This is a genomic window from Dokdonella ginsengisoli (assembly GCF_042652785.1).
GTDB classification, from domain to species: domain Bacteria; phylum Pseudomonadota; class Gammaproteobacteria; order Xanthomonadales; family Rhodanobacteraceae; genus Dokdonella_A; species Dokdonella_A ginsengisoli.
Genome location: NZ_JBHSHD010000002.1, coordinates 283,626 through 339,162, shown reverse-complemented (window position 1 = coordinate 339,162; position 55,537 = coordinate 283,626). Strand labels below are relative to the sequence as shown.

Annotated in this window: 54 protein-coding genes (2 of these 54 only partly in view); 30 read left to right on the top strand and 24 right to left on the bottom strand. The window is 70.5% G+C overall.

Translation table 11 applies throughout. The features are described 5' to 3' along the window. From ACFO6Q_RS01790 to gltB, 3 genes are all read right to left on the bottom strand, one after another. Positions 1–645, bottom strand: partial view of a phospholipase D family protein gene (locus tag ACFO6Q_RS01790; RefSeq protein ID WP_380018770.1) — the beginning only. The gene continues 939 nt to the left of window position 1, outside the view; 645 of the gene's 1,584 nt are visible here — the first part of the coding sequence; the start codon lies at positions 643–645; its stop codon lies beyond the left edge, outside the window. A gap of 108 nt (positions 646–753) precedes the next feature. Next, the gene (locus ACFO6Q_RS01785) at positions 754–2,310 is read right to left on the bottom strand and encodes an FAD-dependent oxidoreductase (protein ID WP_380018769.1); all 1,557 of its coding nucleotides are present in this window, start codon (positions 2,308–2,310) and stop codon (positions 754–756) included. Further along, complete coding sequence (gltB, locus tag ACFO6Q_RS01780; RefSeq protein ID WP_380018768.1) at positions 2,307–6,797, bottom strand: glutamate synthase large subunit; 4,491 nt, start codon at positions 6,795–6,797, stop codon at positions 2,307–2,309. Before gltB ends, ACFO6Q_RS01785 begins: the two co-directional genes overlap by 4 nt. A gap of 453 nt (positions 6,798–7,250) precedes the next feature. On the opposite strand from gltB, the gene ACFO6Q_RS01775 reads away from it, so the two are divergent. From ACFO6Q_RS01775 to ACFO6Q_RS01760, 4 genes are all read left to right on the top strand, one after another. Continuing rightward, entirely contained in the window at positions 7,251–8,567 is a 1,317-nt protein-coding gene (locus tag ACFO6Q_RS01775; protein WP_380018767.1) for a NupC/NupG family nucleoside CNT transporter, read from the top strand. A 115-nt stretch (positions 8,568–8,682) separates the two neighbouring features. Then, positions 8,683–9,042, top strand: coding sequence for a DUF4398 domain-containing protein (locus tag ACFO6Q_RS01770; RefSeq protein WP_380018766.1), 360 nt, complete (start codon positions 8,683–8,685; stop codon positions 9,040–9,042). Next, positions 9,039–9,827 carry an OmpA family protein gene (locus tag ACFO6Q_RS01765; protein WP_380018765.1) on the top strand — a complete coding sequence of 263 codons (789 nt, stop codon included), beginning with the start codon at positions 9,039–9,041 and terminating at the stop codon, positions 9,825–9,827. The genes ACFO6Q_RS01770 and ACFO6Q_RS01765 overlap by 4 nt, the downstream gene beginning before the upstream one ends. Before the next feature lie 73 nt (positions 9,828–9,900). Beyond that, positions 9,901–10,875 carry a ribokinase gene (locus ACFO6Q_RS01760; protein ID WP_380018764.1) on the top strand — a complete coding sequence of 325 codons (975 nt, stop codon included), beginning with the start codon at positions 9,901–9,903 and terminating at the stop codon, positions 10,873–10,875. 28 nt (positions 10,876–10,903) lie between these two features. Here ACFO6Q_RS01760 and ACFO6Q_RS01755 read toward each other — a convergent pair whose 3' ends face one another. From ACFO6Q_RS01755 to ACFO6Q_RS01745, 3 genes are all read right to left on the bottom strand, one after another. Further along, positions 10,904–11,506 carry a hypothetical protein gene (locus ACFO6Q_RS01755; protein ID WP_380018763.1) on the bottom strand — a complete coding sequence of 201 codons (603 nt, stop codon included), beginning with the start codon at positions 11,504–11,506 and terminating at the stop codon, positions 10,904–10,906. 8 nt (positions 11,507–11,514) lie between these two features. Then, positions 11,515–12,900 (bottom strand): hypothetical protein, encoded by a 1,386-nt coding sequence (locus ACFO6Q_RS01750; protein WP_380018762.1) that lies wholly within the window; start codon positions 12,898–12,900, stop codon positions 11,515–11,517. 107 nt (positions 12,901–13,007) lie between these two features. Further along, positions 13,008–13,682 carry a DedA family protein gene (locus ACFO6Q_RS01745; protein WP_380018761.1) on the bottom strand — a complete coding sequence of 225 codons (675 nt, stop codon included), beginning with the start codon at positions 13,680–13,682 and terminating at the stop codon, positions 13,008–13,010. A 167-nt stretch (positions 13,683–13,849) separates the two neighbouring features. Here ACFO6Q_RS01745 and dusB point away from each other — a divergent pair, with 167 nt between their 5' ends. The 3 genes from dusB to ACFO6Q_RS01730 all read left to right on the top strand — a co-directional run bounded on the left by dusB (position 13,850) and on the right by ACFO6Q_RS01730 (position 16,657). Continuing rightward, complete coding sequence (dusB, locus tag ACFO6Q_RS01740) at positions 13,850–14,848, top strand: tRNA dihydrouridine synthase DusB (protein WP_380018760.1); 999 nt, start codon at positions 13,850–13,852, stop codon at positions 14,846–14,848. 50 nt (positions 14,849–14,898) lie between these two features. After that, positions 14,899–15,930: a YncE family protein gene (locus tag ACFO6Q_RS01735; protein WP_380018759.1), complete on the top strand. Its 1,032-nt coding sequence runs from the start codon at positions 14,899–14,901 to the stop codon at positions 15,928–15,930. Positions 15,931–16,012: 82 nt separating this feature from the next. Continuing rightward, entirely contained in the window at positions 16,013–16,657 is a 645-nt protein-coding gene (locus ACFO6Q_RS01730; protein ID WP_380018758.1) for a dihydrofolate reductase family protein, read from the top strand. 24 nt (positions 16,658–16,681) lie between these two features. On the opposite strand, the gene ACFO6Q_RS01725 is transcribed toward ACFO6Q_RS01730, so the two are convergent. The 4 genes from ACFO6Q_RS01725 to ACFO6Q_RS01710 form a co-directional block, all read right to left on the bottom strand. Next, the gene (locus tag ACFO6Q_RS01725) at positions 16,682–17,623 is read right to left on the bottom strand and encodes an aspartyl/asparaginyl beta-hydroxylase domain-containing protein (RefSeq protein WP_380018757.1); all 942 of its coding nucleotides are present in this window, start codon (positions 17,621–17,623) and stop codon (positions 16,682–16,684) included. Positions 17,624–17,756: 133 nt separating this feature from the next. Further along, the gene (locus ACFO6Q_RS01720) at positions 17,757–19,100 is read right to left on the bottom strand and encodes a tryptophan--tRNA ligase (RefSeq protein ID WP_380018756.1); all 1,344 of its coding nucleotides are present in this window, start codon (positions 19,098–19,100) and stop codon (positions 17,757–17,759) included. Positions 19,101–19,107: 7 nt separating this feature from the next. Beyond that, entirely contained in the window at positions 19,108–19,425 is a 318-nt protein-coding gene (locus tag ACFO6Q_RS01715) for a CcdB family protein (protein WP_380018755.1), read from the bottom strand. Continuing rightward, positions 19,425–19,655: a type II toxin-antitoxin system CcdA family antitoxin gene (locus ACFO6Q_RS01710; protein ID WP_380018754.1), complete on the bottom strand. Its 231-nt coding sequence runs from the start codon at positions 19,653–19,655 to the stop codon at positions 19,425–19,427. Before ACFO6Q_RS01710 ends, ACFO6Q_RS01715 begins: the two co-directional genes overlap by 1 nt. Before the next feature lie 140 nt (positions 19,656–19,795). Between ACFO6Q_RS01710 and ACFO6Q_RS01705 the strand changes: the two genes are divergently transcribed. The 7 genes from ACFO6Q_RS01705 to ACFO6Q_RS01675 all read left to right on the top strand — a co-directional run bounded on the left by ACFO6Q_RS01705 (position 19,796) and on the right by ACFO6Q_RS01675 (position 27,127). Further along, positions 19,796–20,611, top strand: coding sequence for a hypothetical protein (locus tag ACFO6Q_RS01705; protein WP_380018753.1), 816 nt, complete (start codon positions 19,796–19,798; stop codon positions 20,609–20,611). Positions 20,612–20,734: 123 nt separating this feature from the next. Next, entirely contained in the window at positions 20,735–22,924 is a 2,190-nt protein-coding gene (locus ACFO6Q_RS01700) for a TonB-dependent receptor family protein (RefSeq protein WP_380018752.1), read from the top strand. 161 nt (positions 22,925–23,085) lie between these two features. After that, positions 23,086–23,949 (top strand): DUF2306 domain-containing protein, encoded by an 864-nt coding sequence (locus ACFO6Q_RS01695; protein ID WP_380018751.1) that lies wholly within the window; start codon positions 23,086–23,088, stop codon positions 23,947–23,949. A 98-nt stretch (positions 23,950–24,047) separates the two neighbouring features. After that, complete coding sequence (locus ACFO6Q_RS01690) at positions 24,048–24,515, top strand: hypothetical protein (protein WP_380018750.1); 468 nt, start codon at positions 24,048–24,050, stop codon at positions 24,513–24,515. Between the two features lie 74 nt (positions 24,516–24,589). Next, on the top strand, positions 24,590–25,666 hold the full coding sequence (locus tag ACFO6Q_RS01685) for a sensor histidine kinase (RefSeq protein ID WP_380018749.1): 1,077 nt from the start codon (positions 24,590–24,592) through the stop codon (positions 25,664–25,666). Then, the gene (locus ACFO6Q_RS01680; RefSeq protein ID WP_380018748.1) at positions 25,663–26,445 is read left to right on the top strand and encodes a LytR/AlgR family response regulator transcription factor; all 783 of its coding nucleotides are present in this window, start codon (positions 25,663–25,665) and stop codon (positions 26,443–26,445) included. Before ACFO6Q_RS01685 ends, ACFO6Q_RS01680 begins: the two co-directional genes overlap by 4 nt. 100 nt (positions 26,446–26,545) lie before the next feature. Next, positions 26,546–27,127 carry a DUF4410 domain-containing protein gene (locus tag ACFO6Q_RS01675; RefSeq protein WP_380018747.1) on the top strand — a complete coding sequence of 194 codons (582 nt, stop codon included), beginning with the start codon at positions 26,546–26,548 and terminating at the stop codon, positions 27,125–27,127. 129 nt (positions 27,128–27,256) lie between these two features. On the opposite strand, the gene ACFO6Q_RS01670 is transcribed toward ACFO6Q_RS01675, so the two are convergent. Continuing rightward, complete coding sequence (locus tag ACFO6Q_RS01670) at positions 27,257–28,723, bottom strand: ATP-binding protein (RefSeq protein WP_380018746.1); 1,467 nt, start codon at positions 28,721–28,723, stop codon at positions 27,257–27,259. Continuing rightward, positions 28,723–29,385, bottom strand: a complete 663-nt coding sequence (locus tag ACFO6Q_RS01665; RefSeq protein WP_380018745.1) for a response regulator transcription factor — start codon at positions 29,383–29,385, stop codon at positions 28,723–28,725. The genes ACFO6Q_RS01670 and ACFO6Q_RS01665 overlap by 1 nt, the downstream gene beginning before the upstream one ends. A 143-nt stretch (positions 29,386–29,528) precedes the next feature. On the opposite strand from ACFO6Q_RS01665, the gene ACFO6Q_RS01660 reads away from it, so the two are divergent. The 7 genes from ACFO6Q_RS01660 to ACFO6Q_RS01630 all read left to right on the top strand — a co-directional run bounded on the left by ACFO6Q_RS01660 (position 29,529) and on the right by ACFO6Q_RS01630 (position 36,082). Then, positions 29,529–30,317 carry a MipA/OmpV family protein gene (locus tag ACFO6Q_RS01660; RefSeq protein WP_380018744.1) on the top strand — a complete coding sequence of 263 codons (789 nt, stop codon included), beginning with the start codon at positions 29,529–29,531 and terminating at the stop codon, positions 30,315–30,317. 13 nt (positions 30,318–30,330) lie between these two features. Continuing rightward, the gene (locus ACFO6Q_RS01655; RefSeq protein WP_380018743.1) at positions 30,331–30,693 is read left to right on the top strand and encodes a 4Fe-4S dicluster domain-containing protein; all 363 of its coding nucleotides are present in this window, start codon (positions 30,331–30,333) and stop codon (positions 30,691–30,693) included. Between the two features lie 204 nt (positions 30,694–30,897). Further along, positions 30,898–31,905, top strand: coding sequence for a sulfate ABC transporter substrate-binding protein (locus ACFO6Q_RS01650; protein WP_380018742.1), 1,008 nt, complete (start codon positions 30,898–30,900; stop codon positions 31,903–31,905). A gap of 33 nt (positions 31,906–31,938) precedes the next feature. Continuing rightward, positions 31,939–32,778, top strand: coding sequence for a sulfate ABC transporter permease subunit CysT (gene cysT, locus ACFO6Q_RS01645; RefSeq protein WP_380018741.1), 840 nt, complete (start codon positions 31,939–31,941; stop codon positions 32,776–32,778). Positions 32,779–32,785: 7 nt separating this feature from the next. Further along, complete coding sequence (gene cysW, locus ACFO6Q_RS01640; RefSeq protein ID WP_380018740.1) at positions 32,786–33,649, top strand: sulfate ABC transporter permease subunit CysW; 864 nt, start codon at positions 32,786–32,788, stop codon at positions 33,647–33,649. Next, complete coding sequence (locus tag ACFO6Q_RS01635) at positions 33,646–34,674, top strand: sulfate/molybdate ABC transporter ATP-binding protein (RefSeq protein ID WP_380018739.1); 1,029 nt, start codon at positions 33,646–33,648, stop codon at positions 34,672–34,674. Before cysW ends, ACFO6Q_RS01635 begins: the two co-directional genes overlap by 4 nt. A 79-nt stretch (positions 34,675–34,753) precedes the next feature. Then, on the top strand, positions 34,754–36,082 hold the full coding sequence (locus ACFO6Q_RS01630; protein ID WP_380018738.1) for a M12 family metallo-peptidase: 1,329 nt from the start codon (positions 34,754–34,756) through the stop codon (positions 36,080–36,082). A 12-nt stretch (positions 36,083–36,094) separates the two neighbouring features. Here ACFO6Q_RS01630 and rocF read toward each other — a convergent pair whose 3' ends face one another. Further along, on the bottom strand, positions 36,095–37,015 hold the full coding sequence (gene rocF, locus ACFO6Q_RS01625; RefSeq protein ID WP_380018737.1) for an arginase: 921 nt from the start codon (positions 37,013–37,015) through the stop codon (positions 36,095–36,097). Between the two features lie 234 nt (positions 37,016–37,249). On the opposite strand from rocF, the gene ACFO6Q_RS01620 reads away from it, so the two are divergent. Next, positions 37,250–40,432, top strand: a complete 3,183-nt coding sequence (locus ACFO6Q_RS01620) for a M36 family metallopeptidase (protein ID WP_380018736.1) — start codon at positions 37,250–37,252, stop codon at positions 40,430–40,432. Between the two features lie 54 nt (positions 40,433–40,486). On the opposite strand, the gene ACFO6Q_RS01615 is transcribed toward ACFO6Q_RS01620, so the two are convergent. Beyond that, positions 40,487–41,248 (bottom strand): response regulator, encoded by a 762-nt coding sequence (locus tag ACFO6Q_RS01615; RefSeq protein WP_380018735.1) that lies wholly within the window; start codon positions 41,246–41,248, stop codon positions 40,487–40,489. 186 nt (positions 41,249–41,434) lie between these two features. On the opposite strand from ACFO6Q_RS01615, the gene ACFO6Q_RS01610 reads away from it, so the two are divergent. Further along, a complete protein-coding gene (locus ACFO6Q_RS01610; protein ID WP_380018733.1) occupies positions 41,435–42,112 on the top strand; it encodes a DUF937 domain-containing protein in 678 nt (225 codons plus the stop codon). Positions 42,113–42,157: 45 nt separating this feature from the next. Here ACFO6Q_RS01610 and ACFO6Q_RS01605 read toward each other — a convergent pair whose 3' ends face one another. The 9 genes from ACFO6Q_RS01605 to ACFO6Q_RS01565 all read right to left on the bottom strand — a co-directional run bounded on the left by ACFO6Q_RS01605 (position 42,158) and on the right by ACFO6Q_RS01565 (position 46,729). Then, positions 42,158–42,784, bottom strand: a complete 627-nt coding sequence (locus ACFO6Q_RS01605; protein ID WP_380018732.1) for a hypothetical protein — start codon at positions 42,782–42,784, stop codon at positions 42,158–42,160. A gap of 22 nt (positions 42,785–42,806) precedes the next feature. Further along, complete coding sequence (locus tag ACFO6Q_RS01600; RefSeq protein ID WP_380018731.1) at positions 42,807–43,214, bottom strand: hypothetical protein; 408 nt, start codon at positions 43,212–43,214, stop codon at positions 42,807–42,809. 36 nt (positions 43,215–43,250) lie between these two features. Continuing rightward, a complete protein-coding gene (locus ACFO6Q_RS01595; RefSeq protein WP_380018730.1) occupies positions 43,251–43,559 on the bottom strand; it encodes a hypothetical protein in 309 nt (102 codons plus the stop codon). Positions 43,560–43,682: 123 nt separating this feature from the next. Beyond that, positions 43,683–44,381 carry a helix-turn-helix transcriptional regulator gene (locus ACFO6Q_RS01590; RefSeq protein ID WP_380018729.1) on the bottom strand — a complete coding sequence of 233 codons (699 nt, stop codon included), beginning with the start codon at positions 44,379–44,381 and terminating at the stop codon, positions 43,683–43,685. Positions 44,382–44,449: 68 nt separating this feature from the next. Continuing rightward, positions 44,450–44,578, bottom strand: a complete 129-nt coding sequence (locus ACFO6Q_RS01585; protein ID WP_380018728.1) for a hypothetical protein — start codon at positions 44,576–44,578, stop codon at positions 44,450–44,452. A gap of 35 nt (positions 44,579–44,613) precedes the next feature. Next, complete coding sequence (locus ACFO6Q_RS01580) at positions 44,614–45,018, bottom strand: GFA family protein (protein ID WP_380018727.1); 405 nt, start codon at positions 45,016–45,018, stop codon at positions 44,614–44,616. 21 nt (positions 45,019–45,039) lie between these two features. After that, positions 45,040–45,792, bottom strand: coding sequence for an NIPSNAP family protein (locus ACFO6Q_RS01575; protein WP_380018726.1), 753 nt, complete (start codon positions 45,790–45,792; stop codon positions 45,040–45,042). Further along, the gene (locus tag ACFO6Q_RS01570; RefSeq protein WP_380018725.1) at positions 45,789–46,358 is read right to left on the bottom strand and encodes a hypothetical protein; all 570 of its coding nucleotides are present in this window, start codon (positions 46,356–46,358) and stop codon (positions 45,789–45,791) included. Before ACFO6Q_RS01570 ends, ACFO6Q_RS01575 begins: the two co-directional genes overlap by 4 nt. Continuing rightward, a complete protein-coding gene (locus ACFO6Q_RS01565) occupies positions 46,355–46,729 on the bottom strand; it encodes a VOC family protein (protein ID WP_380018724.1) in 375 nt (124 codons plus the stop codon). Before ACFO6Q_RS01565 ends, ACFO6Q_RS01570 begins: the two co-directional genes overlap by 4 nt. A gap of 209 nt (positions 46,730–46,938) precedes the next feature. Here ACFO6Q_RS01565 and ACFO6Q_RS01560 point away from each other — a divergent pair, with 209 nt between their 5' ends. The 6 genes from ACFO6Q_RS01560 to ACFO6Q_RS01535 all read left to right on the top strand — a co-directional run bounded on the left by ACFO6Q_RS01560 (position 46,939) and on the right by ACFO6Q_RS01535 (position 53,185). Further along, the gene (locus ACFO6Q_RS01560) at positions 46,939–47,967 is read left to right on the top strand and encodes a class 1 fructose-bisphosphatase (protein ID WP_380018723.1); all 1,029 of its coding nucleotides are present in this window, start codon (positions 46,939–46,941) and stop codon (positions 47,965–47,967) included. Next, positions 47,964–48,689, top strand: a complete 726-nt coding sequence (locus ACFO6Q_RS01555) for a 2OG-Fe(II) oxygenase (RefSeq protein WP_380018722.1) — start codon at positions 47,964–47,966, stop codon at positions 48,687–48,689. Before ACFO6Q_RS01560 ends, ACFO6Q_RS01555 begins: the two co-directional genes overlap by 4 nt. A gap of 74 nt (positions 48,690–48,763) precedes the next feature. Continuing rightward, complete coding sequence (locus ACFO6Q_RS01550) at positions 48,764–49,951, top strand: hypothetical protein (protein ID WP_380018721.1); 1,188 nt, start codon at positions 48,764–48,766, stop codon at positions 49,949–49,951. A gap of 62 nt (positions 49,952–50,013) precedes the next feature. Then, complete coding sequence (locus ACFO6Q_RS01545; RefSeq protein ID WP_380018720.1) at positions 50,014–51,357, top strand: M28 family metallopeptidase; 1,344 nt, start codon at positions 50,014–50,016, stop codon at positions 51,355–51,357. Between the two features lie 72 nt (positions 51,358–51,429). Beyond that, complete coding sequence (locus ACFO6Q_RS01540; RefSeq protein ID WP_380018719.1) at positions 51,430–52,050, top strand: TIGR00645 family protein; 621 nt, start codon at positions 51,430–51,432, stop codon at positions 52,048–52,050. A gap of 109 nt (positions 52,051–52,159) precedes the next feature. Then, positions 52,160–53,185, top strand: coding sequence for an aldo/keto reductase (locus tag ACFO6Q_RS01535; RefSeq protein WP_380018718.1), 1,026 nt, complete (start codon positions 52,160–52,162; stop codon positions 53,183–53,185). A 9-nt stretch (positions 53,186–53,194) separates the two neighbouring features. Here the strand turns inward: ACFO6Q_RS01535 and ACFO6Q_RS01530 are convergent, their stop codons facing one another. Beyond that, on the bottom strand, positions 53,195–54,373 hold the full coding sequence (locus ACFO6Q_RS01530) for a delta-60 repeat domain-containing protein (protein ID WP_380018717.1): 1,179 nt from the start codon (positions 54,371–54,373) through the stop codon (positions 53,195–53,197). 118 nt (positions 54,374–54,491) lie between these two features. On the opposite strand from ACFO6Q_RS01530, the gene uvrD reads away from it, so the two are divergent. Continuing rightward, positions 54,492–55,537: the 5' end (the start) of a DNA helicase II gene (uvrD, locus tag ACFO6Q_RS01525; RefSeq protein WP_380018716.1), read on the top strand. 1,183 nt of this gene lie beyond the right edge of the window; the window shows 1,046 of its 2,229 coding nt (coding positions 1–1,046); its start codon is at positions 54,492–54,494; the stop codon falls past the right edge of the window.

Genomic DNA, 55,537 nt, shown 5'->3' with positions numbered 1-55,537 from the left:
GATCGCGAGTACGTCCAGGTCGCGGAAATGGATCTCGTTGCCGGCGTCGAAGTACGCGTCGCCGATGTTGCGGCCGCCGACGACCGTGAACAGGTTGTCGACCGTGAACGACTTGTTGTGCATGCGCCGGTTCAGGCGCGCGCCGTCGACGGTGAACTGCAGGGCCTTCGACCAGAGCGAGCGGTTGCGCACGCGGAACGGATTGAACAGGCGCACCTCGATGTTCGGATGCGCGTCGAGCGCGTCGAGCAGCGGGTCCTGCTCGATCACGTCGAGATCGTCGAGCAGCAGGCGCACGCGCACGCCGCGGTCGGCGGCGGCGAGCAGGCGCTGCGCGAGCAGACGCCCGGTCGCGTCGTCGGCGAAGATGTAGTACTGCAGGTCGATCGAGCGCGCGGCGTGATCGGCGAGCACGATGCGGCTCATCAGCGCGTCGGTGTTGCCCGACAGCACGCGGAAGCCGGACTGCCCCGGATGGGCCTGCGCCTGCCGCTGCGCCTCGCGCGCCAGCGGCGACTGCACCGTCGGCGGCAGGGCATTCGAAACCGGCCGCGGCACGTCGGTGCGCAGGGTGGCGCAGGCGCTCAGGACCGCCAGCAGTCCTGCCAGGCACGCGATGCGGACCGGGATCGACGAGGCGCTCATCGGCGCATCTTCTGTTGCGCCCGTCTGAGCCGCGGATGAACCGTCGCGCGGACGATCGACGGGTGCGTCGATGCCGTCTTCCGCACCCGCCGCGCCGGCGGCCGGGGATCAGGCGGTGACGCTCTCGGCCGCGGCCTGCGCCGTCGCGAACGCCTCCACGATCGACGCCGCCGCCTCGCGCCCGTCGTGCACGGCGCGCACGACGAGGTCGGCGCCGCGCACGTTGTCGCCGCCGGCGAACACGCGCGGGTGGGCGGTCTGGAACGGCAGGCGGCCGGCGCCGCCGACGATCAGGCGCCCGCCGTCGTCGAGCTCGATGCCGGCGCTGCGGCACCAGTCCGGCGGACTCGGGCGGAATCCGAAGGCGACGATGACGACGTCGGCGCGCAGCGTCTCCTCGCTGCCCGCCACCGGCTCCGGCCGTGCGCGGCCGCGGCCGTCGGCGACCAGGCGCGTCTCGACCACGCGCAGGCCCTCGACGCGATCCGTGCCGAGCACCTGCAGCGGCTGGCGGTTGAACAGGAAGCGCACGCCTTCCTCGCGTGCGTTCTTCACCTCGCGCCGGCTGCCGGGCATGTTGGCTTCGTCGCGGCGGTAGACGCACGTCACCGACGCCGCGCCGAGGCGGATCGCCGTGCGGTTGCAGTCCATGCCGGTGTCGCCGCCGCCGAGTACGACCACGTGCCTGCCGCGCAGGTCCAGGTCAGTGAGATCCTGCGATCCGGAGACGGATCGCTCGCGCAGGCCGGGCGCCAGCGCGGTCTGCGGCGCAGACGAATCCGGGCTCGCTCCGGACTCGTCGAATCGAACCGGATCAGGACGGTCCGTGTTCGATGAAGGAGAACTGCGCAGCAGCCGGCGCACGTTGGCGATCAGGAACGGCAGCGCCGGCAGCACGCCGGGCAGGCGGTCGCCGGGAAGGTCCGCGGCGACCTCGCGATACGCGCCGGTGCCGACGAAGACCGCGTCGTAGTGGTCCAGCAGCGCGTCGAAGGCGAGGTCGCGGCCGATCTCCACGCCGAGGCGGAACTCCACACCCATGCCTTCGAGCACCTGCCGGCGCAGCCGCACGACGTCCTTGTCGAGCTTGAACGGCGGAATGCCGAAGGTCAGCAGCCCGCCGATTTCCTCGTAGCGGTCGAACACCGTGGCCGACACGCCGGCGCGCGCGAGGCGGTCGGCGGCCGACAGTCCGGCCGGGCCGGCGCCGACGATCGCCACGCGCCGGCCGCTCGGCCGCACGTCCGACAGGTCCGGGCGCCAGCCCTGCTGGAAGGCGAGGTCGACGATGTTCTTCTCGATCGCGCCGATGGTGACCGCGCCGAAGCCGTCGGCGAGCGTGCAGTCGCCCTCGCACAGGCGGTCCTGCGGACAGACCCGGCCGCAGATCTCCGGCAGCGGGTTGGTCTCGTGCATCAGCGTGGCCGCCTCGAACACGCGGCCTTCCTTCGCCAGCTTCAGCCAGTTCGGGATGTAGTTGTGCACCGGGCACTTCCACTCGCAGTACGGATTGCCGCAGTCGATGCAGCGCGCCGCCTGCTGCTCGCCCTGGCCGGCGTCGAAGCCGCCGTAGATCTCGCCCCAGCCGAGCACGCGCAAGGCGACCGGAACCTCGCGCGGCATCGCGCGCGGGATCTCCACGAAGTACGGATTCTTCTCCTTCATGCCGCGCGCCTCAGCTCGTCGATCAGCGAATCGACGCTGGCCGCCTTCGGCTTGACCAGCCAGAACTTGGGCAGCAGGTCGCGGAAATGCGACTGGATCTGCGCGCCCCACGCGCTGCCGGTGGCGCGCACGTGCTCGGCGACCAGGCCGGACAGGTGTTGCAGGTGGTTCTCCATGCCTTCCGGCGAGATGCGCTGGATGTCGATCAGCTCGTGGTTGTAGCGGTCGACGAAGTCGCGTTCGGTGTCGAGCACGTAGGCGAAGCCGCCGGTCATGCCGGCGCCGAAGTTGATGCCGGTGCGGCCGAGCACGACGACGATGCCGCCGGTCATGTACTCGCAGGTGTGGTCACCGGTGCCCTCGACCACCGCCAGCGCGCCGGAGTTGCGCACCGCGAAGCGCTCGCCGGCCGTGCCGGCGGCGTACAGCTCGCCGCCGGTCGCGCCGTACAGGCAGGTGTTGCCGACGATGACCGCGTCGCGCGCGACGAAGCCGGCGTCGTGCGGCGGATGCACGACGATGCGCCCGCCGGCCATGCCCTTGCCGACGCCGTCGTTGGCCTCGCCTTCGAGCACGATGTGCACGCCGCCGGCGTTCCACGCGCCCAGGCTCTGGCCGGCGCTGCCGGAAAGGCGCAGGGTGATCGGATGCGCGTCCATGCCGCGGTCGCCGTGGCGGCGCGCGACCTCGCCGGACAGGCGCGCGCCGAGCGAGCGGTCGGTGTTGCTCACCGCGTAGCGGAACTCGCCGCCGCGCCGGTGCTCGACCGCGAAGCGCGTGTCCTCGGCGATGCGCGCCGCCAGCGAGCCGGGATCGCGCGGCACGTTGCGCGCGCCGGAGCACACCTGCGACTGGCCGTCGACGAAGCCGGCCGCGTTGAGCAGCGGCGCGACGTCGACGCGTTCGTGCTTGCCGGCAAGATCGCCGCGCCGGCGCACCAGGTCGACGCGGCCGACCAGCTCCTCGAGCCGGCGCAGGCCCAGCCGCGCGAGGTGCCCGCGCACGTCCTCGGCGACGAAGCGGAAGTAGCGCATGACCAGCTCGGCGGTGCCGACGAAATGGTTCTTGCGCAGCACGTCGAGCTGGGTGGCGACACCCGTCGCGCAGGTGTTCAGATGGCAGATGCGCAGGTACTTGCAGCCCATCGCGATCATCGGCGCGGTGCCGAAGCCGAAGCTCTCGGCGCCGAGGATCGCCGCCTTGATCACGTCCAGGCCGGTCTTCAGGCCGCCGTCGGTCTGCAGCCGCACGCGCTCGCGCAGGCCGTTGCGGCGCAATGTCTCGTGCGCCTCGGCCAGGCCGAGTTCCCACGGCACGCCGGCGTAGCGGATCGAAGTCAGCGGGCTGGCGCCGGTGCCGCCGTCGTGGCCGGAGATCGTGATCAGGTCCGCGTAGGCCTTCACCACGCCGGCGGCGATCGTGCCGACGCCGGCGTGCGCGACCAGCTTGACCGAGACCAGCGCGTCGGGATTGACCTCCTTCAGGTCGAAGATCAGCTGCGCGAGGTCCTCAATCGAATAGATGTCATGGTGCGGCGGCGGCGAGATCAGGCCGATGCCCGGCCGCGCGTAGCGCAGGCGCGCGATCAGCTCGTTGACCTTGTGGCCGGGCAGCTGGCCGCCCTCGCCGGGCTTGGCACCCTGCGCGATCTTGATCTGCAGCACCTCGGCGTTGACCAGGTATTCCGGCGTCACGCCGAAGCGCGCCGAGGCGACCTGCTTGATCTTCGACATCTTGTCGGTGCCGTAGCGCGCCGGATCCTCGCCGCCCTCGCCGGAATTGCTGCGCGCGCCGAGCCGGTTCATCGCCTGCGCCAGGGTCTCGTGCGCTTCCGGGGAGAGCGCGCCGAGCGACATGCCGGCCGAGTCGAAGCGCTTGAGGATCGCCTCGACCGGTTCGACCTCCTCGAGCGGAACCGGCGCGAGGTCGTCGCGCAGCTCGAGCAGGTCGCGCAGCGCGGCCGGCGCGCGGCCGTCGACGAGGTCGGCGTAGCGGCGGTAGTCAGCGGTGTCGCCGCTGCGCACCGCGGCCTGCAGCGTGCCGACCACGTCGGGGTTGTAGGCGTGGAACTCGCCGCCGTGCACGTACTTGAGCAGGCCGCCGGGCGACAGGCGCGCGCCGTCGTCGAACGCGGCCAGCAGGCGTTCGCGCTGCTCGTCCTCCAGGTCGGCGAAGAGCGTGCCGCCGATGCGTGCGGGCGCGCCGGCGAAACACAGGTCGACCACGGCGCGGTCGAGGCCGACGATCTCGAACAGCTGCGCGCCGCGGTAGCCGGCGATGGTCGAGATGCCCATCTTGGAGATGATCTTCAGCAGGCCCTTGCGGATGCCCTTGCGGTAGGTGCGGCCGAGCTCGCGCGGCTCGCCGTCGTGGTCGCGGATGCGTCCGTTGCGGCCGAGGTCGAACAGCGTCTGGTAGGCGAGGTAGGGATACACCGCCGATGCGCCGAAGCCGATCAGGCAGGCGAAGTGGTGCGCGTCGCGCGCGGTGCCGGTCTCCACCAGCAGGTTGCAGTCGCAGCGCAGCTGCGCCGCCACCAGCGCCTGGTGGATCGCGCCGGTGGCGAGCAGGGCGTGGATCGGCAGCTTGTCCGGCGGCTGCGGCCCGGCTGGCTGGGGTGGATATCGGTCGCTTAGGAACACCAGCCGCGCGCCGGCGCGCACGGCGGTGGTCGCCTCGATGCAGATGCGCTTGAGCGCCGCCTCGAGGCCTTCGCTGCGGCGGTAGTAGAGGTCGACGAAGCACTGCGCGTTGGCGAACTGCGGCAGCGCCAGCAGCTGGCGCAGCTTGCGCTGCGACAGGATCGGCGAGGTCAGCAGCACCTGGGTCGCGTTTGCCGCCGACAGCTCGAAGATGTTGCCTTCCGGGCCGATCTGCGTGACCAGCGACATCACCGCCGTCTCGCGCAGCGGATCGATCGGCGGATTGGTGACCTGCGCGAAAGCCTGGCGGAAATAGTCGTACAACGGCCGCGCCTCGCCCGACAGCGCGGCGATCGGCGTGTCGTCGCCCATCGAGCCGGTCGCCTCCACGCCGTCCTCGGCCAGCGCGGTCAGGATCGTGTCGCGCTCCTCGCGCGACAGGCCGAACAGTTTCTGGAAGCGCGCCAGCAGCTCGGGCGGGAACGGCTCGGCGGCCAGGCTCGGGTCGATCAGGTGCGACTCGAGATAGGTCACGCCCTCGCGCAGCCACTGCTTGAACGGCGCCAGGCTGCGGTTCAGCGCGTCGACGTCGGCGTTCTTCAGCAGGCGGTGCTCGGCGAGGTCGGCGGCGATCATCTCGCCCGGTCCGAGGCGGCCCTTCTCGACCAGGTCGGCGTCGGCGTAGTCCCAGATGCCCGCTTCCGAGGCGACCACCAGGTGCCGGTCGGCCGACAGCGCCCAGCGCGCCGGGCGCAGGCCGTTGCGGTCCAGCGTGCAGGCGGCGTAGCGGCCGTCGCACATGACCAGGCCGGCCGGGCCGTCCCACGGCTCGGTGTGCAGGCCGTAGTACTCGTAGAACGCGGCGAGGTCGGCATCGACGTCCTCGCGCGCCGACCACGCCGGCGGCACCAGGATGCGCATCGCGGTCGGCAGCGCGATGCCGCCGATCAGCAGCAGCTCGAGCGCGTTGTCCAGGCTCTGCGAATCCGAGCCGGACATCGTCACCAGCGCGCCGAGCGTGGAGAAGTCGAACTGCGGCGAGACCAGCTTCTTCGCGCGCGCCGCCATCCAGCTGCGGTTGGCGCGGATCGTGTTGATCTCGCCGTTGTGCGCGAGGTAGCGGAACGGCTGCGCCAGCCGCCATTGCGGCGTGGTGTTGGTCGAGAAGCGGTTGTGGAACACCGCCGCGCAGGCGGCCAGGTCCGGCCGCGCGAGGTCCGGATAGAAGCGCCGCAGCGCGCCCGGCAGCACCATCGCCTTGTAGCCGATCATCGAGGCCGACAGCGAGACGATGTAGAAATGCTCCTCGTCCGGCAGCGCGTTGGTGGCCAGGCGTCGCGCGCGGTAGAGCTTGCGGTCGAATGCGGCCTCGTCGAAACCGGCCGCCTCGGGCGCGTCGACGAACAGCTGCGCGATGCGCGGCAGCGAGGCGGCGGCCTGCTCGCCGCAGACCGAAAGATCGAGCGGCACCTCGCGCCAGCCGGCGATGCCCAGTCCCTCGTCGCGCAGGCGCGCTTCCAGTTCGGCGACGGACTGCTCGCGCAGCGCCGGGTCCGGCGACAGGAACACGAGTCCGGCGGCGAAGTGCGGGCCCGGGGAAATGCCGGCCTCGGCGGCGAGCGCGCGCAGCCAGGCCGTCGGCCGGTGCAGCAGGATGCCGCAGCCGTCGCCGGAGAGCCCGTCGGCGCCGACCGCGCCGCGATGCGCCATGCGCTCGAGAGCGCCGAACGCCTTGTCGACCAGTCCGGTTCCGGCGCGCGCGTCGATCTGCGCGATCAGCCCGAAGCCGCAGCTGTCGTGTTCGTAGGCCGGGTCGTACAGGCCTGCATGCCGGGTTGCTGCCATCGTGCGCTGCCTCCGCATGGCGGCGTACCCCGTCGAAGCCTGTCGACGACTTTCCGTGAATGGGCGTCTATACGTCCATTCCTGAAGTCACTCCGCAAGGGGGAACGCTCGCTCCGACTAGAACACATTTGCTGCAGAGCGTCAAAGGCTCCGGCGAGCCGGTGTCGTCACCGCTCCCGCGTCCGGGAGAGGTTGCGCCGTCGGCGCGGGTGAGGGGAGTCGTGAAACGGCCTCGCGAGGGACGGCCTCGCGAAAAGAACCCTCACCCCAACCCTCTCCCGCAAGCGGGAGAGGGAGAACAGGCCGCCTTCACCTCTACCGTTGCAGGAGAAGGGGCGGCAGCGCCCGACGCAAGGATCGGAATGTCCGCGACCGTCTCGCCTTGCGCAAGCATTTGCCGCTGCTCTACATTCCCCCGATTGCCGGCGCACAGGCGCTTGGGGGAGAACAAGCATGCTGCAGGCGCTGGGCCACATCGCGTTCGGACTGTTCGGTCTCGCGGTGCTGATCGCGATCGCGTTCGCGTTCTCCAACAACAAGCGTGCGGTGAGCTGGCGCCTGGTCGCCACCGGTCTGCTGCTGCAGATCGTGTTCGCCACGATCGTGCTCAAGCTGCCGCTCGGGCGCGAGGTGTTCAACGGCATCGCCACCGGCTTCGTGAAGCTGCTGGATTTCGTCAAGGTCGGCTCCGACTTCATCTTCGGCAGCTTCATGGACGTGTCGAAGTTCGGCTTCGTATTCGCCGTGCAGGTGCTGCCGACGATCATCTTCTTCGCCGCGCTGACCGGCGTGCTGTACCACATCGGCTTCATGCAGCAGATCGTCAAGGGCATGGCCTGGGTCATCACCAAGGTCATGAACGTATCCGGTGCGGAGACCACCAGCGTCTGCGCCAGCGTGTTCATCGGCCAGACCGAGGCGCCGCTGACGATCAAGCCGTACATCGAGCGCATGACGCAGTCGGAGCTGATGACGGTGATGATCGGCGGCATGGCGCACATCGCCGGTTCCGTGATGGCCGCCTACGTCGGTCTGCTCGGCGGCGAGGACCCGGCGCAGCGCGTGTTCTTCGCCACGCACCTGCTCACCGCCAGCATCATGGCCGCGCCGGCGACGATGATGCTGGCCAAGATCCTCGTTCCGGAAACCGGCGAGCCGCTGACGCGCGGCACGGTCAAGCTCGAGGTGGAGAAGACCACCGCGAACGTCATCGACGCGGCGGCCACCGGTGCCGCCGACGGCCTGCGCCTGGCGCTGAACGTCGGCGCGATGCTGCTCGCCTTCATCGCCCTCGTCGCGCTGCTCAACGCGCCGTTCCAGTGGCTGGGCGCGCACGCCTGGGGCGCGACGGCCGATTCCTCGCTCAATGCATGGCTCAGCGCGCAGGCCGGTCATCCGGTCGAGCTGTCGCTGCAGACGCTGTTCGGCTGGGTCCTCGCGCCGCTGGCCTGGCTGATCGGCGTGCCCTGGGCGGAGGCGCCGCTGGTCGGCAGCTTCATCGGCCAGAAGGTCGTCATCAACGAGTTCGTCGCCTACGTCGACATGTCCAAGCACCTGTCGCAGCTGAGCCAGCAGAGTCAGCTGATCGCGACCTACGCGCTGTGCGGCTTCGCCAACTTCTCCTCGATCGCGATCCAGATCGGCGGCATCGGCGGCCTGGCGCCGAACCGCCGCGCCGATCTCGCCCGCCTCGGCCTGCGCGCCGTGCTCGGCGGTTCGATCGCGACCTTCATGACGGCGACGATCGCGGGAGTGCTGGAGCAGCTCTGAAGCGGCTCCGGCGGAGTTTCGTCGACGTTCACGGCGGCGCTCGCATAGTCGACGACGGGAAGCGGGCCGGCGGTGCCGGTCGCCGCCGGTGGTCCTCGACGTCACGGAGGCCGCCATGTTCCGAATCCTGTTCCTGCTGATCCTGCTCTCGTGCGGCAGCGTCGCGCTCGCCGCCGAGCGCAAGGACGCCGAACTCGCGCTGGTGCAGGCGAGCACCGCCGTCCAGAACGCCGGCCGCGACGACGCGGCCACCTACGCCGCCACCGAGTTCGCCACCGCCCAGGCGATGCTGGCGAGCGCGACCGACGCGTTCGAGACGCGCGCCTGGACGCGCAGCGCGATCTACGCCGAGCGCGCCCGCGTCGACGGCGATCTGGCCGCCGCGCGCGGCCGCCAGTTCCGCGCCGAGGCCGCCGCGGCCGAACTCGAACGCAGCCTCGACAGCCTGCGTGCCCAGATCGGAGGTTCGCCATGAACGCCCTGAACGCACGTCTTTCCTCCTTCGCCGTGCTGCTGGCGCTGGCCGGCTGCGTCAGCGTGCCGCCGGCCGCGCCGCCGGAGCTGGCGCGGTTGCAGAACCAGCTCGACGAGCTGCACCGCGACCCGCGCGTCGTCGACTACGGCGGCGCCGAACTGGACAACGCCGATTTCGCCGTGAACGGACTGACGCGCGACTACCGCAACCTCGGCGAGGCGACGCGCGAGCAGAGCGTCTACGTCGCCGAACGGCTCGTGCGCATCGCGCAAGCCAGCGCCCTGGCGCGCTACGCCGAACAGCGCAGCCGCGACCTCGGCGCGCAGCGCGAGCAGTTGCTCGCGCGCGCCAGCGTGCGCGAGGTGCCGCCGCAGCGAACCGTCGCCGGCGCGGAATGGGTGGCGCCCGAGCGCGGCACGCTGATGGCGATCCAGAACCGCCTGCCGAACATGGAGTCGCGCCTGGACGCGCGCGGCCTGGTCGTGCGCCTGGGCGAATACCAGTTCCAGCCGGGCGGCAGCGCGCCGACGCCGACCGCCGAGCGCTCGCTCGACCGGCTCGCCAGCGTGCTGCGCGACGAGCCGACCACGCGCGTTTCCGTCGAGGGCGTCGACAGCGCCGGCGGGCGCGAGCTGGCGCTCGGCCGCGCCGCGGCGGTGCGCGATTACCTCGACGCGCGCGGCATTCCGGCCGATCGCGTCAGCGTGCGCAGCGTCGATCCGTACGCCGCGGGCGTCAGCGCGCAGGAACGCCGCGTCGACGTGGTGATCCTCGCCGCGCGCTGATCGGACGCGTTGATCGAAGCCGCCGCCCGCCCGCTACACTGCGCTTCGGAAAAGAGCGGGCGGGCGAGCGGCGATGGCGGACGTGGTCGTGGTCGGTTCCTACGTGCAGGATCACATCTGGCGACTCGACCGCTTTCCGCAGCCCGGCGAGACGCGTCGCGCGGCGGCATTCCACACCGGTCCCGGCGGAAAGGGCTTCAACCAGGCGGTCGCCTGCCTGCGCCAGGGTGTGGCCAGTGCCTTCATCGGTGCGCTCGGCGACGACGCCCTCGGCGCCGTCGCGCAACGCTTCGCGGCCGACGAGCAGCTGCCGTGCCGCTGGCAGATCCACGCGGAACGCTCGACCGCGACCTCGGGCATCTTCGTCGATCGCGACGGCGCGCCGATGAACGTCGTGCAGCTCGACGCGAATGAGGCGCTGACGCCGGACTTCGTGCACGCGCAGGAGGACCTGTTCGCCGGCGCGAAGCTGTTGCTGCTGCAGCTGGAAAACGACATCGCCGCCACGCGTGCCGCACTGCAGGCCGCCACGCGCCACGGCCTGCTGCGCCTGATGAACCCGGCGCCGGTGCGCGCCGAGTTCGACGCCGATCTGCTCGCGCTGTGCGACCTGATCACGCCGAACGAAACCGAGTTCGCGCAGCTGCTGGCGCAGATCGCCGGCGTGCACGTGGAGGCGGGCAGCCTCGCCTCGTGCGACGACGCGCAACTGCATGCGCTGGCACGACGGCTCGGCGCGCTGACGGTGGTGCTGACGCTCGGCGCGCGCGGCTGCTTCGTCTCGCACGCCGACGGCGAGCGCCGCGGTGATACAGCCGTGTGCTACCGGCTCGCGCCGGAGCGCGTCGAGGCGATCGACGCGACAGGTGCCGGCGATGCGTTCTCCGGTGCGCTGGCGGCGGCGATCGTGCGCGGCCAGGGGCGGCCGTTCCGCGCGGCCGTTCAGCACGCCAATCGCGTCGCCGCGCTGTCCACCGAGCGCGCCGGAACGGCGCCGGTGATGCCGCGCTACGAGGACGTGGAACGACGTTTCGGTGCGCCCGGCTGAGGCACCGGGCACGTGACGGCCGCAGCGCTCAGGTCTTCCTCGCGGCCTGCAGCTCGGCCAGGGCGCGGCGGCGTTCGCCGGCGTCGGCCGAGGTCAGGCGTTCTTCCCAGACGACCAGGTTGCGATCGACGCGTCCGCGCGGCACCAGGCCGGAACGGTAGATGACCTCATCGGCCAGGCACGTGCGCAGCCCGGCCTGGTCCTCCTCGACCAGGCGATGCTCGAAGGCGTCGAGCACCGCGCTCGAATCGTCCTCGATCCGGGTCAGGTAGGTCAGCGCCTTTTCGCGCGTGTTCGGCTCGGGCGCGCCGAGCAGTTCGATCAGCGCAGCCTCGTGCGCGCGCTCGCGCGTCGCGTCGAACAGCGCACCGAGCGCGATCGCGCGGCAGACGCCGTTCGGCGCCTCGGCGAGCTTGCGTTCGAGCAGGTCGCGCGCCTGCGGCAGCTCGAGCTTGCCGAGCGCCTGCATCGCCACCTCGTCGTACTGTCCGGCCGGCAGCCGCGCGGCGGCGAGGCCGAACACGCGTTCGCGATCGCCGTCGGCCAGCGCGGTGAAATGGCCGGCACCGAAGCCTTCGAGCGCGAGGCGTCCGTCGCTCTCGAACACCTGCACGATCTGGTCGAACGACATGCTCGAAATCACTTGGGGGCGGGAGTCACGATGACCGGGTCGTGGATCTGCGTGATCCTGCCGGTTTTCAGGCCTTCCTTCAACGCCGGCAGTTCCACCTGCTTCCACACGTCGCCGCCGCCGACAGCGGCCTTCTCCGGGCTCTGCACGACGAACACCTCGCCGCGCGCGCTCTCGGCGTAATTGTGCGACAGGCGGCCCCAGAACGTTTCCAGCATCGGCTTGGTGCTGCCGTCGGCGTTCTTGTACGGGAAGTGCTGGTTGATCAGGTCGACCTGCTTGCCGCCGACGTCGACCTTCCAGTTGTCGACGACGCGACCGCCGGGCGTGGTCTCCAGGGTCAGGCCGCCGTTCTTGGCAGCCAGGTCGCCGGCTTCGTTCTTCACGCCGGACCAGAAATAGGCGCCGTCCTTCGGCGCGGACACGTCCAGTCGCGCCAGCACGCCGTCCAGATCGCCGGATTCGACGAAGGGACGCAGGACCGCACGCGCCTCCTCGATCTTGCCGGCCTTGGACAGGCCGCTGATCAGGGCGCGATCCTGCTCGACGGTGCGCACGGCCACCTTGGCCGCGTCGCCGACGTCGTCGGCCCCGCGCGCGACCTTGCCCGCGTCGGCGGCGGCATCGGCCCCGCGCGCAGCCTTTCCGGCATCGCCGGCCGCGTCCAGCACGCGCGCCGCGTCGGCCGCCTTGTCCAGCGCATTGGCGCCTTCGCCGATCCGCGCCACCGCGTTGGCGCCCTGCGCGCCCTTGATCGCCGCGTTCGCCTCGCCCACGCCGATCAGCAGGCTGCCGATGTCCACCACCCCGCGACCGACGAACTTCGACCAGTCGCCCTGCGCCGCCGCATCCTGATAGCCGGCCGTCACCCCGTTCCACAGCGCCTTGGCCGTGTTCAGGTTGCCGTCCGTGTTGGTGATCCACGCCGTCGGACTGGCCAGGTTGCCCAAGGTCTCGGCTGCCTTGCCCACGTTCTCCAGCCGCTGCAGGTTCTCGCCGCCGTGGGTGGCCCACTCCAGCGGATTGACCAGCTTGCTGGCGCCGTCGGCCAGCTGCACCACGCCCTTGCCCATGTCGTACACAGCCAGGCCCGCGCCCTCGACCACGCCGATCGAGTTGGACACGTTCTCGGCCAGCGCCTTGCCGACGATGCCGCCGTGTTCCTCGCCGAACTCGACCAGGTCCTGGCGGAAGCCGTCGACGGCCTTCTCGGCGCCTTCGACCGCGCCGTCGATCTTGCCGCCGACCCAGTCCTTGGCCTGGTCGATGTCGTCGAGGCGGTCGCCGACGAAGTCCTGCGCGCCCTTGAGCGCGTCCGCGCCGGCGTCGACCGCGTCTTCGGCCGTGTTCTTGACCCAGGATGCCGCGCCGCTGATCACACTGCCGATGCCCATGTCGCGCCCTCGCCTGTCCATTGACCGCGCGCAGGCGCGGCATCTTGAGGATGGCAGACTAGGCAGTGTGTGCAGCTCCGGCCATTGGGGAAAACCCTTGCCCCGGCTCAGTGCGGCGGCGGTTCGTGCTGCGCCTGGCGCCGGGCGCGATGCGCGCGCAGCGCGCGCAGGCGCGCGTGCGCGCGACCCTTGCGCCGCCACCAGAACCAGGCGACCAGGGCGACCAGCAGCAGCGCGCCGACCAGGACCACGCTTTCGCCGCGCTTGACCCAGGCCACCAGCCACTGGTGGTTCTCGGCGCCGAAATAGCCCAGATAGACCCAGAACGGCACCGAGATCACCGCGGCGAGGCCGTCGAACAGGATGAACTGGGCGAACGACACGCGCCGGCTCATGCCGGCGGTGATGTAGATCGCCGTGCGCAGGCCGGGCAGGAAGCGCGCGACGAACATCAGCCGGCTGCCGTAGCGCGCGTACTTGTGCTGCACCTTGGCGTAGCGGCGCGGGGTCAGAACGTAGGAAACCCAGCGCCAGCGCAGCACGCGGTGGCCGAAGTAGCGGCCGGTCAGGAACATGACGACGTCGCCGATCAGCACGCCGGCGAGCCCGACCACCGCCATCACGTGCACGTTGGCGTAGCCCAGGCCGGCGATGACGCCGCCGGCGACGAGGGAAATGTCTTCCGGCAACGGGATGCCGAAGCCGCTCATCAGCAGCACCACGAACACGGCGACGTAGCCGTGTTCGGTGAAGAGGCGGATCAGGGTTTCGAGAAAAGCCATCAGCGCCAGCCCGGGCTCGGGGAGCGGCGGCGGGGCGAAGGATCGGGGACGGTCATCGCGGTCGGAAGCGGCTTCATGGGCGCGAAGTCTACCGGCTGGCGCGTGCTCCGGTGGCGACAGGTCGTCGCGCGGCTCCGCGCGCAAAGCGCCGCCGCTACAATGCGCCGATGCGCATCGGTCCCCACGCCATCGATCCGCCCGTCGTGCTCGCGCCGATGGCCGGCGTCACCGACAAGCCGTTCCGCCAGCTGTGCAAGCGGCTCGGCGCGGGCCTGGCCGTGTCGGAGATGACCATCGCCGATCCGCGCCTGTGGACGACGCGCAAGTCGATCAAGCGCATGGACCACGTCGGCGAGCCCGACCCGGTCAGCGTGCAGATCGCCGGCTACGATCCGGCGATGCTGGCCGAGGCGGCGCGCTACAACGTCGACCACGGTGCGCAGATCGTCGACATCAACATGGGCTGCCCGGCGAAGAAGGTCTGCAACGTCTGGTCCGGCAGCGCGCTGCTGCAGGACGAGGCGCTGGTCGGGCGCATCCTCGATGCCGTGGTGAAGGCCGTCGCGGTGCCGGTCACGCTGAAGATCCGCACCGGCTGGAACCGCGACAACCGCAACGGCGTGACGATCGCGCGCATCGCGGAAAGCGCCGGCGTCGCCGCGCTGGCCGTGCACGGGCGCACGCGCGCCGACCTGTACGAGGGCGAGGCGGAGTACGAGACGATCGCCGCGATCAAGGCGGCGATCGGCATCCCGGTGCTGGCCAACGGCGACGTCGACTCGCCGCGCAAGGCGCGCGAGGTGCTCGAGGCGACGAACGCCGACGCGGTCATGATCGGCCGCGCGGCGCAGGGGCGGCCGTGGATCTTCGGCGAGGTCGCGCACTTCCTCGCCACCGGGCAGACGCTGCCGCCGCCGTCGCCGGGCGAGGTGCGCGACATCCTGCTCGGCCATCTCGACGACCTCTATGCGTTCTACGGCGAGACGCAGGGCGTGCGCATCGCGCGCAAGCACCTGGGCTGGTACGCGAAGGACCGGCCGGAAAACGCCGCTTTCCGTGCCGTCGCCAATCGCGCCGAGAGCGCCGCCGAGCAGCACAGGCTGACGCGCGAGTACTTCGACGCGCTGGCCGCCGGCGCGGCCAGCGAGTTCGCCGCCGCGGCCTGACGAGCCGTCGCTCGCGGCGCGGTTTCCCCTTTCGACGCGGAGCGAAGACGATGAAGATCGCGAGGGTGCTGGCGCTGGCGGTCGCATTCGCCGCGCTCGACGGCGGCGAGGCGGCTGCCGCCGGCGTGCTGCTGGTCGGCAACAAGAGCGCGCAGTCGATGTTCGCGCTGGATCTGGGCAGCGGCGAGCGGGTGGCCGAATTCGCCACCGGCACCGGACCGCACGAGATCGACGTGTCGCGCGACCGGCGCTACGCCGTGGTCGCCAACTACGGCGCCGAACAGCCCGGTCACACGCTGAGCGTGTTCGACTGGCCGGCGCGCAAGCTGGCGCGCACGATCGACCTGGGCGCCGACACGCGCCCGTACGGCCTGCGCTTCCTCGCCGACGGCCGGCGCGTGCTGGTCACCACGGAAGGCAGCGGCAGCCTGCTCGAGGTCGACGTCGCCGCCGGCCGGGTGACGCGCCGCATCGCGGTCGGCTCCGGCAAGCCGCACATGGTCGCGGTCGCGTCGGACGGCGGCACCGCCTACGTGACCCAGGTCAACGGCGGCGTGCTCAGCCGCATCGACCTGCGTGCGGGCGTCAAGAGCGGCGAGCTGGCCACCGGCGCCGGCACCGAGGGCGTCGCGATCACGCGCGACGGTCGCGAGGTGTGGGTGACCAGCCGCGAGGCCGGCACGGTCAGCGTCGTCGACACGGCCACCTTCCGGATCACCGCGACACTGCCCAGTGCGGGCTTTCCGATCCGCGTCGCGCTCACCCCCGACGATCGCCACGTCCTGGTCGTCAACGCCAAGGCCGCCACGCTGAGCGTGTTCGACCGCGCCGCGCGCAAGCAGGTGGCCAGTGTGGACCTGCACGAACCCGGCGCGACCTACCGGCCGAGCATGCTCGGCGAAACCGCGCTGCCGATCGGCGTACGCGTCGACCCGGACGGCCGCCGCGCCTACGTGGCGATCAGCGGCGGCGACCGCGTCGCGGTGATCGACGTCGACGGCTGGAAGGTCCGCACGCACTGGACCACCGGGCGCGAACCCGACGCGCTGGCGATCGTCGAGGCCGGTCCGCGACGAGACTGAAAGAAGGCGGCGACGCCCGTCGAATCGGCGCGCCGTCGATCGTCGCGAAGAGGAAATCCTCCTTCGTGCAAAGGCCGATCCCATGACAAAGCTCGTCGTCAAAAGCTTCGCGGTCTCCCTCGACGGCTACGGCGCCGGCCCGGCGCAGGGCCTGGACCATCCGCTCGGCGTGCGCGGCCCCGAACTGATGCAGTGGTTCTTTCCCACGCGGACCTGGCGCGCCATGCAGGGGTTGGAGGGCGGCGAGATCGGCGTCGACGACGGCTTCGCCGCGCAAGGCATGCGCGGGAACGGCGCGTGGATCCTCGGGCGCAACATGTTCGGTCCGGTGCGCGGGCCGTGGCCGGACGAGGACTGGAAGGGCTGGTGGGGCGAGGAGCCGCCGTACCGCGTGCCGGTGTTCGTGCTGACGCACCATGCGCGCGCGCCGCTGCCGATGAAGGGCGGCACCGTGTTCCACTTCGTCACTGGCGGCATCCACGCCGCGCTGGAGCGCGCACGCGATGCCGCGGGCGGGCTCGACGTCCGTCTCGGCGGCGGCGCGGCGACGGTGCGCCAATACCTGCGCGCGGGGCTGATCGACGAGCTGCACCTGGCGGTGAGCCCGGTCCTGCTCGGCCGCGGCGAGTCCCTGTTCCGGGACCTCGACCTGCACGAACTCGGCTACGCGTGCGACAAGACCGTCGCCGGCGAGCGCGCGACGCATGTGATCGTGCGCCGCACGTGACGTCTCACGCGCCGCCGGCCGGTGTCAGGCGCGCAGCGGAATCCACGGCAGCACCAGCCAGCCGACCACGCAGGCGATCAGCACGATGCGCGTCAGCCGGTAGCCGAGCGGGGTGCGGCGCTTGAACGCCTTGCGCAGTTCGCCGGCGCGGTGCGCGAGCGCGTACAGGCGGTTGACCGTGCCGACGCGCTCGCCGCCGACGTTCTGCGTCGCCGTGGCCTGGCCGAGCACGCGGCTGACGAAGCGGTTGACCGCGCGCATCGGCGCCGTGCGCAGCGGCCGCTCGACGTCGCAGAACAGGATCACGCGCGTTTCCTGCGTGCGGTTCTCGGCCCAGTGCACGTAGGTCTCGTCGAACACGATGTCGCCGCCGTCGCGCCAGGAGTACAGCTCGCCGTCGACGAAGATGCGGCAGTCGTCGGAGTTGGGCGTCACCAGCCCGAGGTGATAGCGCAGGGAGCCGGCGAACGGATCGCGATGCGGGTTCAGCTTGCTGCCCGGCGGCAGCAGGGCGAACATCGCGGCCTTCACCGACGGCATCTTCTCCAGCAGCGCGACCGTCTCCGGGCACAGCGCGTGCGCCGAGGCCAGCGGTTCGCCGTACCACTTGAGATAAAAGCGCTTCCAGCCTTCCTTGAAGAACGAGGCGAAGCTGGCGTCGTTGTGCTTCTCGGCCGAGCGGATGTAGCCCTCGTCGAACAGGTGCAGGGCTTCGGCGCGGATGCGCTGCCAGTTGTCGCGCAGCAGGTCCAGGTGCGGGAACCGGGCGCGGTCGAGGATCGGCCTGGCCGGCACCGCCGAGAACGCGTACATCAGCACGTTGTACGGCGCGAAGAGGCCGGAGTGGTCGACCAGCTGGCGCCCGAACTTCAGGCGCTGGCGCCCGCGCAGGTGCACGTAGAGCACGCAGGCGAGGTAGATCGCGAACAGGAGCAGCAGGACCAGGCGGAAGGAGAGTTCGGGCACGACGGGCGAGGCGCAGCGGATTCCGGAGGCGAAGGATACGCTGCCCGGACGCGTTCCCGAACGGCCGGAGGCTGACCGGGCGCCGACCCCGTGCCCGCATCGGCGCGCACGAGGTGCGGGAACGCGCCGGGGATCAGCCCTTCGCCAGCTTGTCGGCCTTCAGTGCCGCCAGCGCCTGCGCGATCGCGTCGGCGTGCAGCGTGACGCCGTCGGGCGGCGTGGCCTCGATCAGCAGCTCGGCGCTGGCGACGCGGTCGTCGCCGGCGTCGACCAGGGCAGCGGCCAGGCGTCCGGCCTCCTTCGGTGAATCGAACGCGCGGCTCTGCAGCAGCACCGCGCCGTCCGCGCCGGCGAGCTTGAAGTAGAACTTGCCGTCGTTCTCGCGGTAGCTCTTGATCTGCGGCAGCGCGGCGCCTGCGGACGGCGCTGCCGCGGCGGCGGTCGCGCCGTCGGTCAGGCGGCGGATGCCCGCCGCCCAGCGCAGCGCCTCGACGAACGGACGCGCGCGCGCGCGCGCCTTGCCGGCGCCGGCGAGCAGCAATTCCTCGATGCGGTCGGGCCGTGCGAACAGCGCGTCGTAGCGCTCGCGCAGCGGCGCCAGCTCCGCCTCGATGCGCTGGTACAGCTTGCGCTTGGCGTCGCCCCAGCCGATGCCGGCGGCGAACGCCTCGCGCATCGCGGCGGTTTCCTGCGCGTCGGCGAAGGCCTGGTAGATCGCGAAGATGTTCGACGCGTCCGCATCCTTCGGCTCGCCCGGCGCGCGCGAGTCGGTGACGATGCCGAGGATGGCCTTCTCCAGCTCCTTCGGCCGCAGCCACAGCGGGATCGTGTTGTTGTAGCTCTTGGACATCTTGCGGCCGTCGAGGCCGGGCAGGGTGGCGACGTTCTCCTCGATGCGCGCTTCGGGCAGGGTGAAGCAGACGCCCCTGTGCGCCAGTTCCGCCGCATACAGGTGGTTGAAGCGCTGGCCGATGTCGCGCGCCATCTCGATGTGCTGGATCTGGTCGCGGCCGACCGGCACCTCGTGCGCGTTGAAGGCCAGGATGTCGGCGGCCATCAGCACCGGATACATGTACAGCCCGGCGGTGACGCCGGCGTCCGGGTCCTCGTTCGCGGCGAGGTTCTGGTCGACCGCGGCCTTGTAGGCGTGCGCGCGGTTGAGCAGGCCCTTGGCGGTGACGCAGGTCAGCAGCCAGGTCAGTTCGGGGATTTCCGGGATGTCGGACTGGCGATAGAAGAACACCTGCTCCGGATCGAGGCCGCAGGCGAGCCAGCTCGCGGCGATCTCCAGCGTCGACGTGCGCACGCGCTCGGGATCGCTGCACTTGATCAGCGCGTGATAGTCGGCGAGGAAGTAGAACGACTCGGCCTCGTCGCGGCGACTGGCGGCGATCGCCGGCCGGATCGCGCCGACGTAGTTGCCCAGGTGCGGAGTGCCGGAGGTGGTGATGCCGGTCAGGATGCGTCGTTTCTGCATGAGGAGTTCAGATGCCGCTGAAAAGGAAGTCTAGCGCGCGCAGGATTGGGTCGCGTTGCGCGTCGATGTTGCCGACGCGCTTGCGCAGGAAGGTGGCGGGCACGGCAGCGAGTTCCGGCGTGTACATCACCAGCGATTCGCCGTTGACGTCGAGCTGCGGAGTGAGGGTTTGCGCCAGCTTGCCCTCGACCAAGCCGGGTTTGCCGAGAGGCACGACGACGACGGTCGCGAGGCCCTCGAGCAGGTCCGACTGGACGACCAGAAAGTACGGAAAGCGTTTGCGGCTCTGTGTGTGCTCGTTGAGATAGACGTCGTGGCGGGCCATCAGAACGTACGAAACTCGTCGCTCCACAGGCCGTCGCGTTCGATGTGGCGGTTGTAGGCCTCGATCGCCTCGCGATTGTCGCGCTTCCACTGCTCGGCGTGGCGCTGACGGATGACCGACTCCAGATGCTTTTCAAATTCGCGCGACAGGTTGATCTCGAGCTTGCGCGCGTCCTCGAGCAGGTCGGCGCGGATGCTCAGGTTGGTGGCTTTCTTGGTTGGGTTCGACATGGGCGACCCTCAGAAATTATGCGCATGATTCATGCGCAATGGTATGGGCTGAGATCCGCAATGACAACCCGGCGGCAGGAAGCCAACCCCGCGCTCGCCTCCGCCGCGTTGCAGGATTTCATCCAACCCGGAGGTCCGCCATGCAACGCCTGCTCTGTTGCGCCCTGTTCGCCTCGCTCGCCGCCGTCGCCTCGCCGCAGGCGCGCGCGGGGCGGCTGCTCGATCTGGCCGTCGTCGATCGCGACACCGGCGCGACGCTGCCGACCTATGCCAGCCGCGGCAAGCTCTACGTCGCCGGCACGCCCGGCCACCGCTACTCGGTGCGCCTGTCCAACCGCAGCGGCGCGCGCGTGCTGGCGGTGCTCAGCGTCGACGGCGTCAACGCGGTCAGCGGCGAGACCGCCAGTCCCGAGCAGTCCGGCTACGTGCTCGACCCCTGGGAGACGACCGAGATCGCCGGCTGGCGCAAGAGCCTGGACGAGATCGCGCAGTTCAACTTCACCGCGCTGCCGGACAGCTACGCCGCGCGCACCGACCGGCCGGCGAACGTCGGCGTGATCGGCGTGGCCGTGTTCACCGAACGCGCGCCGGTCTGGCGCGAGCGGCGCGACGAGATCGCGCAGGCGCCCGCCGCCGCGCCGAAGGCGGAAGCGGGCGCCGCCGAGGCGGAGTCCTCGGCGCGGGCGCAGGCGATGCCGGCGCCGGCCCCTGCCGAAGCCAAGCAGCGCTCGCTCGCACGCGGCGAACGCCTCGGCACCGGGCACGGCGCGCGCGAGTACGCGCGCGTGGACACCACCACGTTCGTGCGCGCGACGAGTGCGCCCGCCGAGACGGTCGCCGTCTGGTACGACAGCCGCGCCAACCTCGTCGCGCAGGGCATCGTGCCGCGGCCGATCGCACGCGCCGAGCCGCAGCCGTTCCCGGGCGGCTTCGTGCCGGATCCGGCGCCGCGATGAGAGGTTCTGGCCTGATCTAAGCCTGTAGACCTAGGTCTGAAGGCCCTGTTCGCTTCCGACTCCGGCTGCGATAAAGCCGTCCACCAGCCGTCCGCGGCCGGACGGCACCAGCCGGGGAAGGAAATGAGAACGATAGCCATCGTGCCGGGCGCGCTTGCGCTCGCCGTAGCCACCACGCTTTGCACCGGCGCGCACGCCGAAGACGTCGCGCCGGCGGATTCGTCCCCTCCGGCCGAGCTTCCGAAGGTACAGGTACGCGACCGCGCGTACTGGGAATCGCGGCCCAAGCTGCAGCACATCATGCGCGAGGTCGACGGGCCGCTGATCACGGTCACCAAGAAGACCTCGATCACCAAGGTCGACGCGATACCGACCGTGGTCGACAACAACCTGCGCGCGCTGTTCGCGCAGACACCGGGCCTGTTCTATTCCGAGCAGCAGTCGCCCGGCCAGGTGAACCTGTCCTATCGCGGTATCGGCAATCCGCAGGAATCGGAATTCGTCACGGTGCTGCTCGACGGCATCCCGCTGATGTCCGACTGGATCGGCTACCCGACCCTCTACACCTTCCCGCTGCCGCAGACCCTGTCCGAAGTGCAGCTGATCCGCGGCGGCAGCTCCCTGCTGTACGGTCCCGAGCCGCCGCCGGTGGTCAACCTGGTCAGCCGCAAGCCGGTGAAGGACCGCGAATTCGCCGGCTTCACCGAGAACGTGGTCGGCGACAACGGCCTGTTCGCATCCTTCAACCAGGTGTCCGGCACCTCCGGCGCGTGGGAGTACCTGGCCGACGTGCACTACCGGACCAACGACGGCCAGCGCCGCAACGGCGACTCGAAGCTGCGCGGCGCCGACCTGCACCTGGGCTACCGCCCGAGCGAGGAGTCCTACACCGCGCTCGACTTCCACGCCTACGATCTGAACACCGGCGATCCGGGCAAGCTCAGCTACGCGCAGTTCCGCGCCGACGAGGAGCAGTCGCCGACGCCGTACAACCGGCTGTGGACCGAGCGCTACGTGCTCAGCCTGACCCACAGGCAGGACTTCGACGAGGACAACCAGCTCGTCGCCAAGCTGTGGGGCGGCTACCAGGACAATGCCTCGCGCGCGCAGGATCGCGCGCCCTCGCCGACCGTGCCGCCGACCACCTCGACCCTGCAGGACGACCAGTTCCGCTTCGGCGGCCTCGACGCGCGCTTCCTGCATCGCTGGGGCCGCGGCAACGCGCTGACCGTCGGCACCACGGTCTACCACTCGGACGCGCCGTTCCGGCAGTGGACCGAGCAGGGCCTTCGGCCGGACCGCTTCGATCGCGACGGCGTGGAGCGCCTGCGCCAGGCGCGCTCGACCGACTACGCCTCGGTGTTCGCCGAGAACGTGTTCCGTTTCGAAGGCGGCTGGCACTTCGTGCCGTCGGTGCGCATCGACCGCGAGAACGTCGACATCGACGAAACGGTCAAGCCGTCGAACCTGACGCGCGACCTGGTCCGGCGCGACGTCACCCACACCGTGCCGCTGTTCGGCCTCGGCTTCGGCAACGACTTCGGCCGCGAGAACGAAACCTACTTCAACGTCTCGCAGGGCTGGCGCCCGGTGCGCTACTTCGACATCGGCTCGCCGTTCGGCAACACCGCCGCCGGCGACGTCAACAACCCCGACCCGACCAAGGTGCTGTCGCTGGAGGCCGGCGTGCACGGCACGCCGCGCGACGGCCTGTTCTACGACGTCAGCCTGTTCCAGGTGAACGTGCGCGACCGCATCGAGGCGCAGCAGATTCCGGACCTGCCGCAGGGCAACACGATCAACCGCAACAGCGGCGACACGCGCCACCGCGGCTTCGAGGGCCAGGTGTCCTACGACTTCCTCGCCGCGCAGGATCCGCAGACGACGCAGCACCTGTCGGTGTTCGCCAATGTCAGCCTGCTCGACGCGGAATTCACCGCCACGCACAACCCGGCCGTGCAGGTCGGCAACGAACCGGCGTTCTCGCCCAAGTACCTCGCGCGCGTCGGCGTGGTCTGGCGCGAGGACCTGCACTGGAAGCTCGCGCTGTCGGCGGTCTCGGTGGCCAGCCAGTACTGGCAGGACTCCAACCAGCCGAACGCGACGCCGGGTACGGCGGCGTACATCCCGGCCAAGGTGCCCTCGTACACGGTCGAGGATTTCTCCGCCGACTGGTGGGTGGTCCCGCACCTGCGCCTGCTCGGCGGCGTGTCGAACCTGACCGACCGCAAGTACTACGCGCGCGTGTTCGGCGGCGGCCTGGAGCCGGCGCTCGGACGCACGTTCTACGCCGGCGCGAGCTACGACTTCTAGCCGGTCGCACGGCCGGAGCGGCCGGCGGCGCCGTTCGTCGCCGCCAGCCGCCATCCGGATCCGTCGCCGCGGCGTTCGTCGGAAAGCCCCTTCCGAGGCGGCCGGGGCGGCAGCCAGAGTGCTCCTCGTCGAGGTTCGAGGGGCACGTCGTGGAAGCAGCTTTGCAAACCGCATCGCGCAGCGGGCCGGATTCTTCGCCGGCATCGGCGCGCACGCCGGCGCCGTCCCGCACCGGACGGCTTCCCGCGCGCCTGCTGCGCGCGGCGGCGGTGTTCTGGTTCGTCGTCACGGCGCTCGGCCAGCTGGTGTTCGCCACCTACGTCGCCGGCCTGTACGGGCGGGCGACTGTGAGCGGGCATCCGGAGCTGTGGAACAAGGTGATGCCGCACGGCTACGTCGCCGGCGAGACGTTCTTCAACCTCGTCCTGGGCCTGCACCTCACCTTCGCCTTCGTGATCACGGTGGGCGGGCTGCTGCAGCTGGTGCCGGCGATCCGGCGCACGCTGCCGGCGTTCCACCGCTGGACCGGCCGCGCCTACCTGGCCACGGCCGCGATCATGAGCGTCGGCGGACTGGTCATGGTGTGGGGACGCGGCGCGGCCGGCGATCTGCCGCAGCACGTCGCGATCAGCCTCAACGCGCTGCTGATCCTGACTTGCGCCGCGATCGCCTGGCGTCACGCCCGCGCACGCCGCCTCGACCTGCACCGGCGCTGGGCGCTGCGCCTGTTCCTGGCGGTCAGCGGCGTCTGGTTCTTCCGCGTCGGGTTGATGTTCTGGATCGTGGTGAACCAGGGTCCGGCCGGCTTCGATGCGGATTCCTTCAGCGGTCCGGCCCTGACCGTGCTCGCGTTCGCCGTCTACGCGATCGTGCCGCTGGCCCTGCTCGAGTTCTACCTGCGCGCGCAGCGAAGCCGCCGCACGGTCGTGCAATACGCCGCCGCGGCCGGCATCGCCGCAGCGACCCTGGTGACGGGCGTCGGCGTCGCCGCCGCGACCGCGCTGATGTGGCTGCCGCATCTGTAAGAGAGTGCCGTCATGCAGCGGTGGCTGCCGATGCCGGCGTTCGAGCGGGCGCTGGCGTTCTGGTTCCTGGTCAGCGGCGTGGCCGCGGAGAAGTCGCCGTGATCGTCGAACGGGCTGCGCAGGCGGACGCCACGGACCATGTCGGCACGCTGCGGCTGTACCTGCTGAGGGCGATGTATCTGCTCATCGCCGCCGGCCTGGTCACGACGGTGTGGCCGCACATCGTCTCGCCGCCGGACTGGGTCGCCGGCCGGCAATCGGTCATACGGGCCATGCTGGGGGCGCTGGCCCTGATGTGCCTGCTCGGGCTGCGCCATCCGTTGCGGATGCTTCCGCTGCTGCTGTTCGAGCTGCTCTGGAAGAGCCTGTGGGTGATCGCCTCGGCCGTGCCGATGTGGCTCGGGCCGGGTCTGGACGATTACGCCTCGCAGACCCTGTTCGCCTGCCTGGTGGGCGTGGTGCTGGTTCCGGTCGCCATTCCCTGGGGCTACGTGGTCAGGCGCTACGTGCGGGCACCGGGCGAGCCGTGGAGCCGTCCCGCCGCGGCACCGAAGAGCGATGCGTGAGGCGGCGCGGGCCGCCGGTTTCCGGCCTGCGCGAACGGCCGCCGCGAAGCCGCAACTGGACTATCCTTGGTGCCATGTCCGCCGTCCTGACTCCCGCGAGGTCCCTCGGTTTCGCACGGCTCTTCGGCTGGCGCCGGGTGGCGGTCGCGCTGGGCATCTCGCTGGTGTTGTGGAGCGTGCTGGTGCTGGTCTGCCCGCCGGCGCTGGAACTGCCGTTCAACGCCGCCGCGATCGGCCTGGGCACGGTCTTCGCGTTCGGCGCGCTGGAGCGCTGGCCGCGGCGCCTGCCGCCGTGGCTGCCGCGCTGGATGCTGCAGGTGGTCGGTACGGCGGTCGCGGTGCCGGTGGCGGCGGTATCCGCTTTTTCGCTGTTCGCCCTGGTGCCCAACGGCGAACCGCCGTTCTGGCACGGTGGCCACCTGCTCGGCTGCTTCGTGGGCATGAACATCGCCGGCCTGCTGGTCGCGCCGTGGGTCGCGCTCGGCGCGCTCGTGCGGCAGAGGGAAGCGTTCGCGCGCGAGCAGGCGCTGGCGTTCGATCTCGAACGCAGCGAACTCGAACGCCAGGCGCTGGACGCGCGCCTGCATCTGCTGCAGGCCCAGGTGGCGCCGCATTTCCTGTTCAACACGCTGGCCAACGTGCAGGCGCTGGTCGACGCCGGCTCGCCGCAGGCGCCGGCCGTGCTGCGCGCGCTGATCGCCTATCTGCGCGCGGCGGTGCCGCGGCTGCACGAGGCCTCGACCACGCTGGGGCAGGAACTGGATCTGGTGCAGGCCTACCTCGAACTGATGCACATGCGCATGCCCGACCGGCTGCACTACGCGATCGACGTCGACGAATCCGTGCGCGCGCTGTCGTGTCCGCCGATCACCCTGCTGACCCTGGTCGAGAACGCGGTGCGCCACGGCATCGATCCGGCCGAGGACGGCGGGCGCATCGACATCGACGTGCACCGGCGCGGCGAGCACTGCCGGGTGCGCGTGCGCGACACCGGCGTGGGCCTGCATGCCAGCGGCGGCGGACTCGGCACGGGCCTGGCGAACCTGCGCGAGCGCCTGCGCCTGATCTTCGGTGAAGCGGCGAACCTGCGCGTCAGCGAACAGCCGCCGCACGGCGTCTGCGCCGAGCTCGACCTGCCCGCGCGCGCATGAGCGAGCGCGCGACCGCGCTGATCGCCGACGACGAACCGCTGCTGCGCGAGGCGCTGGCGCGCCAGCTCGCGCAGGCCTGGCCGGAACTGGCGGTGGTCGCGCAGGCACGCAACGGTCGCGAGGCGATCCAATCCTTCGAGCGCGAACGGCCGCAGATCTGTTTCCTCGACGTGCAGATGCCGGGCCTGTCCGGCGTCGAAGCCGCGCGCGCGATCGGCCGCCGCGCGCATCTGGTCTTCGTCACCGCCTACGACCAGTACGCCGTGCAGGCCTTTTCGCACGGCGTGCTCGACTATCTGGTCAAGCCGGTCGAAACGGCGCGGCTGGCCGAAACGGTCGCGCGGCTCAAGGAGCGCCTCGCCGCCGCGCAGCCGGCGGCCAATACCGAAGCGCTGCTGCAGCAGCTCGCCGCGCAGCTGCAGCGCAGTGCCGCACCCGCGCCACTGCGCTGGCTGCGCGCGCAGGCCGGCCCGACCCTGCGCCTGATCGCGGTCGACGAGATCGACTATCTGCGCTCGGACACCAAGTACACGCGCGTCGCCTGGCGCGGCGACGCGGGCCAGCCGGGCGAGGCGCTGGTCGGCACCAGCCTGAAGGAGCTGCTCGCGCAGCTCGATCCGGCACAGTTCGCGCAGGTGCATCGCTCGGTGGTGGTCAACCTGCGCGCGATCAGCCACGTCGTACGCGGCGACAACGAGACGGCGGAAATCCACCTCAGGCACCGCGACGAGGTGCTGCCGGTCAGCCGCAGCTATCTGCATCTGTTCCGCCAGATGTAGCGGCACGGGCCGCCGTCGCGGCGTCCGTGGGCGTGCGCGGAATCTGCTGGATTGACCGGGCGCCAGGGGTGGGGCGTTTTTGGAATCCGAAGGGGAAATCGTGTCCGTCTACGTCGCTCGGCGAGCGTTCGCCGCTGCCTGCTTTTTCGTGCTCGTTCTCGGTGGCTGCGCTTCGTCGCCGCCGCGCGCGAAGTTCGCCGGCTCCGCCGCGGTGAACAGCGTCGTGCTGCAGGCCAACGACACGGCGGCGCTGGCCGTCTCCACGGCGCCGGGGGTGACCATGGCCGACCACGAAAGGGCGCGCCTCGCCGACCAGATCAAGACCCGGCTGGCCGCCCGGCAGGCGTTGAATGCGAACGCGGCCGAACCGCGGCAGTACGACATCGACGTCACTGTCACCCGCTACGAAAAAGGCAATGCCTTCGCCCGCGCGATGATGGCGGGCCTGGGGCAGATCCATCTCGACGCGCTGATCAAGATCTTCCAGACGGGCTCGCACACCCTGCTGTCCGAATTCAGCATGGACAAGACCTTCGCCTGGGGCGGCATCTACGGCGGAACCACCTCGATGGGGGACATCGAAGGCACGTTCGCCGAAGGCATCGCCAACGCCATGTCCGGCGGTGAGAAGGAGCCGAAGGCCGGTGCGGCGGCGGAGCGGAGCGCGGTTTCGCAGAAGTGAGCCGGGCGCCGTGCGCGTTCCCGGGAACGGCCGGCCGCTCGAGCGGCGGTTTGCAGCCGGGGCGTCGGGGCGGGCTTTCCGTTCGTCCCGGATAAGGGCGCGTGGCCGTGGCGACCGCCCGGCGTTCGACTATTCCGCGGCTTCCGGCGCATGAACCGGAAACCGGATCGCGATCTCCAGACCGGTGCCGCGCAGACCGGCGCCGACGTCGATCGAAGCCCCGTGGGCATGCGCAATGCGCTCCACGAGGGATAGCCCGATCCCGCTGCCGCTCACGCGAGAGCCCGCAACGCGATGGAAGCGCTGGAACATGCGGGCTCGCTCGCCGACCGGCACGCCGGGTCCGTCGTCGCGCACGGAAAGCCGCACGTACTGCGTGCCGTCGTGCCGCGCGCGGCGGCACGAGATGTCGACGCATCCACCGTCATTGCCGTAGCGCAGCGCGTTGTCGAGCAGGTTGCGGAACAGGATGCCGATGTCGTCGACATTGGCGTGGATGGGCGTGGCCTGGATCTCCAGCACGATCGACTGCCGTCGCTGCCGGGCGGAGTTTTCGAAGTCGCGAACGACGAGCGCGACGAGTTCCGACAGGTCGAGGACCGTCCGCTCGGAGGCATGGTTGCCGGCGTCGAGACGGGCCAGGTCGAGCAGCTGCTCGGACAGGCGCGCGCTGCGCTCCACGCCGGCGGCGAGCTGCCTTGCCGCACGATTCTTCTCCGCCGCATCGTCGGCGTTCAGCACGACCTGGACTTGCGCCAGCAGCACCGCGAGCGGCGTGCGCAGTTCGTGGGCGGCATCGGCGATGAAGCGTCGCTCGTTCTCGACGGCGCCTTCCAGCTGGCGCAGGAGGGCGTTGAACGATTCGATGAGAGGCTGCACCTCGACCGGTACGTGGCCCGCGGGAAGCGGAGCCAGGTCGAGCGCCTTGCGCATCGCCATGGTCCGGCGCAGATCGTCGATCGGCGCGAACGACCAGCGCGTCACCCACCAGATCGCCAGCCCCGGCAGTGCGATCAGCGCCAGCGTCGCCGCCGTCGCGATTCCGGCCGCGTGCAGCATCGTGTCGGCCCGCTGCCTGGGCGACTTTCCGACCTGGACGTGGACCTTGCCGGTGGCGTCGGCGAGGTCGTAGACCCGCCACACCTGTCCCTCGATCGACTGGTCCGCGAAACCTTCGACGAAATCGGGTTTCAGGGCGGCGGCGGGCGCGCTGGGCGTACGCAGAATCTTCCGTCCGTTGACCCACACCTGCAGGCCGATGTCCCACTCTTTGTCCACGGCGGCGGGGACGCCCGGATTGCGGGTGCGGTCGGCCAAGGCGGCATCGGCGAGAAGGCGGTCGAAATCGGAGGGCAGGGAGGCCAGGGCGATCTTCGCCGACTCGCGCAACGAGCGATCCCACACGCTCTGCTCGCTCAGGTTGAGCGTCAGCCACGTGCCGAAGGCGATGCTCCAGCACACGAGCACGATCGCCGACATGGCGATCAGCAGGCGCGTCCGCAGCGACCCGAAGCGGCCTGTGCATGCTTTCCCGGGCGGCCACGTTCCCGACGGAGCGTCGATCGCCGCCGAACCGTCCGGAAGCGCGCCTGGCATCAGTTCTTTGCTCCGAAGCAGTAGCCGAAGCCGTGCACCGTCGTGATCACGTCATTGCCGAGCTTGGCGCGCAGATGATGCACGTACACGGCGATCGTGTTGCTCTCGATCGTGCCGGTGCTGCCGTAGACCCGGTCCTCGAGCTGGTCGCGGTCCATCGCCCTGCCCGGATGCTCCATCAGCGCCAGCAGCGTGCGGTATTCATTCATCGACAGGTCGACGAGGACGCCGGCCTTCTTCACCGTGCGCCGGACCGGATCGACTTCGATGTCCTGGTGCCTGAGCGCTGGCGCGACCCGCCCCTGGCTGCGACGCACGACGGCGCGCAGGCGCGCCGACAGCTCGTCGAGCTGGAACGGCTTGACGATGTAGTCGTCCGCGCCGGCATCCAGCCCGCGGATGCGGTCGCTCAGCTTGTCGCGAGCGGTGACGATGACCACGGGCGTCGTGTCGTAGCGCTCGCGCAGGCCGGACAGCACCGTGAAGCCGGACGAGCCGGGAAGGCCGAGGTCGAGCACGATCGCCGCGTACCGGCAGTCCAGCGTGGCCAGGCGCGCACCCGTGGCATCACCGACGGAGTCGACGTCCCAGCCTTCACTGCGGAGGCCGCGCGCGATCGCATCCACCAGCATGGCGTCGTCTTCCACGATCAGCACTTTCATTGCAGCGGGAATCTTCCGGTGGCCGCGCGGCGCAGTATCGGCAGCTGCGATTAAAAAACTCTTAAAGCCGATTAAACAGTTCTTAAAACGCGCCGTGCACAGTGCGGGCCCACTCGCCCACCTCCCCCTGCCACGGAGTTCGCATGCCGCACCGCTCGACACGTCATCGCCTCTGGATCGCCGCCGTGACGCTGCTCGCCGGCGGGTCGGCGAATACCGCGCTTGCCGATCCGGCCGACCGCTGGGATCTCTCGATCGGCGCAGGCGCCGTCAGCATGCCCGAGTATCCGGGAAGCGACGAGCAGAAAACACGCCTCCTGCCGGTGGTGACGGCCAAGTACGGGCGGTTCCTGATCGGCGGCGAAACGCAGGGGCTCGGCATGAATCTGATCGAGGAAGAAAACTGGCGCGCGGGCCTTTTCGCCTCGTTCGACTTGTCCGAGATACGCGAGGAATCCGACGATCGCGAGCGGCTTCACGGCCTCGGCGACGTGGACGGCACCGCAAGGGTCGGGGCGTTCGCCAGCTACACGTGGGGCTGGCTCACGGCAAGCGGCAGGATCGGTACCGACGTGGGCGGAAACGAGCTGGGCACGATCGCCACGCTGGGGCTCAGTGCCCGCTGGAATCCCACCTCGCGCCTCACGCTGACCGCCGGTCCGCAGCTGACCTGGGCCAGCGAGGAGTACATGCAGACCGTGTTCGGAATCAGCCCCGCGCAGGCGCAGCGCTCCGGTCTTCCGCGGTACCAGGCCGGTGGCGGCGTCTCCAGCGTCGGCCTGCGGCTGGGTGCCCACTATCGGATCGGCGAGCATTGGGGCGTCGGCATCACGGCGACGACGGCACGACTCCAGGGAGACGCGAAAGACAGTCCGATTGTCCGGGACAAGACGCAGAATTCGATCGGTGCATTCGCCACGTATCACTTCTGATGCGGCTGCGGCGATGTCCGAAACCGTGTGGTCCTCCGTTCTTTTCGGGATGGCTATGAGCGAGGCATCCGCCTGTCACGAGAAAGGCATGGTCTGGCCCATCGTCAACCGCGATCGCTGCCTCGGCGACGCCGACTGCGTCGCCGCCTGTCCGAACGGAATCCTCGCCGTCGCGATCGTGGTCGAGCACGCACTCGACGCAGGGTGGTCCGGCTCCCCGGCGCTGCCGGTCATTCGCCGGCAGGCACATGTGGTTGCCCCCGAGCGCTGCGCGGCATGCGGGTTGTGCGTCACCGCATGCGCGCAGCGCTCCATCATTCTGCAGGGCCGCTACGAAGATCCGGTCCATTCCCGCCGACGCAGCCTGAAGATCTGAGCGCCCCGACTTCGATCGCGAACGGCGGCAGGCCACAGGCCAATGAAACGGCGTCCGTTTCGATCCGGCGGCGCTGCTTCTGCGGCCACGTTCCGCCGGCGAAGACGACGGCATGAGGTGATGCCCACGCGCCATGTTGCGGTAACACCGCGCTAACGAATTCGCTGCCAGACTGTCCGCATCGACTTTCCGAAGGGGATCGCCATGCGACGCACCATCGCCGCCGTTTTCGCGTCCGCGCTTTTCGCGCTCACTGCAATCGCGCACGCCGACACCACGCTGCTCAACGTGTCCTACGATCCGACGCGCGAGCTGTATCGCGAATTCAACGCCGCGTTCGCCGCGGAATGGAAGAAGCAGGGTGGCGACGAGCTGAAGATCAACCAGTCGCACGGCGGTTCGGGCAAGCAGAGCCGCAGCGTGATCGACGGCCTCGAGGCCGACGTCGTCACCCTCGCGCTCGCCTACGACATCGACGCCCTGCACGAGCACGGCGACCTGGTGCCGGCCGACTGGCAGAAGCGCCTGCCCGACAACAGCGCGCCGTACACCTCCACCGTCGTGTTCCTGGTGCGCAAGGGCAACCCGAAGGGCATCAAGGACTGGGATGACCTGGTCAAGCCCGGCACCAGCGTGATCACGCCCAATCCCAAGACCAGCGGCGGCGCGCGCTGGAACTACCTCGCCGCCTGGGGCTACGCGGCGAAGAAGTACGGCGGCGACGCGGCCGCGCAGGAATTCGTCACCAAGCTGCTGAAGAACGTGCCGGTGCTCGATACCGGCGCGCGCGGCTCGACCACCACCTTCGTCGAGCGCGGCCAGGGCGACGTGCTGCTGGCCTGGGAGAACGAGGCCCTGCTCGCGCTGGCCGAAGGCGGCGGCAAGGACCAGTTCGAGATCGTCGTGCCGTCGATCAGCATCCTGGCCGAGCCGCCGGTGACGGTGGTCGACAAGGTCGTCGACAAGCGCGGTACGCGCAAGGTCGCCGAGGCGTATCTGAAGTACCTGTACTCGCCGCAGGGCCAGGAGATCGCGGCGAAGAACCACTACCGCCCGCGCGACGCGGCGGTGGCGGCGAAGTACGCGGACACCTTCCCGAAGGTGCCGCTGTTCACGATTGACGAAGTCTTCGGCGGCTGGCAAAAGGCACAGAAGACCCACTTCGCCGACGGCGGCACGTTCGACAAGGTCTACGTGCCGGAGGGAAGGTAAGAAGGGTCCGCTCACCACGAGAACGGAGCCCCCATGCGTCCACGCTGGCGCCGCCATGCGCTGCCCGGCTTCGGTCTGACCTTCGGAGTCTGCGCCAGCTACCTGTTCCTGATCGTGCTGATTCCGCTGGCGGCGCTGGCGCTGAAATCGGCCACGCTCGGGCCGGCGCAGTTCTGGGATGCGGTCGCCTCGCCGCGCGCGCTGGCCTCCTACCGGGTCACGTTCGGCTGCGCGGCGCTGGCCGGGCTGGTCAATCTCGTGCTCGGACCGCTGCTGGCCTTCGTGCTCGTGCGCTACCGCTTTCCCGGCCGCAAGCTGATCGACGCCCTGGTCGACCTGCCGTTCGCCCTGCCGACGGCGGTCGCCGGCATCACGCTGACCAAGCTGTACGCGCCGAACGAACCGCTCGGCGGCTGGCTCGCCAGCCTCGGCTGGAAGGTCGCCTACACGCCGAGCGGCATCACGGTGGCGCTGATCTTCGTCAGCCTGCCGTTCCTCGTGCGCAGCGTGCAGCCGGTGCTGGAGCAGCTCGAGCCGGACGTCGAGGAGGCCGCCGCCACGCTCGGTGCCGGCCGCCTGACCACGCTGTGGCGCGTCGTGCTGCCGGCGCTGTGGCCGGCGATCCTGGCCGGCTTCGCGCTCGCCTTCGCGCGTGCGATCGGTGAATACGGCTCGGTCATCTTCATCGCCGGCAACATGCCGATGGTGTCGGAGATCTCGCCGCTGCTGATCACCGGCAAGCTCGACCAGCACGACTACGCCGGCGCGACCGCGATCGCGGTGGTGCTGCTGGTCACCTCGTTCGTCGCGCTGATCGCGATCAACCTGCTGCAGCTGTGGACCGTGCGGCGACGCTCGGCCGACACGCGGTGAGCCGGCGATGAGCCTTCACGCGCCACGCAAACCGTCCACCGCGCTGCGCGATCCGCGCTGGCTGCGCTGGAGCCTGCTGGCGATCGCGCTGGCCTTCGTCGCGCTGTTCCTGGTGCTGCCGCTGCTGGCGGTGTTCGGCTACGCGTTCGAGAAGGGTTTCGAGGTCTGGCGCGCGGCGATCACCGACGAGGAGGCGCGCGCGGCGATCCGCCTGACCCTGCTCGTCGCGGCGATCTCGGTGCCGCTGAACACGCTGTTCGGCGTCGCCGCGGCCTGGCTGGTCACGCGCTACTCGTTCCGCGGCAAGGGGCTGCTGGTCAGCCTGATCGACCTGCCGTTCGCCGTCTCGCCGGTGATCGCCGGCCTGATCTACGTGCTGCTGTTCGGCAAGCAGGGCTGGCTCGGGCCGTGGCTGGCCGACCACGACGTCAAGATCATCTTCGCCGTGCCCGGCATCGTGCTGGCGACCACCTTCGTCACCTTCCCGTTCGTCGCGCGCGAGCTGATCCCGCTGATGCAGGCGCAGGGCGGCGACGAGGAACGCGCCGCGATCACGCTGGGCGCGTCGGGCTGGTCGATGTTCTGGCGCGTGACGTTGCCGAAGATCGGCTGGGGCCTGCTCTACGGCGTGATCCTCTGCAACGCGCGCGCGATCGGCGAGTTCGGCGCGGTTTCCGTCGTCTCCGGACACATTCGAGGCCTGACCAACACGATGCCGCTGCACGTCGAAGTGCTCTACAACGAATACCAGCGCACCGCCGCGTTCGCGGTCGCCTCGCTGCTCGCGCTGTTCGCCCTGCTCACCCTGGTGCTGAAACAGATCATCGGCTGGCGCATGCGGCGCGCGCTGCCGGAGGAGCGTGGCGCATGAGCATCGACGTCGCCGACATCCACTACGCCTACGGCAGCGCGCCGGCCCTGCGCGGCATCGACCTGAGCATCCAATCCGGCGAGCTGCTGGCCCTGCTCGGACCGTCCGGCTGCGGCAAGACCACCCTGCTGCGCATCGTCGCCGGGCTGGAGTTCCCCGATCGCGGCCGCGTCGCCTTCAACGGCCGCGACGTGACCGACGTCAGCGCGCGCAAGCGCCACGTCGGCTTCGTGTTCCAGCACTACGCGCTGTTCAATCACCTGAGCGTGTTCGAGAACGTCGCCTTCGGCCTGCGCGTGCGGCGCTGGCGCCTGCGCCCCAAGCGCGACGAGCTGCAGCGCAAGGTGCGCGACCTGCTCGACCTGGTCCAGCTCGGCGACTACGCGCACCGCCTGCCGGCGCAGCTGTCCGGCGGCCAGCGCCAGCGCGTGGCGCTGGCGCGCGCGCTGGCGGTGGAGCCGGAGATCCTGCTGCTCGACGAGCCGTTCGGTGCGCTCGACGCGCGCGTGCGCGGCGACCTGCGCCGCTGGCTGCGCGGCCTGCACGACCGCATCCACGTGACCAGCGTGTTCGTCACGCACGACCAGGAGGAAGCCTTCGAGCTGGCCGACCGCATCGCGGTGATGAACCGGGGCCGCATCGAGCAGCTGGCCGATCCGCAGACGCTGTACACGCAGCCGGCCAGTCCGTTCGTCTGCCGCTTCCTCGGCGAGGTCAACGAACTGCCCGCCGCGCTGCACGCGCGCTGGAGCGGGCACGCCGACGCCGACGTGACCGCTTTCGTGCGGCCGCACGACCTGGACTTCAGCGCGGCGCAAGGCACCGGCGTGCGCATCGAGTCGGTGCGCGATCTGGGGCCCACCGTGCGCATCGAGGCGCGCCATCCGGCGCTCGCCGCGCCGCTGGTGGCGATCCACGAGCGCGGCCGCTTCGACGGCAGCGGCCTGGTCGCCGGCCAGTCGGTGGCGATCCAGGCGCGGCGCTGGGTGCTGTTCCGCGGCGAGGAGCCGGTGCGTCATACTTGATGCCCTCTTCACGTCGCGTCGACGGATGCGGGCGCCACGATCTGCAACCGTGACGGCCCGTCTTCCGCGGAGGCCTCCCATGCGCAGACTCCTCGCTTCCGTCCTGGCCTGCATTCTTCCCGGCGTCGCGCTGGCCGCTCAGGCTGCCGACGACACCCTGACCCTGGCCGCCGCGCCGTCCGCGCGCCTGGCCACGCTTCCCACCGGCGCCGGACTCGTCCTCGAGGGCGTGCCGGACGGCCACGGCGGCCGTGCCGACCTGCGCTTCGAACGCATCGAGCCGTACGCGCCCGGCGCGCGCGTGATCCGCGTCGACGCCGCCGGCGAGCACGAGCTGCCGCGCAGCCGGCGCGTGCACTGGATCGGCCGGGACGCCGCCGGCACCGTCCGCGGCAGCCTGTCGTTCGACCCCGGCTTCGGCCGCGTGACCGGCGGCGGCTACGCGCCGGCCGGCGCGTTCGTCTGGACCGGCGAGCGCGACGGCGAGCGGCTGCGCCTGCACGCCCGGCCGCTGGCCGCGGTGCTGCCGCCCGGCGTGGTGCCGGAGGTCGTGCCGGGCGAGGACGGCCTCGACAGCGGCCGCCCGTTTCCCGACGCGCTGGGCCTCGCGCTGGCCGGGCAGGTTCCCGCCGGCAGCCCGCGCGCGGCGGTGGTCGCGATCGACACCGACAACGAGTTCCTGTCGCGGCGATTCGCCAACAGCACGTCCGCGGCCAGCGACTGGATCGGCGACCTGTTCGCGACGATGAACGCGATGTACGTCAGCGACCTCAACCTCAGCCTGCAGCAGGGCACCACCTACCTGCGCACCGCGACCGATCCGTACACGGTCACCGCCACGCCGGCCGGCAGCAGCAATCTCAACGAGTTCGGCGGCTACTGGCAGGCCAATTACGCCAGCGTGCCGCGCAGCTTCGCCGCGCTGCTGTCGGGCAAGTCCTCCAGCGGCAATTCGGCGTCCGGCATCGCCTGGATCAACGCCTATTGCGAAACGCAGTCGCAGGGCGGCAGCTACAGCGTCAACCAGGTGTTCACCAACGCGCAGGTGCCGGTCGTGTATTCCGCGCGCATCGTCGCGCACGAGCTCGGCCACAACTTCGGCGCGTATCACACGCATTGCACCAACGCGAGCAGCGGCGCCGCGCCGACCGCCAGCAACACGATCGACCGCTGCTACAGCGGCGAAGGCGGCTGCTACTCCGGCGCGACCAGCTGTCCGGCCTCCGGGCCGGGAGCCCCGGCGGGCACGGTCATGAGCTACTGCAGTCTGATCGGCTGCGGCAACGGCCAGAACGTGCTGCAGTTCCATCCGGCCCAGGTCACCACGCTGTCGGCGCTGATCGCGCAGCACACGCCGTCGTGCATCGCCGTGTCCGCCGACGAGGTCTTCTCCGACGGATTCGACTGACCGGGCTGCCGGTCAGTCGCGCATCAGCGTCGACTTGCCGAACAGGCTTTCCACCAGATCCACCGCCAGCAGCGCGGTCTGGTTGCGCACGTCGAGTGCCGGATTGAGTTCGACGATGTCGAGCGAGCCGATGCGCCCGGTGTCGGCGATCATCTCCATGCACAGCTGCGCTTCGCGGTAGTTCGGCCCGCCGGGGATCGTCGTGCCCACGCCCGGAGCGATGGTCGGATCGAGGAAGTCGACGTCGAAGCTCACGTGCAGGTGCGTGTTCGCGTCGATGCCGTCGAGCGCCTCGGCCATCGCGCGCATCATGCCGATCTCGTCGATGTAGCGCATGTCGTAGATGTCCAGGCCGGCCTCGCGCACCAGGCGCTTCTCGCCGGGGTCGACCGAGCGGATGCCGATCTGGCGGATCGCGTCGGTGGCCAGCATCGGCGCGGCGCCGGCCAGCTCGGTCAGTTCGCGCGGACCGTAGCCGCACAGGCAGGCCACCGGCATGCCGTGTACGTTGCCGGACGGCGTGATGGTGGAGGTGTTGAAGTCCGCGTGCGCGTCGAGCCAGAGCACGCGCAGGGTCTTGCCGCGCTCGCGGCAGTGCCGCGCGACCGCGCCGATCGAGCCGATCGCCAGGCAATGGTCGCCGCCGAGCAGGATCGGCAGGCGTCCGCCGTCGAGTTCGGCGCCGACCGCCTGCGCCACGGCGCGGTTCCAGGCGACCACTTCGGACAGGTGTCGATAACCCTGTTCCGGCGGCTGCCACGGATTGGCCGGGCCGCCGAGATTGCCGCGGTCGATCACGTCGAGGCCGCGGCTGCGCAGCGCGTCGGCGAGGCCGGCGACGCGCAGGGCCTCCGGGCCCATTGCGGCGCCGCGATGGCCGGCGCCGATGTCGGTCGGCGCGCCGATCAGGGAAATCGGGGGAAAGGTGTGCATGGCGATGGACAGGCGCGCCGGGCGCTCGGTTCCTCGAATGCTCCGGCCTGCGCGGGTTCCCGGTGAAAGAGTGGCGCGAATGATCGGCGAATTCGCCCGGCGCGTCACGCTCCCCGGCCGGTACGGCGCGGCCTGCGTTGCGGCACTGCGGCGGGAATGGTCCGCGCCGCGATATTACGATTCGATACGTACGACGATCCTACTTATTTCTTTGGCACGGACTGGGGAAGACACATGAAGATCGAAGTGACGGGCGCGTCGCGGCGCGCCATCGGACTGGCCATCGCGCTGGCTCTGGGCAGCGGATCGGCCGGCGCGACGGAGCGGCAGGCTGTCGCCACGTTCGTGCCGCCGCATCTGGAGGCGCAGTCGGGCTGGCTCGCCGACGACGCCGGCGACGAGGCCGTCGCGGATATCGGCGGGGAAGCGAAATCCGCACCGCGTGCCGACCGCGCCTCGATCGTCGAGACGGCGCGGCGCGCGCTCGGCGAGAACGGCCGCGCGGCCGCGAAATCGCTCGCCCGCGATGCCGGCGAGGCGACCGTGCGCGTGCACGCCACCGCCCAGGGCGCCTACATCGCGCAGTTCCCGCAGTCGGTCGACGGCGTCGAGGTCTACGGCGCGCGCGTCAACGTGCTGATGGACCGCAACCTCACGGTTCGCGCGATCACCGGCGGCAGTGCGTCCGACGCCGCGGTGTCCAAGGCGAGTCGCGCCGCGTTCCTGCGCGACGAGGCCAGCGCCGTGAAATCGGCTGCCGGCGCCGTCGACGGCCTGCTCGCGGCGAGCGTGCTGCGCGAAGTGATCCGGGACAAGGCGCCCTACCGCTACTTCGAGCTGGAGCGCTCGCCGACCTTCGTGCCGAGCCGCGCGGTCCGCATCAAGCCGGTCTGGTATCCGCTGCAAGGCGGCCTCGAGGCCGCGTACTACGCCGAGGTCCACGGCCGCCAGCCCGGCGTCGAACGGCCGCTCGCACGCGCCGTGATCGTCGCCGCCGCCGACGGCCGCGTGCTCTCCAGCATCGATCTGATCCGCGATCACCAACCGTTCGCGTACCGCGTGTTCGCCACGCCGCAGGGCCTGCCCTACAGCGATCCGTACGGATTCACCACGCCGCATCCGACCGGTATCGCCGACGGCTGGCGTCCGACCACGCTGGCGCCGATGAACCTGGTCAGCCTGCGCCACGCCGGCATCAGCACCGGCGATCCGTGGCTGCCCGACGGTGCCACCGAGACGGTCGGCAACAACATCGACTCCTACTTCGACGCCGACCAGGTCGACGCCGACGGCTACTGCACCGGCGAAGGCACCTACGGCGACGGCTACCGGCCCGCCGAAGGCGACCTGCGCGCGCCGCTGACCGGCCCGCGCACGTTCGACTACGCCTTCGACGCGAACGACACGCTCAACGACTTCACGCAATGTCCGCCGCCCGACTACCTCGGGCAGCCGATCCCGTCGGGTTCGGCGCAGCTCAACGCCAAGACGGTGCAGCTGTTCTACGCCGGCAACTGGCTGCACGACTATTTCTACGACCTGGGCTTCGACGAGGAAGCGGGCAACCTGCAGCAGGACAACTACGGCCGCGGCGGCGTCGACGGCGACCCGCTGTGGATGCTGTCCGGCGGCGCGCATCCGTACACGGCGCTGGCCGCGGAAGGCGATTCGGAGCTGATCTCGATGGGCATCTCGAGCTACAGCTTGAGCCGCCGCGACGCCTCGGCGTTCGACTTCGGCATCCTCGGGCACGAATGGACGCACGCGATGATGTTCCGGCTGGCGCCGCCGCCGACCGTCTGGGGCGGCCAATGGGGCGCGCTCGGCGAGGGCAGCGGCGATTTCATCGCGCAGATGCTCGCCCTGCGCGCGCAGGACCGCAACGCCTACCCGGGCCGGCCGCCGTTCTACGGCGCCTATCCGGCGGCAGGCACCTATTCCAATCTCGATTACGACGTCGCCTACGATCCGCTGCCGCCGGCCGGTTCGCCGGGCAATCCGGACAACAGCTACTACCACGGCGTGCGCCGCTATCCGTTCTCGCCGGACCTGTCCGTCAATCCGCTGACGTTCAAGCACATCGGCGTCGACCAGCCGGTGCCGCCGTCGCCACCGGCCTACGACTGGCTCAGCCGCTCGCTGGCCAACGCCGAGGTGCACACCGCCGGCGAGGTCTGGTCGGCGGCGATGTGGGAATGCGCACGCAACATCCTCGTCGCCAAGCCGGCCGCGCGCTTCGAACAGACGCGCCGGCGCTTCCTCGGCGACGTCGTCGCCGGCTTCAAGCTGTTCCCGGCCGATCCGACCTACACCGAAGCGCGCGACGCGATGCTGTACGCGATCCGCGCCGACAACGAGGCGGACTACCGCCGCTGCCGCGCCGGCTTCGCCAAGCGCGGCATGGGCGCGGGCGCGATCGCGCCGGACCGTTTTTCGGTCGGCCTGAGCGGCGTGGTCGAGAGCTTCGACGACCGCGAGCGTGCGCTCGGCATTCTCGGCAGCCGGCTGGTGGAGGTGTCCGGTGGCGACGGCGACGAGGCGCTCGATCACGGCGAATCCGGGCGCCTGGAGGTCACCGTGCGCAACACCGGCTTCTCGCCGTTGCGGCGCGTCGGCCTGCGCGCTTCGGCGGCGCGCGGGGACTTCCAATTCCCCGATGGCCGGCAGAGCGAGGAGATCGAGCTGGCCCCCGGCGCGACCGCGACGCTGAGCCTGGAGGTGCGGGTGGCCAGCACGCAGGGCGACGCCGTGCTTCCGCTCGGCATCGTCGTGCGCGACCGCCAGCACGCCGCGGCGCGCGCCAGCGCCGAGAAGACGTTCCGTGTCAACTACGATCGGGTACGCGATGCCACGACCGACGACCTAGGCGCCGGCGAGACCTTCGCCGCCGACTGGACGTCCGGCTTCGGCGACACCTATTTCCCCGGCTACTGCTACCAGGCCTGCGACCTGACGTGGCAGCGTTCCAGGCATCTGGGCGAACCGGCCTACGTGATCCGCGACGACAGCCATCTCGCGTTCGATGCCGCGCTGCAGGCGCGCGAGTTCCTGGTTTCCGGCACCGATCCGCTGCGCATCACGCTGCGCCACGACTACCTGTTCGACCGTGCCCCGGGCGACGTGATGAGCGAGCCCGGCATGGGCTATCTGCAGGTCGGCGTCGACGGCGGCGACTGGCAGGACGTCGGGGTATACCTCGTTTCCGGTCCGGCCCAATTCGAGGGCCGTTCGGACGGCTGGCGCAGCGACACGCTCGATTTCGGCAGCGCCTTCGCCGGGCGCCGCGTGAAGTTCCGCTGGATCGGGCTCGCTTCCAGGAGCTGGAGCGCGTCGCCGGCGTTCTGGGCGATCGCGCGCGTGCAGATCGACGGCGCCGCCGAGCCGATGTTCAGCCGCGTCGTGCCCGAGCCGAACTGAGCGGCCGCGACATCGAGGAAGGCAGCCGCGGTCGCCGTGCGCGACCGCGGTGGTTCAGGCGAACGTCGTGCCGGAGCGGTCCGGCCGCGCCACGCACTCGCGGATCAGCGCGAGCAGCCGGTCGGGGCCCTCGGCCTTGCCCAGCGCCGCGTCGCAGCCGGCGTCCAGCGCGGAGCGCAGTATCTGTTCGTCGCGTTCGATGCTGAAGCACAGCAGCGCGACGTGCGCGAACTGCGATTCGCGGCGCAGCATCGTGGCGACTTCGGCGGCGGTCTCGCCGCGCAGCCAGAAATCCAGCACGACCGCGTGGCAGGGCCACAGGGTCAGGACCTGCCACAGCGCGTCGGCGCCGCGTTCGATGCGCACGACGCAACCGCGCTCCTCCAGCTGGGCGCTGATCAGCACGGCCTGTCCCGGATCGTCCTCGATCAGCAGCACGCGCAGGTTCGGATCGGACGCCACGTTGCGCGCATCGTCGCGGATGGCGACGTCGAGGTCGTCGAGCAGCGTCTGCACCGGCGCGGCAAGACGCTCGATCAGCTCGCCCGGCACACCGCGCAGCGGCGGGGCGAGCGTCTCCCAGCCGTGCAGCACGACGTCGGCGGCGCGCGCGCTCTCGCCGATGCGCTCGTAGCCGTAGGCCAGCGCGGAACCGGCCAGGCGATGGATCTGCAACTGCAGGTCGCGACGCAGGCCGTCGTCGTCCGGCGTGGCCGAGAGCTCGCGCCAGGCCACCGCGAGCGCCTGCTGCTTGCGTCGCAGCGAAGCGGCGTAGCGGGCGCGCAGGTCGTCGAATCGTTGGCTGGAGTCGATCATCGGATTTCGTCGGGAGGCGATCGTCGCACAAGGGCGGCGTCGTGACAGCGGGCCGGCCAAGCATCGCACCTGCGCGCACCGGCCGACGTGCGGTTCACGATCTTTTACGCCCGTACGTGCCGGCGTCATGCTTCCATGGCATCGTGCATCGGCGCGCGTTCGCGCCCCCACTTCGCGGAGACTTCCATGAGCAATCTGACCAACCAGGTCCTCGAGCGCCTCGACCCGTCGAGCATCCAGGCCATCGCGGCGCAGCTGGGCGTCGATCCGGCCCAGGCGCAGGCGGCGATCCAGCAGGCCGTGCCGCTGGTCGTCGGCGGCCTGGCGCGCAACGCGGCGACCGACGAGGGCGCCAGCGCGGTGCACAGCGCGGCGACGGCGCATTCGGGCATGGACATCGGCTCGATCCTCGGCAGCGTGCTCGGCGGCGCCGGCGGTTCCGGTGCCGGTTCGATCCTCGGCGACATGCTCGGCGGCGGCGGTGGTGCGGCGAGCGGCGGCACTGCGCTGCCGGGCGGTCTGGACGCCGGTTCGATCCTCGGCAGCATCTTCGGCGGCCGCCAGGACCAGGCGACCCAGGGCCTGGGCCAGGCCAGCGGCATCGGCACGCAGAACGCCGGCCAGCTGCTGGCGATCCTGGCGCCGATCGTCATGAGCGTGCTCGGCAGCATGAGCCAGCGCCAGGGCCTCAACCCCGGCGGCCTCGGCGGCGCGCTGGCGCAGGAGAACCAGCGCATCAACCAGAGCGGCAACGGCGGCCTGCTCGGTGCGGTGCTCGACCAGGACGGCGACGGCCAGCTCGGCCTCGGCGACCTGCTCAAGGTCGGCGCCGAGATGCTCGGCGGCACGCGCGGCCGGGCCTGATCCGGTTGCGCGCCTCCATCGGCGCGGGCGGCGACCTCGTTGAAGCTACCGGCCGGCCGTAGCCGGCCGGTAGGGTTTGACGAGGATGCGTATCCTGCCGACGTCGGAGAAGGTGGAGACGGTGTTTCGCTCGCCGCCGCCTGTGTAGGTGCCCATGACGGCACCGGTCGACCAGACGAAGGTGTAGCTCTCTCCGGAGATCGTGCGGTTCTGCTTGCCGAGCCACGCATCGTCCGGCATCAGCAGCAGAAATGCCGGCGGCTGCCCCGCCGCGTTCAGGAAGACGCTCAAGGAATAGTCCGTCTGTCGTTTGGTGAATCGCTCGAACGGATGCCGCGCGATCGTCCGAGCATCGACATCCAGCACGTCGGCAGTCGGTGCGAATGTCACCGACCGCTGCGCGATCGACGTGATCTGCACTTCCAGCGGCAAGGTCAGGCCGGCCAGGTCGAATTTGAGGGCCGGACGCGGATCGCCGCGCCCGTCGCGCAAGCACGACACCGATCCGTCGACGGCGATCTCGAGGGGTTCTTCCGGCGAGGTCCGCAATGTCGTCGAGGGCAGCTCCGCCGGCGTGGTGGCGCACCCGCCAGCCGCGCTGAATCGAGTGGGTCCGTCGCCACGGGGTTGCGCGCAAGCCGAGACCAGGCCGGCGACGACGACCGCGAGCACGGCGGATCGTGCACGCGTCATCTCAAAGCTGCCGCGCGAGTTCGTCGGCTACCGCCTCGAATCCCTTGCGCAGGCCGGCGATCGCCTCCTTGCCGGCGGCTCTGACGGCGTCGAAGTCTTCGTAGGCATGCGAGGCATCCGGCGTGATCGTGATGCCGCCATTCGAGCCGGGAAAGACGGAGTTGTAGACAATCTGATCCGACATCAGGACGCGCTGGCCGTCTGCGGACACCAGACGGGCGATCAGCTCCACCGTAGGCCGGTACGGCGAACTGTCGCCGGCGCCGGCGGCGAGATAACCGGTGAACTGAAAGGCCAGATCGAGCTGCGCGTCGGCTTCGCTGTTCGCCTCGTAGCGCGAATGCAGACCCCAACGATCGCGGCGCACCTTGCTCTTGGGCGCTTCGATCAGTGCCGCGGGCCACAGCACGGAGCCTTCCTTCGCCTGCAGGGCTTGTGTCAGGCGTTAGCGAAAGACGGCGGCGTAGTCGAAGCCTTCGCTGCGGACCTGGGCACGCAACCAATCGGTCTTTGGCGCCTGATTCGCTTCGGCGATCAGAATCCCGACCAGGCCGAAGCTGTAGCCGGGGTTGTTCATGACGAAAGTCCGCATCTGACTTCCTTGCATCGGCAGGACTCGAATGCGCTTGACCGCGGCGTTCGCCTCGCGGTTGTAGGACTGACGCGGCAGCGAAGTGGCGCAACCGGAAAGAACGAAACAGATCGACAGCAAGATACCTGCGCAGATCATGCGCACAATCGTGAAACGTGACATGGATCCCTCCAATTTCCTCCCGTTTATGTATCAAGGCCGGTCGGAGGGGCGCAAGATCGTGTCCGGATGAACCCCGGAACAAATATGTAAGGGCTGGTTGCGGCCGCGTCGAAGAGGGCCGGCTCAGGCGTCGATCGTCTCGGCGTCGCCGCCGGCCGCGCGCAGGTAGGCGGCGAAGCCGCGTTCGGGCGTCTCGACGAAGATCTCGCCGGTCGCCTCGAAGGTGGCGATGCGGTCCGGGCGGAAGTTGCGGAAGTCCGCGCGCAGGCGGCACCAGGCGCCGAGCGTCCACACGCCGCCCCAGAACGCCAGGCACAGCGGCTCGATCGCGCGTGCGCTGGCGCGGCCGCCCTCGTCGCGATAGTCCAGCTGCAGCACGCGGTGCGCGGCGATCGCCTCGTGCAGGCGGTCGATCAGACCGGACTTCGCCTCGTACCAGCGCGCCGGCGCGAGGATGCGCGAGCGCGAGGCGCGCTGCTGCAGTTCCGGCGGCAGCACCGCCTCGATCTTCAGCAGGGCCGCCTGCGCGCCGTTGGCCAGGCGCTCGCCGGCGAACGCGCGGACGAAGCGCGTGCCGACGACCAGGGCCTCGAGTTCGTCGGCGTTGAACATCAGCGGCGGGATGTCCGAGCCCTTGCGCAGGACGTAGCCGACGCCGGCCTCGCCCTCGATCGGCACGCCGGAGAGCTGCAGGTCGGCGACGTCGCGGTAGACCGTGCGCAGCGAGACCGCCAGCGTCTGCGCCAGCTGGCGCGCCGGCAGGGCGGTGCGGCGGCCGCGCAGGGCGTGAATGATGAGGAACAGTCGGTCGGCGCGGCGCATCCGGGCATGATCGCGCGTGTCCGTCTCACGGGCAAAGACGTCGCCATCGCCTGCACGTCTGCGCGGTGTCAGGCGAGCAGCGACGAGGCGCGCTCGCCGTCCGGCGCGGGCGCGTGCGCCGAACCGGCGTGGATCAGCAGGTGGCGCGCGGCCAGCGGCAGGTAGGCGAGCATCAGCAGTCGCAGCAGGCGGGTCACGTTCGGTTCCTCCGTATCGGTCGGCGCGTGCGCCGTCACAGGTGCCGCGTCACGGTGGGCGGGTTCCACCAGTTGTCGTTGCGGCCGTCGGCGTACTGCACCGGCACCGCGGCGAGTTCGGCCGCGTCGACGCCGTCCAGGCAGGCGAGCTTGACCGAGACGAAGTCGCCGCCGATCTCCTGGATGTGGCCGCGGCCGAACGGACGCACGCCGCAGTGGCGGCAGAACAGGTGCTGGTTGCTGTGGGTGCCGAAGCGGTAGTCGCTGAGCTCGCCTTCGCCGGCGAGCAGGCGGAATTCGTGCGGCTTGACCAGCACGCCCCAGTTGCGCGACTTGGTGCAGATCGAGCAGTTGCACTTGTAGCTGTCGGCGGCGAGGTCCAGCTCGGCCTCGAAACGGACCGCGCCGCAATGGCAGCTGCCCTGATAGGTCTTCTTCATGTTCGGTTCCTCGGACGGAAGTCAGCCGCGCAGCCGCGAGCGTGCGGTCGGCGCCAGGCGCAGGATCTGCGGATCGGCGAGCGCGGCGCCGCCGGGGCATGGGGTGGTGGCGGACGGGAAGTCGCCGAAGTGGCGCTGCCAGTGCGCCTCGTCGTCGAAGCCGGCGAAACAGACGAACACGTTCTCGCCTTCGCGCACCGGCAGCGCCGGGAACGTGTTGGCGGCGTGCTCGCTGACGAAGCTGGCCAGCAGCGTCGCTCCAGCGTCGCGCAGAGGCGGCAGGACGCGGCGCTCGAACAGCTCGACGAAGTCCGCGCCGACGCGCAGCGGCAGCTGCCAGATCATCGCCACGACCAGCCCGCACGGCGGCGGCACGGCGCCGACCGCGGCCCGGCCCGCCGCGCCGAGCGCGAAGCCCGAATCCGGGCGCGCCGGGCGCAGCAGCAGCACGTCGTCGGAATCGACCATCGTCGCGTTCGCCGCCTCGCGATGCGTACGCCAGACCGGGCCGCCGTAGAACGTGGCCAGCGCCTGCGCCCGGCTTTCCATGTCGGCGAAGCCGCGCAGCCAGACGAAGCGGTCCGCATCGTCCAGTTCGCGGAACTGGCCGAGCAGGCGCATGCCGCAGGCCTCCTGCGATTCGACGAACTCGCGTTCGAACAGCTCGATCAGGGTGTCGCGGCGTCCCGGATGCAGGGTGTACCGGCGCAGTTCGACGACGGCGCAGGCTGCGGCCGCGTCGAGAGCGTTCGTGTGGTCGGCCAGCGCAGTCACATTTGTGCCTCCGTCGTCGCGATGCGCGTCATGCGCATGATCCAGTTGGTCTCCCAGGTCTCGCCCTCGTCGGTCGAGAACGCCTGCTGCCACAGCGCGCTGCGCGCGGTGATTTCGGACCACAGGAAGCGCACCCGCACCGGCCTGCCCTGGTGCACGTCGCGGCCGAAGAACGTGCCGACGCCGTCCTCGAAGCGGCCGACCACCGGCGGCTGCAGCACGCCGTCGCGATGGCTGGCCCAGTAGAGGCTCCATTCGCGGCGGGCGAGATCGAACAGTCGCAGCGTCATGCCGGTGAAACCGCCGTCCCAGTCGCTCTCGAAGTCGTCGATGTTGCCGACACCGCCGAGGATCGGCCGGCATTCCTGCGTCGCCTCGAAGCGTTCCCACTCGGTCGAGCCGACGAGGCGCTCTTTCAGCCGCTCGTTGGCGACGTGCCAGCGGCCGAACCAGAAGTCGAAGTCGCGCGAGCCGTCGTGCCCGGCCTGCGCCGGCCCCGATCGGAAATCCTCCGCCCGCTCGCGCCGTGCGCCGTCGGCCGCGGACCTCAGCGGAGGCCCGCTCATACCGGCGACCACAGGCCGACGCGGTTGCCTTCGCAGTCGCGGAACTGCGCGTAGTAGCCCATGCCCTCGGGCAGGGCCGTGCGCGGCACGATGGTGTCGCCACCGTGCCGGTTCGCGCGTTCGAGCGCGGGGACCAGATCGGTGACGCTGAGGTAGACCACGCTGCCCTGCACGGACGGCTCGCAGTCGTCCTGCGCGATCAGCGCGCCGCTCGCGTTCGGCTTGCCGCCGTAGGGGAACATCGCCAGCACGGTGCCGCCGAGGTCCTCGCGCACGAGGCGGATGCCGAGCACGGTTTCATAGAAGGCCTGTGCGCGGTCCAGATCGCCGGTCGGGATCTCGAACCAGGCCGGCACGTTCGGATTCAACATGGAACACACTCCCGCAAGTGCGTGATTTGCACGCCGGGCAGTGTGGCGGGGGCATGCTGCCAACCTGGTGTCAGCAGCTTGGCGTACGCGGGTGGCGCATGCCGCGCGCAGGCGCCTGGGCGGCTACGCGCCGGGCGACGCCGTTGCGGGCTGGCGCGGTCGCGGGTCAGCCGCGACAATGCGCGTCCTTCGCCCGCGGAGATTTCTAAATGTCGTCGACGCCGCTACCCGGCCGCATCTCGCTGAGCCGTTTCCTGATCGAGCAGCAGCGCGAGAAAGGCCATCTCAACGCCGACCTGCGCCTGCTGATCGAGGTCGTCGCGCGCGCCTGCAAGCGCATCTCGATCGCGGTCGGCAAGGGTGCGCTCGGCGGCGCGCTCGGCAGCGCCGGCACGCAGAACGTGCAGGGCGAGACGCAGAAGAAGCTCGACGTGGTCTCCAACGAGCTGCTGCTGGAGGCCAACGAGTGGGGCGGCCACCTCGCCGCGCTGGCATCGGAGGAGATGGACGACCCGCATCCGATCCCGCACCGCTATCCGAAGGGCGAGTACCTGCTGGTGTTCGATCCGCTCGACGGCTCCTCCAACATCGACGTGAACATCTCGGTCGGCACCATCTTCTCGGTGCTGCGCTGCCCGGACGGCATCAAGGATCCGGACGAATCGTCGTTCCTGCAGCCGGGCACGCGGCAGGTCGCGGCCGGCTACGCGGTGTACGGATCGAGCACGGTGCTGGTGCTCACGCTCGGCGACGGCGTGCACCAGTTCACGCTCGATCGCGAGTACGGCGACTTCCCGCTGACGCAGTCGGACCTGCGCATTCCGGAGGACACCTCCGAGTTCGCCATCAACATGTCGAACATGCGCCACTGGGAAGCGCCGATGCGGCGCTACATCGACGAGCTGCTGGCCGGCAGGACCGGCCCGCGCGGGCGCGACTTCAACATGCGCTGGGTCGCCTCGATGGTCGCCGACGTGCACCGCATCCTGACCCGCGGCGGCATCTTCATCTATCCGCGCGACCTGAAGGATCCGTCCAAGCCCGGCAAGCTGCGCCTGATGTACGAGGCCAATCCGATGGCGATGATCGTCGAGCAGGCCGGCGGGGCGGCGACCACCGGGCTGGAGCGCATCCTCGACGTGCAGCCGACCGCGCTGCACCAGCGTGTGCCGGTGTTCCTCGGCTCGAAGAACGAGGTCGAGCGCGTGACCGCCTACCATCGCGAGGCCGCCGCGTGAGCGCGCAGGCCGCCGGCGCGGACTTCGTCGAAGTCTACGAAGGCGCGCTCGACGCCGGTGTTTGCGGCCAGCTGATCGACGCGTTCGAGGCCAGCGGCAAGCTCGCGCGCGGCGCGACTGCCGGCGGCGTCAACACGCAGCTGAAGGACAGCTGGGACCTCAACATCAGCGCGCACGCCGAGTGGAGCCAGGTGGTCACGCTGCTCAACACGGCGATGCTGCGCGGCCTGATGGCGTACGTGCGCAAGTACACCTATCTCGCGCTGGCGCCGACCGTGCTGTACCGCAAGCGTGCCGACGGCCAGACCGCGATGCTCGGCGTCGACGACGTGCGCGCGATGAGCGACGCCGAGCTGCAGCGGCTGGTCACCCAGCTGTTCCGTCCCGGCGGCATCAACCTGCAGCGCTACTTCGCCGACGAGGGCGGCTATCCGTACTGGCACAGCGAGATCTCGCCGAAGGTCGACAGCGACGACAACCTGCATCGCGTGCTGCTGTGGACGATCTACCTCAACGACGCCTTCGACGAAGGCGAGACCGAGTTCCTGTACCAGCAGCGCAGGATCGTGCCGCGCACCGGCTCGCTGCTGCTGGCTCCGGCCGGCTTCACGCACACGCACCGCGGCAACAAGCCGAAGAACGGCAACAAGTACATCGCCACGTCGTGGGTGCTGTTCCAGCGCGCCGCACAGCTGTACGCCGATCCGACCGCGCCGCGCTGAGCCGTGCGCGCGGCGTCGCGTTTCTCGAAGAATATGGTAAAAGTGGAAACAATCACTTTTCAGGAAACGCCCCGATGGCCCCGAGTCTGTTCCTCGCGGCGCCGCTGCTGGCGGCACTGATCGGCGCCGCCGCCCCGGCGGCGGCCGCGGACTGCGCCGCCACCGGCATCGCCGTGCGCGGCGAACCCTTCGCGATCACCACCGCCGAGGCGTACGGCACAGCCGCGGCGTGGAACCCCGATCGCGGCGAGTATCTGGTGATCTGGCATCTCTACGCGGACGGCGAGCACCGGCTGCGCGCCCGCCGCGTCGCGGCGGACGGCGCGCTGCTCGGCGAGGAGTTCGAGCTGGCGCACGACAGCAATGCGATCATCGATCCGGTCGTCGCGGCGGCGAGCGGGCACGATCGCTATCTGGTCGCATGGCAGACGCAGAACGTGCCGTTCAACGGCGCGCGCGCGCAACTGCTCGACGGCGACGGCAGCGCGCGCGGCGACGTGTTCGTGGTCGGCGAGGCCGGCGCCGAGCCGGCCCTGGTCTACGGCGCGGCGAACGGCAAGTTCCTGTTCAGCGGCCGCGGCCTGGGCGTGCTTGCGCAATGGATCGGCGTGGAAGGCACGCTCGACGGCGGCGTGCTGACGCTGGCGGGCGATGACGATCCCGTCGCGGCGCCGAACGGCTCGCTGGCGATCAACGCGAGCGGCCAGGCGCTGGCGCTGTGGCGCGACCAGGAGAACGACCAGCTGGTCGGCCGGCGCGCCTCCGAGGCCGCCGCGGTCGGCGGCATCGTGTCCTATGCGGACGAGTTTCCGGCCAGCGGCACGGCGGCGCTGCTGGACTATCGCGTGGCCGACGACCGCTACGTTTCGCTGTACGGAAATTTCGACGAAACCGCGCTGCGCTGGTTCGGCGTCGACGCGGCCGGCGCGGGCACGACGCCGCAGACCGTCGCCGAAGGCGCCGGCCTGGTGGCCGCCGCCGTCGCCTACGACGAGGCCACGGCGTCTACGGCGCTGCTCTGGACCGCTCGCGGCGCCGAAGGCGGCGCGACGTTGTTCGGCCAGCTGCTGTCGCCGGCGGACGTGCTCGAAGGCACGCCGCAGGTGCTGTCGGAGGCGGTCTCGTCCGAGATCGCCGTGGCGCCCGCACGCGAACAGGGCGCGGCGCTGCTGGTCTGGGCCGATGCGGAGCAGGTTCGCGCCCGGCAGCTGGTCTACGGTTGCGTGCTGGCGGACGCGATCTTCGCCGACGGCTTCGATTGACCAGTCCCCGCACCGCGGCGCGGACGCTAGACTCGGGGACTCGCCGTTGCCGGACGTTCGCCGTGCCCCCTGTGCTTCCGCTGCTGTTCGCCCTTTCCGTGTCCGCCGCGCCGTCCGCCGAGCGCGCCGTGCTGGTCGACATCCACACCGCCGACGCCGCCGAAGTCGACGCGCTCAAGCGCGGTCGCGGCGTGCACTGGTGGCTCGAACTCGGCGACCGCCTGCTGCTCGCGGGCGAGATGACCGCCGAATCGTCGCTGCCGCGCTCCACGCCCGTGCTCGGCGAACTGTCGGACCTGCGCCTGGACGAGCTGGCGCTGCGTGCGGTCGGCTGCAACGAACAGGCGGACCCGCCGGGCGAGCTGCTCGCGCGCGGCGGCCGCTGGCAGCTGCGCCGTCTCGCCGCAGGCGAAGCGCTGCCGCACAGGGCCGATGCGCACGAACAGTGGCGCGCGGTCCGACCGAACGAAGTGATCGCGCGGCAGTACCGCCTGGATGCACCGGCCGGCGAGCCGCCGGATCCGGCCGTGCAGGAGGTCGTCGACCGCCTCGATACGCAGCGCTGGTTCGCCGACCTGACCGAGCTGGCTTCCTGGGACCGCTCCAGCTTCGGCACCACCGGGCTGTTCGCCGCGCGCGACTGGATCGGCCAGCAGTTCGCCGACCTCGGCCTGGAGGTCGAGACGCCGGATTTCCAGATGCCCGACGCGGATGGCGGCTCGATCACGCGCCAGAACGTGATCGGCCGCTGGACCGGCGCCGCGTTCCCGGACGAGTGGATCGTCGTCGGCGCGCACTACGATTCGCGCAACCAGTCCTTCAGTTCGGTGAACGACACGCCCGGCGCCGAGGACAACGCCAGCGGCTGCGCCGGCGTGATCGAGATGGCGCGCGCGCTGCTGCCGTCGCAGCCGCAGCGCACGATCGTGTTCATGTGCTACGCCGGCGAGGAGCAGGGGCTGTACGGCAGCCAGGCGCACGTCGACGCCCTGCAGGCCGCCGGCGATCTCGACAAGGTCAAGGCGGTGATCGTGATGGACATGATCGGCTACAGCGCCAACTCCCGGCTCAACGCCGACTACGAGAGCTACTCGCAGACCTATCTGAACCGCTTCGGCGCGGCCGCGGCCACCTATGCGCCGGAACTGGACGTCGTGCTCAGCCTCAATCCGTTCGGCTCCGACCACGTGCCGTACCTGGACGCCGGCAAGCAGGCCGCGCTCGGCATCGAGTCGGACTACGACGCCTATCCGTACTACCACGACAGCGGCGACACCCCGGACCACATCGGCCCGCACGCGCAGGCGATGGGCGGCGCGATCCTGAAGACCAACGCCGCGGTGCTGGCCGAACTGGCCGGCACGTCCGCGGTGACCGACCGGGTGTTCGCCGACGGCTTCGACTGAACACGCGGTCATGCGCGCTGCACGCGCGCCGTTTAGAATCGCGCATTCCCCGATTTCCATGGCGCAATCCGCATGTCGCGAACCCCGTCCCCGATGTCGCCGCTGCCGGCGCTGATCTTCTCCTCACGCTGGCTGCAGCTGCCGCTCTACCTCGGCCTGATCATCGCGCAGGGCGTGTACGTGGTGCTGTTCGTCAAGGAGCTGTGGCACCTGATCCACGGCGCCGCCAGCCTCGGCGAGCAGGAGATCATGCTGATCGTGCTCGGCCTGATCGACGTCGTCATGATCTCGAACCTGCTGGTCATGGTCATCGTCGGCGGCTACGAGACCTTCGTCTCGCGCCTGCGCCTGGAAGGCCATCCGGACCAGCCCGAGTGGCTCAGCCACGTCAACGCCTCGGTGCTGAAGGTCAAGCTGGCGATGGCGATCATCGGCATCAGCTCGATCCACCTGCTGAAGACCTTCATCGCCGCCGGCACGCTGGAAGGCCTGCCGTTCTGCACGCCGGAGCAGATGGCCGCGATCAAGGACGTCACCACCGTCTCGCCGCACTGCAACCGGCTCACGCCGACCGGCGTGCTGTGGCAGACGATCATCCACTGCGTCTTCATCCTGTCGGCGATCGGCATCGCCTGGACCGATCGCCTGATGAACGGCACCGGCGCGCGCGGCAAGAGTGCCGAAGCGCACTGAGACGTGAACGCTTCTTCATCCTCGCGCCGCCGTTCGCGCCGGCGCGAGGCTTGAATCGGCGCCGCGGCCGCCCCAGTCAGGCTTCCCGAACTTCTCGAGGAACGCGACGATGGAATACCGTCAACTGGGTGCCTCCGGCCTCAACGTGCCGGTGCTGAGCTTCGGCACCGGCACCTTCGGCGGCAAGGGCGAACTCTTCTCGGCCTGGGGTGCGACCGACGTCGCCGAGGCGCGCCGGCTGGTCGACCTGTGCCTGGACGCCGGCGTCACGATGTTCGACACCGCCGACATCTATTCGCGCGGCGCTTCCGAGTCGATCCTCGGCGAGGCGATCAAGGGCCGCCGCGACAAGGTGCTGATCTCGACCAAGGCCACCTTCCGCTTCGACGACGAGCCCAACGCCGTCGGCTCCTCGCGCTTCCATCTGCTGCGCAGCGTTGACGAGCAGCTGCGCCGTCTCGGCACCGATTACATCGACCTGTTCCAGCTGCACGGCTTCGACGCGAAGACGCCGGTCGAGGAGACGCTGTCCACGCTCGACACGCTCGTGCGCGCCGGCAAGATCCGCTACACCGGCGTGTCCAACTTCTCCGGCTGGCACCTGATGAAGTCGCTGGCCGCCGCGGATCGCTACGGCTATCCGCGCTACGTCGCCAACCAGACCTACTATTCCCTGATCGGCCGCGACTACGAGTGGGAACTGATGCCGCTCGGTCTCGACCAGGGCGTCGGCGCGGTCGTGTGGAGCCCGCTCGGCTGGGGCCGCCTCACCGGCAAGCTGCGCCGCGGCCAGCCGCTGCCGTCGACCAGCCGCCTGCACACGACCGCCGACTACGGCCCGCCGGTGGAGGACGAATACCTCTACCGCGTCGTCGACGCGCTCGACGAGATCGCCGCGCAGACCGGCAGGAGCATTCCGCAGATCGCGCTGAACTGGCTGCTGCAGCGGCCGACCGTCGCCACCGTGGTGGTCGGCGCGCGCAACGAGGAGCAGCTGAAACAGAACCTCGGCGCGATCGGCTGGAACCTGACGGCGGACCAGGTCGCGCGGCTGGACGCGGCCAGCGCGAAGACGCTCGCGTATCCCTACTGGCACCAGCGCGGCTTCGCCGAGCGCAATCCGCCGCCGGTCTGAGCCGGCGGATCAGTCGAAGCCGTCGGCATAGATCGCGTCGTCGCGCAGGCGTGCGGCGAAGCCGCGCGGCGCGCCGTCCAGCGCGGTGAACACGCCGCCGACCAGGCTGATCCCGCCCGGCTGCGCGAGCACGGCGTTGAAGCCCGGCGTGTACTGCGGATGGGTGGCGGCCGGCGGCAGGAACGTCGCGTCGAGGCTGCCGTCCGCGTTCACCCGGGCCAGGTTCTTGCGCGGCTGGCCGCCGACGCTGCCGAACGAGCCGCAGAACAGCACCTTGCCGTCGGCCTGCCGCGCGAGCGCGGCGACGCCGGCGGTCTGGCTGACGTGCGGCTGGAACGAATCATCGACCGAGCCGTCGGCGTCGAGGCGCACCAGGCTCAGCGCCGGGCTGCCGAACGAGCCGCCGACCAGGATGCGCCCGTCCGGCTGCAGCGCCAGCGCGTTGACGGCTTCGCCCGGGTTGTAGAACGGCGCGCCGAAGCCGCCGTCGAGGCGGCCGTCGGCCTCCAGCCGGATCAGATGGCCCTCGAGCGCGCCGCCGACGCGCGTGAAGATTCCGCCGACGAGGATGCGGCCGTCCGCCTGCACGGCGACCGCCTTGACGTAGCCGTCGAGGGTCACGGCGAAATCCTCGTCGAGGCGGCCGTCGGCGTGCAGGCGCGCGAGGTTGCTGCGCGGTTGTCCGTTCACCGCGTCGAACTGTCCGCCGATCAGCAGCTTGCCGTCGGCCTGGCGCGCGACGGCGAAGACCGCGGCGGAGCTGCTGCGGCTGACCACCGGCGAGAACGCTGCGTCGAGGCTGCCGTCGGCGTTGACGCGCGCGATGCGCGCGCGCGGCTGGCCGTGCACCTGCGCGAACCAGCCGGCGAGCACGATCTTCGCGTCGGGCTGCACCAGCAGCGCGCTGACGATGCCGTCCGCGCCCGGATCGAAGCCGGCATCGAGGTTTCCGTCCGGCCGGAAGCGCGCGATGCGCGCGCGCGCCTGTCCGCCGGCCTGGGTGAACTGTCCGCCGACCAGCAGCCTGCCGTCGGCCTGCGCGGCGAGCGCGTAGACCGAATCGTTGGCGCGCGGATCGAAGGAATCGAGCGTCGGCCCGGCCTGCGCGGCGGCCGGGATCAGGCAGGCCAGTCCCAGCAGCAGCCGGCCGGCGCGCGTGGCGAAACGTGCAATCGTGCGGAAGGGCATCGCGAAGTCTCCGTGGGGTTCGATCCCACAGGCGCAAAGCGAGGCGCGGATGTCGCACGCGGCGAGCGATGCGTGCGAAGACGGACGGAATCGCGCACCCGCCCGCTACAATGACGCGATGGATGTTTCCCACCTCGTCGACGGACTCAATCCGGCGCAACGCGAAGCCGTGGCCGCGCCGGCCGGACACTACCTCGTGCTCGCCGGCGCGGGCTCGGGCAAGACGCGCGTGCTGACGCACCGCATCGGCTGGCTGCTGGAGGTCGAGCGCGTCCCGCCGTGGTCGGTGCTCGCGGTCACCTTCACCAACAAGGCCGCCGGCGAGATGCGCGGCCGCGCCGAGAACCTGATCGCCGGCGGCGCGCGCGGCCTCACCATCGGCACCTTCCACGGCATCGCGCACCGCCTGCTGCGCCGGCACTTCCGCGAGGCGCGGCTGCCCGAGACGTTCCAGATCCTCGACGCCGACGACCAGCAGCGCCTGGTCAAGCGCACCATCCAGGGCATGGGGCTGGACGAGGCGCGCTTTCCGCCGCGGCAGGCGACCTGGTTCATCAACTCGGCCAAGGACGAGGGCAAGCGGCCGGACGCGCTGGAAGCGGGCTACCGCTCCGACAGCCACGTGCTGATCGACATCTACCGCGCCTACGAAGCCGCCTGCCAGCGCTCGGGCCTGGTCGATTTCGCCGAGCTGCTGCTGCGCGCGCACGAGCTGTGGCTGCACAACGACGCGCTGCTGGCGCACTACCGCGAGCGCTTCCGGCATCTGCTGATCGACGAGTTCCAGGACACCAACACCTTGCAGTACGCGTGGATCCGCGTGCTCGCCGGCAGCACCGGGCACGTGTTCGTGGTCGGCGACGACGACCAGGCGATCTACGGCTGGCGCGGCGCGCGCGTGGAGAACGTGCAGCACTTCCTGCGCGACTTCCCCAGCGCCAAGACGATCCGCCTGGAGCAGAACTACCGTTCCACCGGCAACATCCTCGCCGCCGCCAACGCGGTCATCGCGCACAACCCGGACCGCCTGGGCAAGCAGCTGTGGACGTCCGGCGAGGCCGGCGCCGCGATCGAGCTGTACGCGGCCTACAACGAGCAGGACGAGGCGCGCTACGTCGTCGAGCGCATCCGCGAACACCTGCGCGAAGGCGCGCGCGCGTCCGA

Coding starts and splice junctions, on each gene's coding strand:
- ACFO6Q_RS01775 (WP_380018767.1), top strand. CDS start 7,251: ATGCTGCAGGCGCTGGGCCACATCGCGTTCGGACTGTTCGGTCTCGCG.
- ACFO6Q_RS01735 (WP_380018759.1), top strand. CDS start 14,899: ATGAAGATCGCGAGGGTGCTGGCGCTGGCGGTCGCATTCGCCGCGCTC.
- ACFO6Q_RS01785 (WP_380018769.1), bottom strand. CDS start 2,310: ATGAAGGAGAAGAATCCGTACTTCGTGGAGATCCCGCGCGCGATGCCG.
- ACFO6Q_RS01560 (WP_380018723.1), top strand. CDS start 46,939: ATGTCGTCGACGCCGCTACCCGGCCGCATCTCGCTGAGCCGTTTCCTG.
- ACFO6Q_RS01715 (WP_380018755.1), bottom strand. CDS start 19,425: ATGGCCCGCCACGACGTCTATCTCAACGAGCACACACAGAGCCGCAAA.
- ACFO6Q_RS01540 (WP_380018719.1), top strand. CDS start 51,430: ATGTCGCGAACCCCGTCCCCGATGTCGCCGCTGCCGGCGCTGATCTTC.
- ACFO6Q_RS01755 (WP_380018763.1), bottom strand. CDS start 11,506: ATGTCGTTCGACCAGATCGTGCAGGTGTTCGAGAGCGACGGACGCCTC.
- ACFO6Q_RS01630 (WP_380018738.1), top strand. CDS start 34,754: ATGCGCAGACTCCTCGCTTCCGTCCTGGCCTGCATTCTTCCCGGCGTC.
- cysT (WP_380018741.1), top strand. CDS start 31,939: ATGCGTCCACGCTGGCGCCGCCATGCGCTGCCCGGCTTCGGTCTGACC.
- ACFO6Q_RS01615 (WP_380018735.1), bottom strand. CDS start 41,248: ATGATCGACTCCAGCCAACGATTCGACGACCTGCGCGCCCGCTACGCC.
- ACFO6Q_RS01635 (WP_380018739.1), top strand. CDS start 33,646: ATGAGCATCGACGTCGCCGACATCCACTACGCCTACGGCAGCGCGCCG.
- ACFO6Q_RS01720 (WP_380018756.1), bottom strand. CDS start 19,100: ATGCAGAAACGACGCATCCTGACCGGCATCACCACCTCCGGCACTCCG.
- ACFO6Q_RS01710 (WP_380018754.1), bottom strand. CDS start 19,655: ATGTCGAACCCAACCAAGAAAGCCACCAACCTGAGCATCCGCGCCGAC.
- ACFO6Q_RS01765 (WP_380018765.1), top strand. CDS start 9,039: ATGAACGCCCTGAACGCACGTCTTTCCTCCTTCGCCGTGCTGCTGGCG.
- ACFO6Q_RS01660 (WP_380018744.1), top strand. CDS start 29,529: ATGCCGCACCGCTCGACACGTCATCGCCTCTGGATCGCCGCCGTGACG.
- ACFO6Q_RS01665 (WP_380018745.1), bottom strand. CDS start 29,385: ATGAAAGTGCTGATCGTGGAAGACGACGCCATGCTGGTGGATGCGATC.
- ACFO6Q_RS01750 (WP_380018762.1), bottom strand. CDS start 12,900: ATGGGCATCGGCAGTGTGATCAGCGGCGCGGCATCCTGGGTCAAGAAC.
- ACFO6Q_RS01535 (WP_380018718.1), top strand. CDS start 52,160: ATGGAATACCGTCAACTGGGTGCCTCCGGCCTCAACGTGCCGGTGCTG.
- ACFO6Q_RS01745 (WP_380018761.1), bottom strand. CDS start 13,682: ATGGCTTTTCTCGAAACCCTGATCCGCCTCTTCACCGAACACGGCTAC.
- ACFO6Q_RS01570 (WP_380018725.1), bottom strand. CDS start 46,358: ATGAGCGGGCCTCCGCTGAGGTCCGCGGCCGACGGCGCACGGCGCGAG.
- gltB (WP_380018768.1), bottom strand. CDS start 6,797: ATGGCAGCAACCCGGCATGCAGGCCTGTACGACCCGGCCTACGAACAC.
- ACFO6Q_RS01650 (WP_380018742.1), top strand. CDS start 30,898: ATGCGACGCACCATCGCCGCCGTTTTCGCGTCCGCGCTTTTCGCGCTC.
- ACFO6Q_RS01680 (WP_380018748.1), top strand. CDS start 25,663: ATGAGCGAGCGCGCGACCGCGCTGATCGCCGACGACGAACCGCTGCTG.
- ACFO6Q_RS01670 (WP_380018746.1), bottom strand. CDS start 28,723: ATGCCAGGCGCGCTTCCGGACGGTTCGGCGGCGATCGACGCTCCGTCG.
- dusB (WP_380018760.1), top strand. CDS start 13,850: ATGCGCATCGGTCCCCACGCCATCGATCCGCCCGTCGTGCTCGCGCCG.
- ACFO6Q_RS01550 (WP_380018721.1), top strand. CDS start 48,764: ATGGCCCCGAGTCTGTTCCTCGCGGCGCCGCTGCTGGCGGCACTGATC.
- ACFO6Q_RS01610 (WP_380018733.1), top strand. CDS start 41,435: ATGAGCAATCTGACCAACCAGGTCCTCGAGCGCCTCGACCCGTCGAGC.
- ACFO6Q_RS01730 (WP_380018758.1), top strand. CDS start 16,013: ATGACAAAGCTCGTCGTCAAAAGCTTCGCGGTCTCCCTCGACGGCTAC.
- ACFO6Q_RS01595 (WP_380018730.1), bottom strand. CDS start 43,559: ATGTCACGTTTCACGATTGTGCGCATGATCTGCGCAGGTATCTTGCTG.
- ACFO6Q_RS01685 (WP_380018749.1), top strand. CDS start 24,590: ATGTCCGCCGTCCTGACTCCCGCGAGGTCCCTCGGTTTCGCACGGCTC.
- rocF (WP_380018737.1), bottom strand. CDS start 37,015: ATGCACACCTTTCCCCCGATTTCCCTGATCGGCGCGCCGACCGACATC.
- ACFO6Q_RS01705 (WP_380018753.1), top strand. CDS start 19,796: ATGCAACGCCTGCTCTGTTGCGCCCTGTTCGCCTCGCTCGCCGCCGTC.
- ACFO6Q_RS01590 (WP_380018729.1), bottom strand. CDS start 44,381: ATGCGCCGCGCCGACCGACTGTTCCTCATCATTCACGCCCTGCGCGGC.
- ACFO6Q_RS01580 (WP_380018727.1), bottom strand. CDS start 45,018: ATGAAGAAGACCTATCAGGGCAGCTGCCATTGCGGCGCGGTCCGTTTC.
- cysW (WP_380018740.1), top strand. CDS start 32,786: ATGAGCCTTCACGCGCCACGCAAACCGTCCACCGCGCTGCGCGATCCG.
- ACFO6Q_RS01530 (WP_380018717.1), bottom strand. CDS start 54,373: ATGCCCTTCCGCACGATTGCACGTTTCGCCACGCGCGCCGGCCGGCTG.
- ACFO6Q_RS01770 (WP_380018766.1), top strand. CDS start 8,683: ATGTTCCGAATCCTGTTCCTGCTGATCCTGCTCTCGTGCGGCAGCGTC.
- ACFO6Q_RS01565 (WP_380018724.1), bottom strand. CDS start 46,729: ATGTTGAATCCGAACGTGCCGGCCTGGTTCGAGATCCCGACCGGCGAT.
- ACFO6Q_RS01700 (WP_380018752.1), top strand. CDS start 20,735: ATGAGAACGATAGCCATCGTGCCGGGCGCGCTTGCGCTCGCCGTAGCC.
- ACFO6Q_RS01655 (WP_380018743.1), top strand. CDS start 30,331: ATGTCCGAAACCGTGTGGTCCTCCGTTCTTTTCGGGATGGCTATGAGC.
- ACFO6Q_RS01620 (WP_380018736.1), top strand. CDS start 37,250: ATGAAGATCGAAGTGACGGGCGCGTCGCGGCGCGCCATCGGACTGGCC.
- ACFO6Q_RS01760 (WP_380018764.1), top strand. CDS start 9,901: ATGGCGGACGTGGTCGTGGTCGGTTCCTACGTGCAGGATCACATCTGG.